We start from the raw sequence: 50,519 nt of genomic DNA, 5'->3' as shown, positions 1-50,519 counted from the left end.
GCCAGCCCTACAACCTCGCGGCGTCGGCCTTGCGCCGCTAGCCTCCTGGGCAGGCAGCGCCGATGCCGGTGTTGGAGGCGGCGTTGACCGTTGCGTATCTTGAGGATTCGTCCCGCAATGTCGCGCCTTTGATACCGGCCACGAACGACTTAAACCCAGCGTACCCACCGTAGCTGTTTTTCGCATTGACCTGCCCGCATACAACAGCTCCATCAAAATACGCTTTAAGGCGAACGTCGCGAAACTTTGCGCTGTCTGGGTCTTTTAGCACATGCAGAACAGCCTTCTTCCCCAGCTCAATCGCCTCAATTTCGTTGCCGCCTGAGTAGAGGAAATCCTTGATTTCATTTGAATAGGCGATGACTTCGTTTAGGGAGGCATCGCTAAGATCATCCACTGCTGTGCGATACGGCGTTGGCGCACATCCGCAAAGTGCGACAACCAGCGCTGTAATCAAAACTTTCTTCATCCCTCTCTCCTTCGTTGGCCTCAGAAGTCCTTGGCGCCGGCCTTGGTCTGCTGTTGCTGGCGCGCTTGCTCCTCGGCCTTAGCTGCCGCGCTACGGATGGAGACTGAGCCTTCGTCAATCTGGGAAGCGCGCAGCCTTGCGACCAGGTCAGAGTCGCCCTTTGCCCAGGTCTTGACCCAGTTGTCGAACTCTGCGCCGGCGCGGTTTTTCACAGGCTTGGTATCTATGGTTGCGGGCTTGCCGTACTTCTCTTCGAGGGCATCGCCAACGACACGCGCATGCGCAATCGGAAAGATCAGGTACAGGCTGGAGAACTTCCCATCAATGAACTTCGCTCGCCCATAGGTCACCATCCCGCCGCCAAAAGAGGTGCCCTCGCGGCATTCAGCCAGCTTCTGCTCGAAAGCTGCGGCCCCGCCTCTCATGTAGGTCGGCGCGCATGAATCACGCGTGTAAGTGCAAGCATCATCCTTGCACTGGTAAAGGGGTAGAGCCGCTTGGAATTGCTCCATCGAGGCGCCAAGACTTACCCCCTTATAAGAGAAGTCGTCAGCCAAAGCTGTGAGTGAACACGCTGCGAATGCAGCGGCAATGATCAAATTTTTCATCCCTCTCTCCTTCTTCAGAGCTTGGTTCCCATCCATATCGCGCGACCCTGGATTAAGGCTTCGGCCTTTCCGTCAACCACGATGTCTGGATGCTCGTCTTTGTCCGCATTGTCAGATACGGCATGCCATACATCGCTTACCCTCTGGAAGCGCTTCACGAGCATGTCTCCGTCCCAGGAGAACGCGTAGATACTGCCATTGCGCGGCTCTTTATCCGCCCGGTTCAGCAGCAAGATGGAGCCATCTCTGATGGTCGGCTCCATGCTGGTCCCCACCACATTGACCACTGCTGCGTTCAGTGGACTGACGCCTGCGGCGCGAAGGAAGTCTCGACGGAACTGAAGGGCGCTCAGGTGCTCGACAACGCCGTTTGACCGACCTGGCCCAGCGCCCACCTCGACGCTCAGGCGCGATATCTGGATGTAGTCATCCTCATCATCCACCTGCCCACGAAGCAGGGTGTCTATGTCGACGCGGAAGTAGTCGGCGAACTTCTGCAGCGACTCCATCCGGACCCCGGTTTCTCCGTTCTTGATCCGTCCAAGCGTGCCTTGCCCGATGTCGTAGCCATCCCGCTTCATTTCAGCCCGAAGCCCAGCGATGGACTTCTCGCCGAAGAGCATGGCGGCGTTCGCCGCGAGGGTTTCGTTGTTCGCTCCTTGCATGCGCGCGATTCTTTGCGCTTGATGTACCGATATCGGTATGTTAGAGTTGTACCGAAATCGGTTTATAGCTCTATCCATGAACACACCCATCACCACCTATTTGCAAGAGAAGTTGACCGAGGTCGGTACAGCTGGCTTCGAGCAGCTGGCCGCTGACACGGGAGTCAAGGTCAGCTTCATCCGCAAGTTCTTCTACGGAGGCCGCAAGGACCCGCGGGTGAACACCATCCAGCCGCTGCTGGACCACTTCCAGGCGCAGGAGCGACCCAGGGCCCGCCGTCGTGCTGCGTCGGCCGCCGCCCCCGCCCAGCCCAAGGAGCAGGCCCATGCTTCGTGATGACCTTGCTCTTTTGAAGATGGCTTGGCTGAGCCATGCGATGGCCAGGTACGACACGTTGGAAGAGGTAGCCCGCGAGGCCGCAGCAGCTCTGCCGCTCCTCCAGCGCGAGTTCACAGCCGAAATTGCATCGTTGAAGCTGAAGCAGGAGGAGGGTCGTCCTTCTTCACCTCCGCCACGCCTGCCAGAAGGCCGCGATACGCCTGAGCAAAGGCTGACGCGATGACCTCCTCCGTGATTTCTCCGTATATGGGCTGCGTCTGCCTCAGCACCTCGGCTGTGATGACAGCGGCTGGTGCGATCAATTCCTCTTTCATGTCCGCCCTCCTTGGCGATGTTGGTAACGGTTTGGAAGCCACCAGCATAGCCCAGCGAGTGGCGGGCACCTTTTCCTGAATTCAACCCAACAAGAACTGCCTGGAGGGCATACCAACCATGACATACCGCAACCGTGACCTCATCCGTGAACCCCTCTGCATGCTGCGTGCCAGCAAAGAGGAGCGGGAGAAGCTGATCGCTTGGGCCGAGCGCCGGTCCAACGGGGGAGCGGTTGCCCCGACGTTGCTGGACGCCTTGCTGCGCCTGGCCGACGACGAGATTCGTGAAGAAGAGCGTTCGCATCGGACAAATGCTACGCAGCGCCACGGCCTTGACAGGAACGCCTTCGGCGCTCTCCTGGCCGCGTGATGGCTTCTTCGGACCCGCCACATGACCAAAAAAGAAGCCACCCCCATGACCGAACCGCCGATGCAAATCGACTTCGGCAGCGCGTCGCCTGAACAGGTGCGCGCTCTCCAAAAGCTAGCAGATCGCGCGGGGCTCTCCTTCGAGGACTTCGCGCTGAAGCACCTGCTCTTGCTGGCTGAACGCGATGAGAAAAAGCCCGCGCAGGGCCCTATTGGGCGACTGCTGGGTTTCCGCCGCGCTCACTAGGCCGGCACTTTCCAGTTACTGCAAAGCAGCAATCCCATGAAGCCCACCGCATTCCACATCCCCACTCGCTCCGTGATGGCCGGCGCCAAGCCGTACAAGCCCGTCACTCCGAGCGCCATCAATCACATCCGTGTGGTCAGCAGCGCAAAGAGCCGCATTGACAACGACCGCCGCCGGGCAAATCGCCTGGCATCGATATGAAAGGGCAAAAGCAAAAACGCCTGCAGCTGGAGAGCTAGCAGGCGTTCTAGGAGTCTGGTCTCGGGTGCAACCGGGATTCAGACGAATCTGGAAAACACATGCGCATTTTATGGCCCCACCGGGCCAGCGCACAAGAGGAATCGAATGGCCAATGGTATTGACTGGTTCCGATGGCATCACGGCAGTGTCACGGACCCGAAATTTCAGCTAGTGGCGCGTCGCGCGGGATGCCGCCTGCCTGACGTGATCGCTGCCTGGGCGTTCGTTCTGGAGCAGGCCAGCGCGTCCAGCGACCGTGGCTCTTATGGTGATCTCGACTTCGAGTCCATCGACCTGCTGATGGGATTTGACGATGGCGTTACCCAAAAGATCGTGGCTGCCATGGAGGCGCGCGGCCTGCTGGTTGACGGGATGGTTGCTGCTTGGACGAAACGCCAAGTCAAGCGCGAGCGTACCGACGACAGCAGCACCGAGCGCGTGAAGGCGTTCCGCGAAAAGCAACGCCAAGAAACGCCGGAAGCTGGTGATGAAACGCCAGGAAACGCCACGCAACGCCAGGAAACGCCTAGAGAAGAGAAGAGGAGAGAAGAAGAGAAAGAAGAAGCTAAAGCTTCTTTGTCGACTTCGTCGCCGGAAAAGCCGATGGACGAGCTGTTCGCCGACGAGGGCAAGGCCAAGACCGCTGGCGTGCCGAGCTGCCCCATCGATGCCCTGCTGGACGCTTACGAGGAACTGCTGCCCACGCTGCCGGCGCCGCGCCGCTCGCTGTTCAAGGCCGGCAAGCGTGCCGCGCCGATGCGCCAGCGCTGGGCCTGGGTGCTGACGGCAACCCATGAGCGCGGTCCCCGTGCCGGACAGCGCCTGGCCACCAACGCCGCCGAGGGCGTGGAGTGGTTCCGCAAGTACTTCGAGCACGTCGCCAAGTCCGACTTCCTGACCGGCCGTGATGGCAAGTGGACGGGCTGCAACATCGGGTTCCTGATGCAGCTGGAGAAGTTCAGCAAGGTGCTGGAAGGCGCCTACCACCAGGCGGAGGTGTCCCATGCGTGAGCAACTGGCAACCCCCGTGAGCTACGAGACGGAGCGCGCGCTGTTGGGCGGCTTGCTGCTGGACCCGCAGGCGTGGACGGCTCTCCCTGAGCTGGACGATGCGGCGTTTTACGCCCCGACGCACCGCGACGTGTTCCGCGCCATCAAGACCTTGGCAACAACGGGCGCACCGACAGACCCGATCTCGGTCTTCGAGCAGCTGCGGCGCCAGGGCCTGGAGATCGAACTGGCGGATGTGACGGATCTCGCCCAGTACACGCCCAGCCCGTCGAGCATGCGCCGGTACGCCGAGGAGATCCTGGGCCAGTACCGCCTGCGGCAGTTGATGGACGCCGGCCGCGACATCGTGGACTTGGCCATGACGCCGGGCAACACGGCGGCGGAGCAGATCGACAAGGCCCAGATGATGCTGGCCAAGCTGGCGACGGTGAAAGCCAAGCGCGATCCCCAGTACATCCACGAGTCCCTGGAGAAGTACATCGCGCTGCTGCAGGACCTGTCGGAAGGGAAGAACCCCGCCATCGCCACCGGCATCGGCGGCCTGGACAAGCTGCTGAACGGTGGCATGCGCCGCGGCGAAGTGATGGTGATCGGCGCCCGGCCGAAGCACGGCAAGACCGCGCTGGCCCTGGCCATGGCCCGGAACATGGCCCGCGACAACAGCGTGCTCTACCTGAGCCAGGAAATGCCCGTGAACCAGCTGATGCACCGGCACACGGCTGCAGCAGGTTCGTTCGACATCTCCCGAATCCTGGCCGCGAGCGAGGCCGACACAGCCATGTGGGACGCGGTTGGTGACGCCGCGCGCCGCCTGGGGAATCTGCGCCTGAGCCATGACGACCAGTGCAGCCTGTCCCTGATGGATATCCGTCGCAAGGCGCTGAAGGTGCGCCGCGAGCGCGGCCTGGACGTGCTGTTCGTGGACTTCCTGCAGCTCATGGAAGGCGCCGGCGAGGAAAACCGCAACCGCGAACTGGACGTGATCGTCAACGGCATCAAGTCCTTCGCCCTGGACCTGGGCATCTGCGTTGTGGTCTTGAGCCAGATGAGCCGCAAGGCCGACGAGCACTACGGCCGTCCCACGATGAGCCACCTGCGCGACTCCGGCGCCATCGAGGCCGCAGCCGACCAGATCGCACTGCTGTTCACCGACTGGGCCCACCCGCAGAGCAAGCGCACCGCCGAGTTCGAGGGCTATGCCGAGCTGGAGATCGTTGCCCACCGCAACGGTCCCCAGGGCGTGGTGCCCATGGAGTTCATCGGCAAGTACCAGCAGATGGGCGATTGGCTCAAGCCGCTGCCCGTCCGTCGCCCAGTTGCAGAGCCCACCGGCCGCGCCCGCGCCGCCAATTTCTAGGAGACCCCATGAGCCAAACGAACCATCCCTATGCGCTCCTCTGGAGCCAAAGCCAATGCGCCATGCACATCGAACCCGTCATGGACATGCTGACCGAGAACCGCCGGGCCTGCGCGGAAAACCGCCGCATGGACTACGTGCCCATCGCCATCGGGACGCGCGAGGAGTGCGATGCCGCCGCGAGCCGGCTGCGGCCCGTCCTCTGCGAGCGCCGCAGCGGCGCGAAGCGCGCGGACATATGCCAGGAGCCCGCATGACACCCGATAAGCAAAAGCAAAAGCTCGCCGGCCAGACGGCCATCGCGCAGAAGGTGTTCCAGGCCGTGCCCATCGCCGAGGCCTGGACCGTCGCCCAGATCTCGCAGTCTCTGCACCGCACGACCGGCGCCCGCCTGGACCGCCACACGCTGCAAGGCTGCCTTCGCGCCCTGGCCGACTCCGACCTCATCCGCTCCACGGAGCACGGATCGCTGCACCAGCGCGTCGCTGTTTCCGCCGCTCAATCCACCCCGCCCAAGACCAAGGAATCGACCGTGACCCAGCCCGCCAAGCCCGCCACCCCACAACAAGCCGCGCCCGCGTCGGCCATCGACGTGCTGGGCTGCTTGGCCCAGAAGATGCGCGCCCTGGCGGATGAAGTGGACGCCGCGGCGCTGGCCCTGGAGGAAGAGCAAAGCCGCACCACGGGCGAGGCCGCGAAGCTGAAGCAGCTCAAGGCCCTGCTGAAGGAAATCGCATGACCACCTGCAGCACCTGCGTGCACTGGCAACGCAAAGAGACAGACCCAGGCATGCGCCGTCTCGGATTCGCCCAGTGCATGAAGCGCACCAAGGGCCACACGTACAGCGCAACAGCGCCGGCCTGTGACCAGCACAAGGCAGTAACTCAAGAGCAGGCCACCAAGCGGGCCGAGTGGATCAACAAAGGAGTGGGGCAATGAGCAAGACAGAAGCGAAATCGAGCATGCAACTGCCAGAGCCGGACGCATTCATGGATGTTGAGGATCAGCACCTCATGGGGACATCGGGCGAATGGTGCGTGAGCGGCCGCCGTTGCGACGACGAGGATCTCGCGCTCTTCAGCCAGAAGACTGTTGAGGAACTGCTTCAAAAGCAGCGTCAAGACATCGCCAGTGCACTGGCCGAGTACGACAAATTGCGCGACGCGATGAGCGCGCAGTCGGGTTGCAGGGATGGTGGCTGCCTGGTGAAGCGCCCGCAGGGCATGCACACGAACGGCGGCTGCAAATGCCACCGTGACCAGATTGTTTCCCAGCGAATGATGTACGCCGGCCAGCGCCTGGCTGATGTCGTCCGCGCTTTCGTGCAGGAGGCAGCATGAGCAAGACAGAGACACAGAGCGAGGCGCTGAGGCTGGCCCTTCTGCTGCGCATGCAGCGCGATTCGGCCTCTGGCGTTATCACGCACAACGCGGCATCGCGTGCAGCTGCAGAACTGGAATGGCTGGACGCAGAGAACAAGGCCCTGCGCGGCCTGGCAGCCACCTGCTACGCAGGCCTGGGCGCCGAATGCAACCTCCCCGAGAACTGGCTGGATGCGCTGAATGCTGCAGCCAATGGCCAGGCATTCGACACCGAGGGCCTGCTGCCGTTTTCAGCAACCGAGGCTCGCGACGAGACCATCCGGCAGCTGGAGGCGCAGGTCAAGGGTGCGGCACTGTCCGAGCGTGAGCGCATCTGCGCAGCCATCAAGGCCGAGGACGACTACTGCGTCACCCAAGGCGACTACATGCTGGATTCCGACGACTGCATCAAGGTGGCACGCGGTGAATGGGAGCGGCCCGTCTATGAGGTCGAGGCCGCAGCCAAGACAGGAGACGCAGCATGACCGAGCGCGAAATGCTGGAGGCGGCGGCTCGGGCCATGGGACTGCAACAGACCGGGTGGCTTGATGGGCATGAGCCAATGCAAGCCGTTCTGGTTGCCGATGGGGACTATCAGCGGCTGTGGAATCCGCTCAATGACGGAGCGCAGGCTCTTGACCTGGCCGCCGCCCTGCGCATCAGCGTGGAGCACAACCACCCGGCCGACAACCATCCGTGGGTCTGCGCCAGCGTTGATGGGTACGTTGGGCGGGGGCAGCAGTTTGTCGAAGACGTCCCCGACGAATCCCAGCGCGCGGACCGCATGCGCCTGGCCATCCTGCGCTGTGCTGCGGCTCAAGCGCCGAAGGAGCAAGCATGAAAACGCTCTTCATCAACGCCCTCATCGGCATGGCATCTGCGTTTGTGGCCGTGGCATTTGCAACGTGGTCCATTGACCCGTCCGGCTGGGAGCGGATTGACCGGCAGATGTTCCTGTTCATCGCCGCCATCGTGGCATGGCTGCGTTATGCGTGCGGCCTGATAAGGAGGCAAGCATGACCCCGACCGGAATTGAAGCCAAGGTCTGCGAAGACATCGCGCGCCGCCAGCAGTTCGGCCTGCACAAGTACGGTACCACGGTGGCCGAGAACCCCCTGGAACTGCGCCAGTGGCTCCAGCACGCCTACGAAGAGGCCCTAGACCAAGCGATCTACCTGCGCCGCGCCATGGCCGAGCTCGACGCCATCACGGGCCATGACGAGCTGGCCGACATGGTGCGGGCGGGGAAGGGGGCTCAGGCATGAGCACGACCCCCGCACACGTGGTCATCCAGTTCTGGGTGGTCTCGGCCCTCTACGCGAGCGAATGCCACTGGCTGTCATGGCTCTATCGGCGTGACTCGACCCTGGGGCGCGTCCGGCGCTATGCCAACGCTGCCCGGGCGCGCGCTGTCGTGGTCTATGACCGCGTGTTGAATCAGGAGGACCTCATTGACTGACCGCACCCCCATCGATCCCCAGGTGGCCGTGGACTACATGCTCCAGACCGCGCCCCGCTACGCCGCTGCGAAAGCAAAGCGCGTGCAGCTGGAGGAGTTCCGCAAGAGCAAGAAGGCCATCCTGATGCAGCAGTCCGAAGGGAAGACCGTGGCGGACCGCGAGGCCTCTGCATACGCCCACCCGGAGTACATCGAGCTGCTGAATGGCCTGGAAGCTGCCGTGGAGGCCGAAGAACTCTTCCGCTGGAAGATGAAGGCGGCAGAGCTGCAGGTGGAGATTTGGCGCAGCCAGGAGGCAAGTAGCCGCGCAGAGGGGAGGGTGGTTCGATGAAAGCCGACCAACTGGCAGAGATCATTCTTCGCGCATCGACCCGCAACTTGGATGATGAAGTTCGGATCGTCGTTCACAACCCGGGGAAGGTTGGGCCGCGTTCTTCTGTCCCCCTTCAGGTGGCTGGATACGGGATGGATTGGGAGCGCGGCACGTTCGAGTTGATCCCGGCCATGCCTCTGACTCGCCTGACACCAGAGGATGTGGCCGCGATCCACAAGAGCGTCAGCGCAGGCTCATCCTGGCATGCATACCAGGCGCACAAGAAGCTGCACGAGCGCATTCAGCAGCTTGAGGCCGAGATTGCGGCACTGAAGGGAGGCCAATGACCTTCCGTCGCACACGCTGCGCCCACTGTCGCGCCAAGCTGGACCCCGGCCAGCGCATCCACCCACATTGCATTGCCGGTTACGCCGAAGCCGAGGGCGCCAAGGCAGAGCGCAAGCGACAGAAGCAGGCGAGAGCTGCAGCCAGGGTAGAGAAGGCAGAGACACGTCGGCGCAAGGAGGCCACCAAGCCGCGCGCCAAGTGGCTGTCCGAGTGCCAGGACATCATCAACAAGATCGTCCGTCTGCGCGACAAGCACTTGGGCTGCTGCTCATGTGACCGCGGCCCCGAATGGGATGGCCAGTGGCACGCATCGCACCTGCGTTCCGTGGGCGCCGCGTCAGCAGTCCGGTTCAACCTCTGGAACATCCACAAGGGCTGCTCCATCTGCAACAACCACCTGAGCGGCAACCTGGCCGAGTACCTGCCGCGCATCCGTGCCCGCATCGGCGACGACAAGGTGGACTGGCTCTACACCCAGAACCAGGTCGTGACCCACGACGTGGAATACCTCAAGAAGTTCAAGCGAGTGATGGGCAAGCGCCTGCGCCGCATGGAAAAACGCTGCAACTGAAGAAAGAGAGCCACGCATGAAGCGAGACCTGAACCTGACCGTGCCCGTGGAGTTGCGACAGGCCGAGGAGTTACTGGAGCGGTACGGCCGCTGGGCGCAGGACCGATACAAAAAGCAGCGGTGCGCCAGCGCCGAAGGCAAGTACGTGCCGCCGCCGCTGCCCATGAAGGACCGAGAGGAACCCATGGAGCCTTTCATGCCGGACTGGAGCGCCATGCAGGTCCAACGCGCGCTGCAGGTCGTGCCCATGCAGTTCCGCCGCATCCTGCTGGCCCTGTACATCCCTCAGAAGGAGCATCCCAATGCCGCGCGCCGGCGCATGAACGCCACCAATCAGCAATGGCACCAGGGCCGGATCAATGGCCTTCGCTCTTTCTGGTCGTCATATTCGCGCCGGGACTTGCGAAACTTGACACGGGATGCAATAATCGCGACCAATTACCGCGACACTGAGTCGTGCGCCCCGGTTACCTGAAGGTAGCCGGAGGCGTGAGAAACACAAAAGCCCGCATGGTTCGCGCCCTGCGGGCTTTTCCATTTGCGCCCGAACCAGCCGGGACGCGCGCTGCGGGATTGGCGCGCGGGAATGTCTCGCCACAAGCTGCGGAGCTGGTCAGCGAACGGCATCCCCCCAGCGCCCCAGCAGGCGTAAGTCCGATGGGGTGACTATCAACACGGCCTCGCTGACGCGGGGCCTTTTCGTTTCCGCCACCGCTCGGGCGCGCCCAACACGCCTCACTCGCCAGGGACGCCTTGCCCGCAGCGGTGGCCCCCATCACCAAGGGGTGAGTACTTCGCCAGTCCTCACAACCACGAATGAGCCATCGGCGCTCCGGTTTAACTTGTTGCGGTTCATGTCTTCGTAATACGCAAGACCCGACTGCACAGTGCGGCCATTAAGGGAGTCCGACACGATGAACTCCTGGTACTTGATGACCTGCAGCTTACTGCCGTGAGCATCCTTCACGTAAATGCGCTCAATTTCCTTGGGTGCCATTGATAGTTCCTTATTGAAATTACTTACAGATATTCCCATGAAGCTAACTCCGAAACAAGAGCGCTTTGTGGCCGAGTACCTGGTAGACCTGAATGCGACTCAGGCCGCGATCAGGTCTGGCTACAGCGCAAAGACGGCCCCCGAACAGGCAAGCCGACTGTTAAGCAATGTCAAGGTATCAGAAGCGGTCCAGGCAGCCATGCAGGCCCGTTCGCAGCGCACCGAGATCACGCAGGACATGGTGCTGCGCGAGTTGGCAAAGATCGGCTTCAGCGACATCCGCAAGGTGGTGCGCTGGGGTACGACGGAGCTGCGCACGACCGAAGGCAAGGACGGCGAGGCCGTGACGGAGCCCTATCACGGCCTGCGCTTGGTGGCGGCCGATGAGATCGATGACGACACCGCTGCCGCGATAGCCGAGGTGAGCGAGGGCCGCGACGGGCTTAAGGTCAAGTTCCACGACAAGAAGGGCGCCCTCGTGGACATCGGCCGGCACTTGGGTATGTTCAAGGACCGCGTGGAGCACAGCGGACCGGATGGCGGCCCCATCCCAACGACGCCGACCGTGATCGAACTGGTGGCTCCGAATGTCCAAGGCAAGGATTGAACTGCCGCCCAAGCTGATCCCGGTGTTCAGTGGTGAGGCGCGATACCGGTGCGCGCACGGTGGCCGGGGATCTGCAAAGACCCGCAGCTTCGCGATGATGACGGCGGTCCGCGCGTACATGTTCGCCGAGGCCGGCGTGTCTGGGGTGATCCTTGGCGCGCGGGAATACATGAACAGCCTGAGCGAGTCCTCGATGGAGGAGATCAAGCAGGCCATTCGCTCGGTGCCTTGGCTTGATGCCTACTTCGAGATCGGTGAGCAGTACATCCGCACGAAGAATCGCCGCGTCTCCTACGTGTTCGCCGGCCTGCGCCACAACCTGGACAGCATCAAGTCCAAGGCGCGCATCCTGATCGCCTGGGTGGACGAGGCCGAAAGCGTCAGCGAGGTGGCTTGGCAGAAGCTGGCCCCCACGGTGCGCGAGCAGGGCTCCGAGATCTGGGTGACATGGAACCCGGAGAAGGACGGCAGCCCCACGGACAAGCGATTTCGCAAGGAGCCGCCACCGAATTCGAAGGTTGTCGAGTTGAATTACTCGGACAACCCCTGGTTTCCCGAGGTGCTCGACCAAGAGCGCCAGGCCGACCGCGACCGGCTGGACGACCAGACCTACGCCTGGGTATGGGATGGCGCGTACCGCGAGAACAGCGATGCGCAGATCCTGTCTGGCAAGTACCGCGTGGCCGAGTTCGAGCCTCAGCCGGGCTGGGATGGACCGTACTTCGGCCTGGACTGGGGATTCTCGCAAGACCCGACCGCCGGCGTGAAGTGCTGGGTCGGGGATGGCCGGCTCTGGATCGAATACGAGGCCGGCAAGGTCGGCCTGGAGAACGACGACATCGCCGACTACGTGATCCAGCGGCTGCCGGGCATCGAGCAGCACACGGTGCGCGCCGACTCCGCGCGCCCCGAGACGATCAGCCACGTCAAGAGCAAGGGCCGCGACGGCAAGCGCCAGTGCCTGCCCAAGCTCGAAGCCGTGGAGAAGTGGAAGGGCAGCGTAGAGGACGGCATCGCCCACCTGCGCGGCTACAAGGAAATCGTCATCCATGAGCGCTGCACTCAGGTGCTGCGCGAGGCCCGGCTCTACAGCTACAAGGTGGACCGCAAGAGCGGCGACGTGCTCACGGACATCGTGGACGCGAACAACCACTACATCGACGCATTGCGTTATGCGCTTGGCCCGCTGATCAAGCGCGCTGGGTATTCCTGGAGAGGCTTCTGATGGGCATCATCAAAAATTTCGCTGATGGGCTCGTCAACATCGTGGCGAACCTGGGCACCGGCCGCGACAAGGCGGCGCACAACCAGTACGTGGACACGCTGCTGGCCGGCCCGGCTCTGCTGGCCGCGTACCGCAACTCCTGGCTGGCCCGGGCCATCATCGACTACCCAGCCGAGGATTCAACCCGGAAGTGGCGCCAGTGGCGCGCCGAGTCCGAGCAGATCACCAAGATCGAGCGGCTGGAGAAGGCGCTGCACCTCAAGCGCCGCGTGCAGGACGCCGTGACGGCCGCGCGGCTGTACGGCGGGTCGGCGATCTACCTGAACACCAAGACGGCGAAGCAAGAGCTTCCGCTGCAGGTGGGTAAGGAGGAGATCCGGTCCCTGGTGGTGCTGACCCGGAACAACCTGACCCCTGACCAGGTGGTGCGCGACATCGACAACCCGTACTACGGGCGGCCGGAGTTCTACACCCTGGCCACGGGCGACAACGCCGGGCAGGTGCGCATCCACGCCAGCCGCTTGGTGATCTTCCAAGGCGCCACGGTGCCTAGCGATCCCAGCACGGCCATCGTGCAGCAGGGCTGGGGCGACAGCGTGCTGCAGTCCACGATGGACGCTGTCCAGCAGATGGACGGCACCATGGCCAACATGGCCTCGCTGGTCTTCGAGGCGAAGGTGGACGTGTTGAAGTTCAAGGGCTTCGCCGACCTGCTGGCCGACGAGGGCAATGACGCCCAGGTCACGCGCCGGCTAAGCACGCAGGCGGCCATGAAGGGCATCAACGGCGCCCTGGTCATCGACGCCGAGGACGACTACGAGCAGAAGAGCGCCAACTTCGCCGGCCTGCCGGACGTGGTGGCCAAGTTCATGGACGCCGTGGCGGGCGCCTCGCGCATCCCGGTCACGCGCCTGTACGGCCGAGCAGCTGTGGGGCTGTCGGGCTCTGGCGATGGCGACGAGCGCGTGTACTTCGACCGCATCGGGCACATCCAGGCCACGGAGATCCAGCCGGCCATGGAGCTGCTGGACGAGTGCCTGATCTGGCAGGCCCTGGGCGCGCGTCCCGAGGAGATCTATTTCGAGTGGCGCCCCTTGCGGCAGCTGACCGAGACGGAGCGGGCCGACATCTTCAGCAAGACCGCATCGGCCGCGCGCGCCTTGGCCGGCAATAACGAGGGCGCGCTGATTCCCATGGATGCCCTGTCCGACTCCCTGGTGAACGAGTTCACTGAGCAGGGGATGCTGCCCGGCCTGGAGCAGGCCATCGAGAAATACGGCAGCTTGGGAGAGCAGGGACTGCCGGCCGAGAGCGGCCAAGAGGAGCCGCTGCCGAGCACTGGAGAGGAGCAACCATGAACGTGAAATTCGCTGACCGCGTGGCCGTGGGCGAGCTGAAGGAAACCCGCGAGGGCTACCTGGTAGCCACGGCCCGTGTGGCGCGCACCGGCGTGCAGCTGTACTACGCGAGCGAGCTGGGCGACGTGGCGCGGGATGCCGGCTTCAAGCCTGGCGACGTGGTGCGGGTCTATCGGCATGCCGACGAGGTGTTCGCCAAGGACTCGCTGGCCAGCATCACACGCCTGCCCGTGACGGTTGACCACCCGGCCGAGGAGGTCACCGCAGCGAACTGGCAGCAGCTGGCCGTGGGGGAGGTGGGCGACGCCTACGCGACCGAGCCGGAATGGATCGTGGTCAATCCCATGATCAAGGACGCCGGGGCGACAAAGGCCGCGCGCACGACCCATCAGGAAATCTCGATGGGCTACAGCGCCGCGATCGTGCCGGCCCGCGATGGCCTGGAGGCCGACTTCGAGCAGCGCGGCATTCGCTACAACCACCTCGCCCTGGTGCCCAAGGGCCGCGCCGGCGAGATGGCGCGCATCGGCGATTCCTGGGGCGCGAGCCCTGTCCAAGATTTTCAACCGGGCATTTCGCCCAAATCCAAAGGAGGGCTTATGCCTGACATGAAGACGGTGGTGCTGGGCGACAAGGCCGTCCAAGTTGCCGACACCGATGTTGCTCTGATCGAGCAGTACAAGACCGACATGGCGCGCAAGCTGGCCGATGCCGAGACCGCCAAGAAGAAGTCCGACGAAGAGAAGGACGAGGAAATCGGCAAGCTCAAGGCCGAAGTCAAGAAGGCCAAGGACGCCGCTGTCATCGACGTGGACAAGCTGGTGGCCGACCGCACCGAGCTGGTGGGCCTGGTCAAGACCATGGACGCCAGCATCGACCCCAAGGGCAAGTCCGACGCCGAGCTGCGCAAGGCTGCCGTGCTGGCCAAGCTGGGCGACTCCATCGTCAAGGACGCCAGCGATGCCGAGATCACCGGCATGTTCAAGGCCCTGGCCAATGATGCCGCCACCATGAACCCCGTGGCCACCGCGCTGCGCCAGGGCGTGGTCAACGTGGGCGACGCCCAGACCCAGGCCGACAAGGCCCTGGCCACGGCCAACGCGGACCTCAACGCCTGGCGCACCAAGCAGTAAAGGAGGGCACACACCATGCCTATTCAGTTCAAGAAAAACCTCGTCGCCTTCGCCGTTGGCCGCCGCGTCAACATGGAAGAGTGGAACACCTTCACCCGCACCAAGGAAGGCTCTGGCACGCTGGGCTTCGGCGTCCCGGTCAAGCCCGGCACTGGCGCACACACCTGCGTCCAGATCACGGCCACCACCGGCGAGAACGTGCTGGGCATCACCGAGGCCTCGCAGGTCCTGCCGCGCCCCGGTGACGGCTACGCGCAGTACGACAACGTCGGCATCTGCGAATCCGGCGTCATTGGCGTGCTGCTGGGCGCCAACGTGACCAAGGGCCAGGCGGCCCGCTGGAACACGGCCGCCAACAACTGGACCGGCGCTGCCCAGTCCGCCACCGTGGTGACCATCCCCGGCGCGCAATTCGAAGAGGACGGCGTCAGCGGCGCGGTCGGCGTCGTGCGCTACCGCCGCCCCGTCCCCTCGCTTTCTGTTTCGGGAGCCTAAAAAATGCACCAATTCACTGACCAACAAGCACTCGCGTTCGTCACCGGCCAGGCCTACCAGGTCAACCAGCGCGTGTACGAGGCGCGCCATCCTGATTGGGACTTCGGCCGCCTGATCTTCGTGGACAGCTCGGCGCCCGAGTGGTCCCCGGGCATCCTGACCTACACGTCCGACAGCACCGGCCGCGCCAACTGGCAGTCCGGTTACGCCAAGGACATCCCCCTGGCCGATGTCAACCAGGACATGCAGACTAAAACCTTCCAGCTGGCGGCCATCGGCTACCAGTGGAATCTGGAAGAGGTCAACACGACCATGGCTTTCCCTGGTGCAAGCCTGTCGGATCGCCGCGCGCGCGCCGCTCGCCTGGCGTACATGAAGTTCATGTTCGACCTGACCCTCAAGGGATCCCCCGAAAAGGGCATGGGCGGCCTGATCAACTACAACGGCGTGGTCGTGGCGAATGCGCCTGCTGACGGCACTGGCGGCTCCACGCTGTGGGTGAATGCGGCCGGCGTGGGCCAGAAGACCCCGGCCCAGATCGTGCGCGACATCAACATCGCGCTGCAGGGCATCTCGCTGGCCACGTTCGAGACCGAGCTGGCCGACACCATCCTGCTGCCCGTGGAGGCCTTCAACTACATCGCCGCGACGCCTTACAGCGCCACGACGATGGAGACCATCCTGTCGTTCGTGATGCGCACGAACCTCTACACCATGCAGACCGGTCGCCCCCTGACCATCCGCACGGTGCGCGAGCTGGGCACGGGCGCCGCCAACGGCACCACGGGCCGCATGGTGGCCTACAAGAACGACGGCGAGTACGTGAAGCTGCACCTGCCCATGCCGCACCGCTTCCTGCCGGTGTACCAGGACGGCCCGCTGAACTACGCGGTGCCAGGCATCTTCCGCACCGGTGGCGTCGAGCTGCTGACCACGGTGGCCATGCGCTACATCGACCAGATCAGCGAACCGCCCACCCCCTGACGGGCCTGGGTTGAGGGCTACGGCCCTTGACCCGGCATACCCAGCCCATTGCCCAGCAGTGGGCTTTTCTATGCCTGGAGCGACCATGAAAAAGATCACGAACCTGACCAACAGCCCCTTTGACCTGCAGGGTGTCGATGGACTGGTACGCCTGCCGGCCTTTGACAGCGTCAAGGGCGAGTTCTCTGGCGAGTACCTGGACCTGCTGGAGGCCAGCATGGCCGTGAGCGTGGAGGATACCGACGCAGAGCCTGAAGGCCAAGCGGCAGAGCAAGGCGTGTCCGAACCGAAGGCCAAGCGCGCGAAGAAGGCGGCCTGACCATGGCGGCATACGGAACCGATGAAGGCCTGCAGGCCTGGCTGACGGCCCAGGGCCTGACCTTGCCAGTGGGCGCCGTGCCCGCGACTCTGCGTGAGATCGGCAGCGCCTATGTGGATAGCGTTTACAGCCATGCACTTCAGTGCAGCAGGAAGACGAATGGATGGAATCAAGAGCTTGAATGGCCGCGTGCTGGACATCGCATAAAAGGCCAAGAGGTGCCCGACACGCTGATCCCGTTGGCCTGGGTAAATGCTTCTTATAGGGCAGCATGGCTAGAAGCAAATAACCCCGGATGGGCGACTGGCAGCAACGATCCAAACCGCGTCACCAAGCGCGAGAAGGTCGATTCCATTGAGCGCGAGTTTTTCTCGGCTGCTGATGCTGGTGGTTCGGCATCGGCTCCGGGGGCGGTTGCTGACGCCTTGATCAACGGAATGATCGCTCCTTGGCTCTGCTCGAAAGCTAGGCGCGCAGATGCGCTTTTCCGCGTCATTTAGCTGTTTATTTATCCAGCGTTGGCCCCTAAAATAGTCGAGCCGCCAAGGTGCGCTAACACCAAGGCGGCTCTAACCAAACCATCATTTTTAGAGGAAATGAAAGCATGGCTGCGCGCATTTTACCGACGCCCGAGCAACTGCGAGAGCTGCTCCGCTACGAGCCCGACACCGGCAAGCTGTTCTGGAAGGAGCGGGGACTTGATTTTTCCCGATGCAAGAGCCAGCAGCAGCGCTGGAACACCCGGCATGCCGGGAAAGAGGCGCTAACTTCGATTAATAACAGCGGATACAGAAATGGCCATGTTCTGAACTCTGCAGTTTTGGCTCATCGAGTTATCTGGGCGATGGAAACCGGCAAATGGCCGGATGTTGATATCGACCACAAAAGTGGTGACAGGCTTGATAACCGATGGAGCAATCTAAGGCAGGCGACAAAGCTGCAGAACGCAAGAAACAAAGCAAAGACCAAGGGAACGACTTTCGGGTTAAAGGGCGTGGCAGCAGTGGCCGGGAGCCTCAGGTTTCAGGCCCGAATCAGCGTTCTTGGAAAGCTCCTCTATTTGGGTATCTTCGATACGGCAGAGGCTGCTCACGCCGCCTACTGTGAAGCCGCGAAGAAGTACCACGGCGAATTCGCAAGGACTGAATAAATGGCCGACTTCTACACCGAAATGGCCGCCATGACGCGCGGCCTGCTGGCACCGACCAGCCAAGGCGGCCTGGGCCAGGGCGAGATCGTGCTGACCCGCAAGACGCCTGGCACGCCCGGGCCGAATCCCTGGGACCCCGTGGAGCCCGTCACGCAGGCAGAGACGTTGCGCGGCGCGGTGCGCGGGGTGAGCCAGCGCCTGGTGGGTACGGAGATGGGCGGCACGGTGATCCTGGCGTCCGACCGCCAGGCCATCTGCGAGGTACCCCAGATGCAGTACCAGGCCGGCGACACGCTTACGGTGGACAGCGTGCCGGTCCACATCATTGCCTTCGAGCGCATCCCGGCTGCGGGCACCACTTCGGCGGTGAAGTTTACGATTCGAGGTTGACCATGGCCACGCGCCCCACGATGTCCCAGGCGCGCCTGTTCGCGCAGCTGATCGCCGAGCTGTCGCCCGAGGTCTGGCGCGCCTTCATGGCCAGCGTCACCGACCTGCAATCGCAGGTGGACTGGCCGACACTGCTGGACGCTCTGGAGCGCATGGACACGCCAGCGGCCATCGCGGCGCTGCACATCGACCCCGCAGCCTGGGCTGTCTACAGCGCCAAGGTGAGCGAGGTCTACGCGAAAGCTGCGGCATCCACGATCGCGCAGATCCAGGCCCAGGGCATTGGCGGCATCGGCGTGCGGTTTCGCATGACCGACCCGAGCGCTCAGGAGTGGATCCGCGAGAACGTGGCCAACCGCGTCGTGGGCTTCAGCAATGAGCAGGTGCAAGTTGCGCGCAAGGTCATCGAGGCCGGATACGCGCAAGGTCAGGGACCGCGCAACATCGCTGTGGACCTGGTTGGCCGGGCCACGGGCGGCACGGCTCGTGAAGGCGGTGTGCTGGGCCTCGACGGTCCGCGCGCCGCGCGCCTGCAGGCTGTGACGCAGGGCATGCGCACGGCAGAAGGCGTCCGAGACCTGGTGATCGAGCATGCGGACGGCACGGTGTCGGTTCGGTACAAGGTCAATGAGGCGACAGCGAAGCGCATCCTGAAGGCTCACAAGGCTGGCACTGCAGTGCCAGATGCGGAGCGCGCGATCAGCGAGCGGCAATATCGGAATGCCTTGCTAAAGGACCGCGCCGACACCGTGGCAGCTACGGAGACCGCCAACGCAGTGATGGGTGGGCGCATGGAGCAGTGGAGGCAGCTGGTCGATTCAGGCGTTGTCGATCCCGCGAACGTGATCAAAACCTGGCAGCACAGGCGCGGCGCTTCGCTCTACCACCGGCCCGACCATCTGGCGAAGTCGGGGAAGTCTGTGCGCGGCCTGTTTACTCCCTTCGTTTTCCCCGATGGCGCGCAGCTGCTGCACAGCCATGACCCGAAGGGTGGGGCGAAGCACAACATCAGATGCGGATGCGACACGACGTTCCGCCTGGATCACACAGTAGGGCTTGAGTAATGGGTGCTTTCGCAGATCAGCTGACCGATTGGGCGAAGAAGACCGAAGCCCGCACCACAGCCGTCTACCGGCGCAGTGTGGAGCTCCTGGCCGACGAGATGAGGACCACGGATGAGCAGGGAGGCCGCGTCCCGTTCCAGGACGGCGAACTCGCGCGCTCGCTCCAAGCATCGACTCAGGCCATGCCGACGACAGCGCCAGGACCATTCCCGGGAAACGATGTCGGCGCGGTAGTGGCGACCCTGAAGCTCGGTCAGCCCATCTGGCTGGGTTACCAGGCGGTCTATGCCCGCCGGCAGAACTATGGGTTCGTCGGCGCCGACAAGCTGGGCCGCGTGTTCAACCAGCAGGGCAGCTATTTCGTGGAAGGCGCCATCGAGAAGTGGCCGCAGATCGTGGCCCAGGCCGCCAAAGAGATCCAGGGTGCCGTGGAGGGCCGTCAATGAGCGCAGGTATTGAGACATCCATCTGGCTGGCCCTGAAGTCGCGCATCGACACGCTGCCGCTGGCGTACCCCAGGGCCTGGCCCGGGCAGACGTTCCAGGTGCCCAGCTCTGGAGGACTGCCGCAGCCATACCTGCGTGTCGGCCGCGTCAGCGCTGACCCCGTGCGCTTGTTCCTGGGTGACGGGGAGCCGCACCGGCGCACGGGCTCGCTGATGGTCACTCTGGTGCACCCGCTGGGCCAGGCCGTGGCGGTCTACGACCAGATCGCCGCCGGCATCGCCGCGCACTTCGTGGACGGCACCGAAATGGCCTACGGAGACCTGGTGATCACGGTCCGCGACTACCCGCACGTCCAGGAAGGCTACGAGGACACCGGCTACTGGTCGGTTCCGGTCCGCATCCCCTGGCGCTGCTACGCATGAAGAGTTGAGCCACCTCCGGGTGGCTTTTTCACGCCCGATGAGGGCAGACACCGCCCGCACCTCGCGGGCTTTTTCTTTGAAAGGCCCTCTATGGCATCCGTACCACTGCCCAATGGCGCGCAGGTCGCCCTGGCAACCACGCTCGCAGCTGCGATCACCATCTCGGACATCTCCAACGCCAATCCGGCCGTGGCGACTGCTACCGGCCATACGCTGGTGGCTGGAGACATCATCCTGCTGAACAACGGCTGGCCCCGCACCGACAACAGCGTGCGCCGCGTTGCCAGCCCCACCACCGACGAGTTCGCCATCGAGGGCCTGAACAGCACGAACCTGGACCGCTTTCCGGACGGCGGCGCCGGCACTGCGCGCGCGATCACGGCCTGGACACAGCTCCCCAAGATCCCCACCTTCGAGCTGACCGGCGGCGACCCCAAGAACGGCACCACCAGCTACATCGACTACGAGAAGGACTACGACTACTTCACGGGCACCAACCCCGAGCGTCTGAACTTCACCATCTCGTATCAGCCCGGCACGGCCGCGTATGACGCGCTGGTCGCGGCCAACGACAGCGGCGTGCTCCAGGTGATCCGCCTGGTGCTCAAGGATGGCTCCACGCTGTTCTACCCGGGCCAGCTGTTCTTCAACAAAGCGCCCGTGACCGTCAAGGACCAGGAGATGGTCAACAACGTGTCCCTGGCCCTGCAGGGCGAGATCACGCGCTACGCCAAGCTGCCCTGATCCACCGCACCGACCGGCCATAGCCGGCTGCGCATTTCCGCCCGCCTGTCCACTGCCTTTTAGCGAGGGCAGGGCAGCGGGCTTTTTCGTCTCCCCTCGCTAAGGAATCTGTCATGGCAAAAATCAAGTCTCTCGTCGGCGCGCCCCCCGAATTCCACCTTCCCATTGCGCTGAAGGATCTGGACGGCTCGGATGCCGAGGTCATCTTCAAGTGCGTGGGCCGCACGCTGCGCGACTGGCACCCGCTGGCCATCAAGCGCATCACCGATGACGCGAACGCGATGCTCGAAGTCGAGGAAGCGCGCGAGGTCCTGGAGGCCAAGAGCGATGAGCCGGCCGCCGCCGCGCCGAAGCGCAAGACCAAGGCCAAGCGCTTCGAGGTCAGCGACGAGGATCTGCAGCAGTCCATCGACAAGGGCCTGGTGCAGACGACCGAGATCATCCGCGAGGTGGCCACCGGCTGGGATCTGGACGACGAATTCACCGACGCCAACATCGCCCTGCTGTGCTCGCGCTTCCCTGGTGTGCACCAGAAGCTCTGGCAGGCCTACGATGCCCGCATCCGAGGCGACCGCCTGGGAAACTGATGGCCGTGGCGCGCGCGATCTACAAGCGCGCGCCATCGGCACAGGAACTGGCTGCCATCGGCCTGCGGCCAGAGGACTACGCGGACGACGAGGCTGCAGTTGAGGTCTGGCCCGAGAACCTGGCGGCCTATGACCTCTGGGTCGAGGTGGGCGATCAGTGGCGCATGGGGCCAGGTGGACCGGTAGCCATCGACCTGATCCCCGTCTTCCACGAACTCGACCGCATGGGCCTGGACAAGGAGGCCTACGACGACATGGTCCTAGCCATCAAGACCATGGCCCGGGTCGCGCTGGAGGAGATCCATGGGGAGTGAGGGCGCCATTTGCTACGATGCACCGCAGGTCATCACTGGAGATGGTATGCGACTGCTTATGATCTCCGCGGCTTTTGCTGCGGCTGTATTGGCTTCATGCGGTGGATCGAAAGCGATATCTGAAAAGAGAGGCTTTGTATCGCATGGAATGCGCGATCCTGCATCCACGCAATTCCGCAACGAGAAATTGCGAGAATCCGGATGGTTGTGCGGAGAGGTTAACGCAAAAAATGCGTATGGCGCATACGTTGGTTTCAAGCGTTTTTTAGCAAAAGATGCCGCGAGCGTTTATGTTGAAGGTGCTGGCAAGGTAGGCGTCGGAGAATCTCAGCATCAGGAACTGATAAGAGATATTGAGCTTGAGACTCAGGCGATGAAAGAGTCTTATGAGCTTCGTCAGCAAGGAAAATTGACAATAGATTCATATGCTGACTGGGTAAAGCAGCGGGTTTTCGATATTCGATGGAAAGATATCTGCGCCTAATTTGATTTATAAAACATGCCACCTCAGGGTGGCTTTTTTTATGCCCGCACGGTTCGCGCCTTGCGGGCTTTTGCATTGGGGAAGCCATGGCGAATGAAGTTGCAAGCCTGGGCGTGAAGGTCGATGCATCTGGCATCGAGAGCGGGACGAAAGCCCTTGATGCGCTCGCTCAGCAAGGCCCAAAGGTTGAGCAGGCGATGGCTGGCGTTGAGGGCGCTGCCGTCAAGACCGGGAAGTCCCTCAAGACGATGGGCGATGGATCTGCAAAAGGTCTGGACGAGATCGGCAGGAGCGCGCCGAGGGCAGCCGAGAGCCTTGGCCGTGTCGCCAAAAGTGCTGAAGATGCCACGCGTGCATTGGCAGGGATCAATGCGTCCGTGGCCAGCCTGGGCCAGGTCACTACTGTTGCCGGCCAGTCAGCACGTGGCATAGCTGGATTCAGTGCAAGCCTGCAGGCATCTCAAAAGAGTCTGACTGACATGCAGGCTCAAGTGCGCGCTACCTCTACTGTCGTGGCTCAGTTGAGCACCGCATTGACCGCCACTGTCCCGGCAGCCCAGGCAGCCGCAAAAGCCCAGGCAGACGCCGCGAAAAGCGCGGTAGACATGAGCGCTGCATTCAAGTCTGCCAGTGACCAGTTCCGCGCGTATTCGACGGTTGCCGTCAGTGCCTCGGATGCTGGGCAGAAGGCGGCAAAGTCCATGGATACGACCGCGACGGCCGCCCGTGCACTTACCTCAGCCATGGCTATGGTGGGCGTTGGCTTCGGCGCGCAAGAGCTGATCACCCTCGCAGACGGATATGGAAAGGTTACGGCCCAATTGCGCCTTGCTACCAACGGGGCAAGCGACTACGCGGCTGCAATGGAGTCTGTCCGCCGGATCTCTCGGAGCGCTCAGCAGGGCCTGGGGGAAGTGGGAACCCTTTACGCGCGGATCGCCAACGGTACTGCGGAACTCGGCATCAGCCAGCGCCGACTCTCTGAGATTACCGAGGTGGTTGCCCTGTCGCTGCGCGCGAGCAATGCCACCGCCTCCGAGGCTTCCTCGGCCATGCTGCAGCTTTCTCAGGCATTCGCTTCGGGCGTGCTGCGAGGCGAAGAGTTCAATGCGGTCAATGAGGCAGCGACTCGCCTTATGAAGGCTCTTGCCGACGGCATTGGCCAGCCGGTTGGCGCTCTACGCAAGATGGCGGAAGAGGGAAAGCTGACCGCCCAAGTGCTGGCCACTGCGCTGCCCAAGGCATTGGAGGAAGTCCGCATCGAGGCCGCCAAGATGCAGACCATCGGAGGCTCTTTCACCGTGCTCAAGAACTCCATGATGGAATTCTTCGGCACGACGGCGCAGTCGTCTGGAGCTGTCTCCGGCATCACAACGTCGGTAGAGCTGCTGGCCGACAATTTGAACCTGTTGACGGCTGCAGCTATTGGCTTTGGTGCGACGAAACTCTCCCAGTTCATGGTGACAGCCGGAGCGGCTGCAACCAAGAACGCGACCGATACGATTGCATATGTCGCAGCGCTGAACCAACAGCGCGCTGCAGCCATTGCAGCGGCAGAGGCTGAGGCTGCTGTGAGCGCTGCCCGTGTGGCAGGGCTGAGTGCTCTGCAGGCCAAGCTGGTCGCAGAGCGCCAGGCCGCGCTGACAGAGGCATCTGCTGCCACCAGTACAGCTGCCCGTACCCAGGCGCTTATGGCCGCCTCGGTTGCGGAGCTGAACCTAACGCGGACATCGGCTCAACTCACGACGGCTACCGTTGCCCAGACTGCCGCGCAGACAGCGCTCACGGCTGCAGTCACTGCGACAAGCACAGCTGCGACCGTTGCATCCAGGGCGTTGACGCTGGTTGGCGGCCCTATCGGGCTGATCACCACCGCCTTGGGCTTGGGGGTGACTGCCTGGGCGGCCTGGGGCAGCAGCGCGGAGAGTGCATCGGCCCAGGCAAAAAACGCCATCGTTTCCGGTCACCAAGACATCGTAAGTCGTCTTGATGAGCAGATTAGGAAACTGTCACAGCGCGCCGGGCTGCTGGCCATAGGCAACGTGGCTGCTGCGCGCGATGAAGATCCGGCAGCCCAAGAACTGGGGCGCCTGAATTCGCGCATTCAGGAAATGCGGGCGCAAGGCGCATCTCTCAGTGGACCCGACCAAATCGTATTGATCGAACTTCAGCGCCAGTATGAAAACCTGAACTCATCCTTGGAAAAGCGCAAGGGCCTGCAGGAGCAGATCAATGGCCTTGGTGTTCAAGACCGCTTGAACGCACTGGAGATGAAGAAAGGCGGTTTCTCGAAGGATTGGCTCGAAGAACTCAAGACTCGCCAAGATGCCCTGAAGGCTGGGATCATCACCGCCAAGGAGTATGCGGCCGCCGTCAATGAGATGAACAAGCGGCGTTACGAGTCCACGGCTGAAGGCAAGGAGGCTGCAAAGCTGGCTAGGGCTGGCAAGGCGGGAGCCGGGCGCATCGCCAAGGCGGACCTCTCCTCCGACCTAGCCGACATCCAGATCCAGTACCGCATGCTGACCACGGCCTCGGGCAATGCCGAGCGCCTGCTTGACGCGCAGCGGGCCGCCGGCCTGGTGAGCGAGCGCGAGTACTACGCCCAGAAGCGCAAGTTCGTGGAGGACAACGCCGCGCTGCAGATCCGCGAGTTGGAGGACGAGAACAAGCGGTATGCCCAGCAGGCCGCGACCGGCGCCGACAAGATCAACAACGAGAAGAAGATCGCCCAGAACACGGCGAAGATGGCCGAGATCCGCGCCAAGGCGGACACCGACATCAAGATCTCGACGTTGCAGCAGGAAGAGGCCAACCGCCAGTTGGAGGCCTCGTACAAGGCCTTGGAGCAGTCCATGGCCGGCTACCTGAAGACCAGCGCCGACCGCTACCAGCGAGAGCTGCAGGGCATGGGCCTGGGCAACCAGTGGCGTGACCAGAACGCGGCCGCGAACCAGATCAACGACCGCTACGAGAGCCAGCGCAACGACCTGCGGAACAACCGCGAGCGGCTGGAGCTGGAAAAGAAGTGGAACTCGGACCTGGAGGAGCAGTACCAGCGCCGCCTGGAGATCATCAACGATGCGAACCAGAAGGCTCTGGGCCTGGATGCCGACTACTGGCGCCGGCGGCTGCAGATGCAGCAGGACTGGACGGTGGGCGCGTCGGAGGCGCTGACCAACTACCTGAACGATGCCAACAACACGGCCGCGCTCACGGAGAAGGCCTTCACGAACGGAATCTCCGGGATGGAGGACGCGCTGGTGAGCTTCGTCACGACGGGGAAGCTCAGCTTCAGCCAACTGGCGAACAGCATCATTGCCGACATCACCCGGATCATCATCAAGCAGCAGCTAGCCGCGGCGATTGGTGGTGCTGGTGGCTCGAACTGGCTGGGCGGTCTGGTGGGTGGCCTGTTCGGCACCTCCGGCACGGCGGCCGTGGCCAACGTGTTGCCGGGGAACCCGCTCGACAACCTGCTGAACCTCACAGGCAACTTTGTGGCCAACGCAAAGGGTGGCGTCTACGACAGCCCCAGCCTGAGCATGTACAGCAACCAGGTGCACAGCACCCCGAAGGTCTTCGCCTTCGCGAAGGGCGCTGGTGTGTTCGCCGAGGCCGGGCCGGAGGCAATCATGCCGCTGACCCGGAACTCGGCCGGCGTGCTGGGCGTGCGCGCCATGCGCGATACGGCTGGCGGTGATGGCGCGGGCAACTCGCGCAGGGCAGCCGCGCCGATCAACATCAACATTCCAGTTGCAGGGCAAGTGGATCGTCGCACCAAAGATCAGTTGGCCTTCAGGGCCTCCCAAGAGCTGCGGCGCGTGCAGAGGTTTTCATGAGCTTCATCGACGTGCAGATCAACGCCAAGACGAACATCGGGTTCGCGGGCGGGCCGGAGTGGCGGACGCTGGTTGTGCAGATGGCCAGCGGCCGCAACCGCCGGCGCCAGGAGTGGTCCATGCCGCACCACAAGTACACGGCGGACTACACCACGCTGCGCCCGCAGGACCAGAACGACATCCTTGCCGCGTTCATCGCGGCCAAGGGGCAGATGCACACGTTCGCCATGCGGGACTGGAACGACTACCGCGCGCGCGGCGAGGTCATCGGCCAGGGCGACGGCACAACCACGCCGGTGCAACTGGTCAAGACCTACGCATTCGGTCCGGCCAGCTACGTGCGGCCCATCACGCTGCCCGTGGAGCGCTCCGTGCGCGTCTATCAGGGCGGCGTGCTGGTGGCCAGCACTGTGGACCGGCTGACCGGCCTGGTGACGCCAGACGCTCCGTGGGAGGACGGCGTGGAAATCACTGCGGACTTTGATTTCAACGTCCGCGTGCGCTTCGCCTCCGACTATTTCCCCTTCACGCGCGACTCGAATGTCTCGGCTCAGACCACGGTTGAGCTGGTAGAGGAATTCTGACCATGAGAATCATCCCCATCGCATTGCAGGAGCACCTGGACGGCGACGCCACCACGGTGTGCCTGCTGGTGCGCATTGAGCCCGTGGCGCCTGGGTTTGACCCGGTGGGCGTGACCACGCTGGACCGTGACGTGTTGTTTGACGCCGGCACGGGTGCGCTGCTGTACCGCGCGGCCGTGGGTGTTGACTCCAGCGCGCGCGTGAGCAGCTCGGACATGGCAGTGGACAACGCAGAGGGCACAAGCCTTGTGCCGGAGTTCGACGTGCCAGTATCGGAGCGCGACCTGGTGGCAGGCGCCTACGACTACGCCCGCTGGACCAGCTACCTTGTGAACTTCGAGGACACGACGCAGTTTGTCGAGCTGGCGCGCGGCGAGCTGGGCCAAGTGCGCGTGTCGCAAGGCATGTCGTTCACCTTCGAGATGCTGGGGCTGACAAAGCGTCTCAAGCAGACCGTGGTTGAGAAAGACTCGCTGCGCTGCCGTGCGATCTTCGGCAGCCAGCCGCTAGGCACCCCTGGCGCCACAGTGACTCAGCTCTTCTACTGCGGGCGTGAGGTTGATGGTCTCTTTGTGGGATCACACGTCGTTGCACCAGGGGAGGAAAACACAGTCAGCTTCAGCACTGCGCTGTCTGAGCCGGATGGCTATTTCAAGCCCGGCATGTTGCGATGGGTCACGGGGGCAAACGCGGGCCGCGTCTACGAGGTCGAGGAGCACAAGGCCGGGGTGCTGTCGCTCACCTTCGGGGCCATGTTCCCTGTCCAAGCGGGCGATGAATTTCGTGTCCGCCCCGACTGCACGAAGTGGAAGGATGGCCCGAACGGCTGCAAGCACTGGTTCGGCGCCAACTGGGTGCTGCACTACCGTGGAGAGCCGTACATCCCCGTCGGCGACACGGGCCAGATCAACGCCCCAGGGGCCAGCGTATGAGCGATCTGATCGACGCAGCGCGCAAGTACCTGGGCGTGCCATTCCGACATCGCGGCCGCACGGCAGCAGGCCTGGATTGCGCCGGCCTGGGCGTGCTCGCATACCGCGACTGCGGCATCGATGTGCCCGACGTGCGTGCATATGGCCGTGAGCCTTTCAAGAACGGTCTCATGGAAGGGCTGCGCGCGGCCCTGGGAGACCCCGTTGATGACGGACCACTGCCTGGCGATGTCGTCGTCATGCGCTTTGACAAAGACCCGCACCACGTCGCCTTGATCGCCAAGGCTCCGTATGCGGACGAATTGACCATGATCCACGCCGACTCCATGCATGGCCGTGTCGTAGAGCACCGGCTGAGCGAGGACTGGCGCGCGAGGATCGTTGCTGTGTACCGGAGACCTCTGTAATGGCTCGACTCGCTCTTTCTGTTGGCGGCGCCGCCCTGGGCTTTGCCATCGGCGGCCCAGCTGGCGCCCAGTGGGGCTGGCTCGGTGGATCACTGTTGGGCTCGTTGGTGCCGCAAACAATACGTGGTCCAAGCATCGAGGAAACGGGGGCGCAAACAACCCAAGAGGGCGCTCCTCGTGCCGTTGTCTTCGGCACCGCGCTGGTAACTGGCAACGTCATCGACGCTGGCCGCACGCGCAAGATCACGCGCAAAGAGCGACAAGGCAAGGGCGGCCCATCTGTTGAGACCGAGGCCCTGCTGCGCACATATGCGATCCGCATTGCCGAGCCCATCGCTGGGATCATCATGGCCAAGAAAGACGGCAAGATCGTCTATGACGCCCGTGACCCCGAGTTCCAGGACGACAACGATAAATTCCTGGCCGGCTGCCGAATTTACAAGGGTGATGAGCAGCAACTGCCCGACCCAGACCTCGAAGCTATTCACGGCGCAGGCGAAGTGCCCGCGTATCGCGGAAGCTCATACATTGTTTTCATTGACGACGATGTGACAGACCGTCGCGGGTCTATTCCTCAATACGAGTTCGTTGTTGGTCGTGCTGAGGCAAACCGATTGGGAAATCCCGGGGACCCGATCCCATCCGAAGGCAGATATGTTGTTCAGGGCACTACTGGGGGAGGCGATCTTGCTTCGGCAAGACTACCCGGTAGTTCTATGGATACCTCTGTAAATAACACGTACTTTATCGGGTGGTATGTTGAGCCAACATTTGGGCAGCCGGCTGTTAATGCGACTTTCTATATAGAGATAAACGGCCTAGAGGTCTACAATTTTTCAGGAGATGCTTCTGCAGATAATAGGCTGTACCATTGCATTCAATTTCGACATCAAAACAGATCCGATATTTGCGTTGTTGGAATGAGGTGTACTCCTCCTTCTGGAGGGCAATTCCATTTAACATGGCAGGCAATTGATTCAACAAAGATATATACACCTGCAAATTCTGCTGATGTAGTTCTGTCAGGCGACCCGCTTTATGGGTTATTTCTTGATGAAGACGAGAAATTATTCACGATGCACATGGATATCCCTCAGTGCCCGCCGGAATGGTCATGGGGCGCAAATGTGCTGACTGAAGAGGCTGTCGAGGCTGGCGGGACAACGGTGAAAATTTCTCCAGTGCCATTGCATGAGATAGTGACTTCCATCAGTGAGCGCTGCAACGTTGGGCCGGAGAATTACGACACGTCCGAGCTTGTTGATATGGTGGACGGATTTGTTATGGCCAGTGCTGGCTATAGTGGAGCAGACGCTATCAATAGCCTGCGGGCGCCGTATTTCTTCGACTGCCCAGAATATGGCGGAAAGATCTGGTATCACAAGCGAGGTAAAGCATCTGTCGCTGAAATAACCATGGCTGACATGGTTGAAGAGCCTGACGATAGTGAGCGGCAAGCGCAAATTGAGTATCCGAGGAAGCTGCACCTGACGTTTCAAAGTGCTGCCGTCAATTACCAGACAGCGCAAGCAACGAGTGAGCGGGTCTCTCCTGATGTGCGCGTCACTGGAGAATCGGCGATGCAGGTTGCTGTGGTGATGACCTCGGAGCTTGCCGCACAGAAAGCGGCCATGCTGCACAAAGTGTCCTGGTCCGAGGCAGAGGGCGAGGTCAAATTCTCGCTGCCGGATTCTTGGCTGCGCCTTGTGCCAGGCGATTGCGTTGTGCTCAAGCCGCGCGACACGGCGCGGCGCGTGCGCATCGACGGGATCGAAATGTCGGCTGGGGTGATGCAGATTACTGGGCATGTGGACCGCCGCAGCGCTTATGCATCAACTGTTGGATACGTGCCGCTGCCGGAGCCCACAAAGCCCCCTTCAAGCGTTGTAGGCGACACCGTGCTGGCCGTGCTGGACGTGCCACTGCTGCGAGATGACGATGACGCCCTCTACTACTACGCCGCAGTCACTGGCGACCGCTCTGCATGGCGCGGCGCCCAGGTGCAACGCAGCCTGGATGGCGGAGCATCCTATGTCGATGCTCTGGGCATCAGCTTCCCTGCAACGATGGGCCGGCTGCGCGCCGAACTGCCCAGTGCGTCCCCCTGGTACACAGACAGCACAAACGTGATCGACGTGGACCTGATCCGCGACGGCGACAGCCTGGACAGCGTGACTGCGGCCCAGTTCCTGCAGCGTGCAGGCGCCGTGGCGCTGCAACTGGCAGACGGGTCTTGGGAGGTCGCACAGTACCGCGATGCAGAGCATGTCAGTGGCTTGCGCTACCGACTGAGCACATTGCATCGGGGGCAGCTCAATACCGTGCCAGGGGCGCACGCGGCTGGCGCGATGCTGGTGCTGCTTGATGACGTGAGCCGCATATCTGCGCAATCGGCATGGCTGAGCCGCGTCTTGACGCATAGAGCTCCAAGTTTTGGCGGAGCCGTGGAGACAGCTACACCTCAATCCATGACGTATGCAGGCCGTGCGCAACGTGAGTGGCCTGTTGCATCGCTGCGCATCGCCGCGACTGGTGGCCCGGTGGGCGGCAGCATCGTTGCCAGTTGGGCGCCGCGTCATCGACTCGGGACAGACATACTGCCTGTGGCGAGCCAGTATTTCAGGGGATTTAGGGTGTACGCGACCGATGCTGGTGGGCTGTCAATGACAGCCGATGTGACGGCTCAGACGCATACCCTACAACTCGGCGGAATGACATGGCCAATCCGGGTGCATGTGGCTGCCCTTAATGCGATCACAGGCGCAGGCCCGTGGCGCTGGGTCAGCACAGATGGTACGAGCGGTGAGGGCGATGGACCGCCTGAGGAGGATCCTGGTGGTGAGACGCCCGTGGGCGATGGAACGTTCCAGCGCGGCATTGCGATGTACGGATCTGCGCGTGCAGGAGCCTATGGGCAGCTCATGGGCGGAGATCTGTTCGCCGCCCAAAACTCTGGCGCATCCTGGCAGTTGTTCAAGCTGCGTGCAGACACTCTGGAAGTGATCAGGGCAGCGTATGCGGGCCCGTTCCTGTTCACGGTTATCAATGACGGCGCGAGCCTATACGGCGGAAGCGATGGCCTTGTGCGCAAATGGGATGCTGATCTCAACGAGACAGCCCAGGCTCAAGTCGGGTTCACTGGAGATGCCCAGGGCCTGGCTCTCTGCGGCGGTAGCCTGTGGGTGTCGGTGCCTTATGAGCCGGCTGTCAAAAAGCTCAATCCCTCTACGCTTGCGGTGCAGGCCACTGTGTCCGGGATACGCATCAACAGCCTGGTCACTGATGGGTCATATCTGTACGGCGCGAGCCGTGCAGACAACTGCATATACAAGCTCGACGGGTCCACTGGAGCGCTTGTGGCCACGTTCCCCACTGCCGGCTACCCGGCTGATCTTGTGGTCCACGGCGGAAAACTCTGGGTGATCTGCCTTCACGACCTGCCGGTGCGTCTCTACAAGCACGACGCTGGCACTGGTGCGAAAGAGGCATTTGAGCTGGAAGTGACATCGACGCCTGGACGGCTGGCAATTACGGGCGATGTGCTGGGTGTTGGCGGCCGCGTGAGCTTCGCCGTCAACACGCTCACGGATTCCGTGATCGGCAGTTTCTCGATACCGCTGGACAACCCAAATCAGGTGCAGCCGCCCACTGCATCGCTCATCACGCCCACGCGCTTTGTCGCGGGGGGATTTGACTGGACTGCTTACTACGACTTGATATGAGCACACCAATACTTCCATTCGCGGTCTGGGAGCCCGGGACAAACCAGGCCTCGCTGCCGGCAAACGACAACGCGCTACGCTCCGAGATCCTCGCGGGCCGTGTCATCAGCAAGACCACAGCCGCGCAGCCCGTTGGCGTCGATGGCGCGATCTACATCATCCCGGCCGGCGCCACGGGGGCGATGTGGTCAACCTTCGGCGCGGGCGATCTCGCGATCTTCCGGGGTGGCACTTGGTACGCATATGCGCCAGTCGCGGGCGTGGTGGTCCACATGTCGGGGAGCCTCCAGCAATGGGACGGAGCTGCGTGGGAAGAGATCTCGGGCGGCGGTGGAGGCTCGGATCGAAGCACAGTCACGGCACTGTCGATTTCTTCCGGGACCGTCGTCGTTGACTGCTCGCTTGGGGACTATTTCACACTCGCGCTAAACGCAAACGTGACCAGCTTGTCGTTCAGCGGGCTGCCCGGCAGCGGCCACGGCGCAAGCCTGATGCTGCGCTTCACACAGGACTCAACGGCCCGCACACTCGCTTGGCCATCATCGTTCCGATGGGAGGGTGCCGCCCCCGCAATATCCACGGCAAGCGGCGCTGTAGATTTGCTAGCGATCACCACATTCGACAACGGAGTGACATGGCAGGCGACTCTGAGCAAGGGGCGGTCATGAGCGGGATCATCGGTCATCAAGGTATTTTGCTCAAACAGCAAATGGCTGGCACTGAGGTGCTAAGAATGCATCTTGATACCAGCACCGGCTTCTCTGATTCCACAGGGATAAACGTTCCTGTAGCTGTTGGTGATGTTGCTATTTCTACAGATGAGAAGACCACAGGAGATGCGAGTGCTTTCTTCTCCGGAGGATCTGGAGCTATAAGAGTTCCTTGCACTGATCCTAATGCACTTATAAATCCTTATGACAAGGATTTCTCAATATCCTGCGATGTTTTTGTACAGGGTTTCCAAGATGGCGGCTCCACTGGGTACATCATATCCCATGGAGGAGGTTTGAATTATTCTTGGCCAAACATATCATTGTCTTATTTATCCACTGGACAACTGTTATTCGCATTGAGGAGCTCTCAAACTTCTGGTGCGCCAGATATATCATATTTTGTACCTATAGGTAGTATGAATATGAATGAATGGGTTGAGGTTTTAATATCAAGAAGAAGCGATAAATTCCGAGTGAGAACTAATGGAGTATTGCTTTATGAAGTAACCAGCAATCTCCCCGTCCAAAGAACTGCAAATAATGCGGGACTAGGATTTGGAGCAGGAACCTACTCTAATGAGGGGAACGTGCCAAAAGAGGGAATAAAGGGATATATAGATAATATAAGAATGGTTGTTGGTGGATCTCCTGGATTCTGAAAATTCAACAATTTTATTACCCGCTTCGGCGGGTTTTTTTATGCCCAAAACAGCCCGGAGGAGGAGCTGATGAATCAACTGGAACCGACGAATGTGGCCATCGCGCTGGCCTCGGTGTTGTTCGGGCCGACGCTGGCCGCCCTTGTGGGTCCGTATGCCGTGATCCTGATCGCGTCCACCGTGGGCGCGGCCTGGGCGCTGGGCCGGCGTGACCCGAGTGCGCGCCTGGGCGCTGCTGGGTACTTCCTGCGGCTCAACGTGACCGCGTTGCTCGTGACGGTGGGCCTGGCTACGCTGGCGGGCCGCTGGCTGGGTTTCGATGAGACCAATTGGATGCTGGCACCCATTGCGCTCGTCGTGGGCGGCGTGGGCGACGACTGGCCGCGGCTCGGCCGCTGGGTCTTCGAGCGCGCCGGCCGCGTGCTGGAGCGAAAAGCGGGCGGCGGCGGGGAAGGGGGCACTCCATGACATGGCAATCCCATCAGCTGCTCGCGATGCTCAATCTCGCGATTTGCGCCGGCATCGGCTGGGCGTGCATCTGCCGGCTCAACTCCCACGTTGCCCGCGTGCACAAGCTGGCTCGCGCCAGGTATGCGCTGCTCCTGGCCGGCGCGCTGGCCTCGGGCATGCAGCCGGCCCTGTGGGGCACCTGGACCACCGTGGGCGACACCATTTTCTCGGCCTGCGTGCTCGCGGGCCTGCTCATCAACGTGGCGCGCTGGCACTCGGCTGCGCACCCCATGCGGAGGCAAGACGACCATGAACTTTGACCAGGCATTCGACCGCCTGCTGGGCCATGAGGGCGGCTACAGCAACAACTCAGCGGACCCGGGCGGCGAGACCATGTGGGGCGTCACGGCCCGTGTTGCCCGCGCCGACGGCTACTTGGGCGAGATGCGGGACCTGCCGCGCGACCGCGCAAAGAGCATCTATCGGCGCCTGTACTGGACGCCCGTGCGAGCCGACGAGCTGCCCGAGGTGGTGCGCTTCGACGTGTTCGATGGCGCCGTCAACAGCGGGCCCGCGCAGTCCATCAAGTGGCTGCAGCGCGCGGCGGGCGCTGTGGATGACGGCATCCTCGGCCCCAGGACCATGGCCGCAGCTGTCGCCGCTGGCCCGGTGCTGGCGGCGCGCTACAACGGCCACCGGCTGCTCTTCCTGGCCGACCGCCCGACATGGGGCAGCTTCGGCAAGGGCTGGGCCCGGCGCGTCGGCAAAAACCTTCTGGGTGCCTGAGCATGATGACTCCCACACAAATCGCCCTTGCCGCGCTGGCGGCCGGAAACCTGCTGCTGGGCTGGGCCTGGCTGTCTGCGCGCGACGATGCGGCCACGGCCCGCACCGAGTTGATCGGCATGCGGCAGCAGCGCGACGGCGCGCTCAAGGGGGCACAGGCCTGCAGCGATGCCACCGAGGCCCTGGGCGCGGTGGCCGCGCAGCGTGCTGCAGATGCTGCGCCGGCCCGTGCTGCTGCCGCTGGCCAGGCCGCCGCGCTCAACGCCCGCGCCGACTACACCCTGGCCACCGCGCCGGCCGCGCCCGGCGACAGCTGCGCGAGCCTGCAGGCCCTGGGTGCAGACTGGCTCAAGGGGAGGGCCAAGCCATGATGCGCGCCATCCTGCTGCTGGCTGCGCTGGCCCTGGCTGGCTGCGGCGCCGTGCCCAGGGTCGAGGTCCAGGAGGTCAAGGTGCCTGTGCCCGTGGAGTGCCGCGAGCCGGTGCCGGACAGGCCCAGCATGCCCACCGAGGCCCTGGCCGACGATGCCGATCCCTTCGAGCTGCTGCGTGCTGCCCTGGCCGAGATTGACCGCCGCGAGGGCTACGAGGTGCGGTTGCTGACCGCCTTGATGATCTGCACGGCGCCGCTGACGCAGCGCTGATGCGGGATGCGTGGCCGATCAGGCAGTAGGCTCCGACTCAGGCGGCGCAATCGACACCACCGTGCCGTCGATCGCGACCATTTCGCCCTTGGTGCTGGGGTCTGCGTCGAGCGGCACACCCCACATGATTCCCGGGTGCTCGCCCTTGTGCATCACATGGTCCAGGTGATAGAGCTCTTCGGGTGGGAGGCGAAAGCGTTGCGGGTACTTGTTGTCGTGCCCCGCCCAGTGCCCCTGGAACGCCTGGACAACGCGCTTGTGAACTGTGTGTTTCGGATGTGTGGGATCGATCGGCATGGCCGGCATTGTGCCGTGCTCAGCCCTCGGGGCAGCACTCCATGGCCCAGTCCAGCGCCTCAGCCGCAGTAGGATGCGGGCCGTCGAATGCCTTGATGCCGCGCTCATCGTCCCATAGTGCCCCGGACCAGCGCCGTGCGGCAGGGAAGGGTAGGCGGCCGTAATCCACCACGCATGCGTACCAGCCAGGGGCCTTGGGTGTGCTGCCCCAGGTGAGGCGTTCACTTGTCACGATGGTCCGGATCTGGGCCACCGCCGTGGCTGCGGCACATGGCCTCCATAAGCTCCTCCTCAGTGTCTGGCACTATCCGCTCGACCCGAGTTTCGGGGAGCATGATGGCCTCCGGATGGCTTTTCCTGATGAACTCCTCAGTGCAGTCAAAGCGTGTGGTGCGCCAGCGACCCATGTGGTTCTGGTAGCGCCAGAGGTAGGTAATTTGGGTTTTCATACTGGTTATTTAACCAGTGTTTTTTGCGGATTGCGTAAGTTAGCATCCACTTATGTGCAATCGATATAACACCCCGCGTGAGATCGAAGTTGAGCGCATGTGGCGGGTCGACCGGCAGGCGCCACTTCCATGGTGGAAGCCGCACGTCACACCACTGGCCCTGGGTCCGTACATCAAGCCTGGCGGAGAGATGGAGGTGGGTCAGTGGGGCATGATCCCGCGCAGCTCGAAGACTCGGCGGCCCATGACGGCCGACGGTAAGCCCATGTCAACGAACAACGCTCGGCGCGAGACCCTGGCGAAGTCCTGGACGTTCGCCCCGGCCTGGCGCGCGGGCCAGCGCTGTCTGATCCCGGTCGAGTCCTGGGTAGAGCCCTATTGGGGACTTGGCAGTCGGAATGTCTGGTGGTCGTTCAGGCGCGCGGACGGGCAACCAGCAGCCCTGGCCGGGCTGTATTCGGAGTGGGTGGATCCGGCGACTGGCGAGGTCGTGCCGAACTACACGATGATCACCCAGCCGGCGGACGGCCACCCAGTGCTCGCGCTGATGCACAGGCCCGGCAAGGAAAAGCGTGGGGTCGTGATGCTGGAGCCGGGCGACTGGGATGCATGGCTGCACGGCACGGCCGCGCAGGCGGATGAGCTGATCAAGCTGCCGGCCCCGGGCGTTCTGAGATCCGGCGCAGAGAAGCCGGAGGAAGAGGCTCTGCTGCCGGCCGAGCAGCTGCAGGCGCTGCGTGCGGAAACCTGAAGCGACCCGAAGTCTCACCAAAAAGACGGCCCGCGATGCGGGCTTTTTGCTGTCCAGTTCGGCGTAGGTTTTGGCGTAGGTTTTCGGGAATTCTCGCTGTTTTCAGAGGAGGCTTACGTCCTGCCATTGAACGACGCCCGCTTCTACTGGTGGATCAGCATCTTACGCGATGCCGGCATTTGACCCAATGCGGAGCGCTCCGCATCTTCAACATCCTGTCCTTCATGCCGCACTGGCACAAGCCTCTGCTTGGTCGCCTGAACCTTGGCGCCGCTGGCGCTTCGCTGTGCGCACCCGATGTATGCCCGCCTTGCATCTCTACAAAGCGGGCCAAAGCCGCAAGCGGCCCCCCACAGAAAAGAAGCCCGCCAGCGGTGCTGCGAGCTTGTGAATGCCTGCGACGTGCAGGCACGGGGAAGAAAAAGTCCGGTGCCCTTTTCAGGGCATGCCTATGAATTCCAGGAGGAGAACCATGAGTCAACCATAGGCCCGGCTGTTAACCGCATTTCAGCTCGTGACCGGGAACATCGGCCCTGCCAGCGTGGAGATGTACAGCGAGATGAGGGTCACCACGGACCAGAAAAATGTGAGGAAAATATGTCGCATCACAATCTCCTTCAAGTCATTGAACAAGTGCGCGAACCGCCCGAATGCAAGCCTTCGCAAAACGTCGGAAGGGGCTGCGAGATCTGGTGCTGCGCAACTGAATGAGCTGGTAGCTGTCCCTTACCGGAAAGGCATCCAGGAGACTCCGGTGGTAGCGGGCATCAGGGTCCGGATTGAAAGACTCACTCGGTACGACTTGACTCATGCTTATCTCCATCAGCAGGGCATTGCGGGTCTCGGGACAGACGCTATTTCAACTGCTTGTGAGGCTTCCCTGTGCGAGCCAAGTCAGGGTGCTCATGTAGGTCGAGCATGCCCCGTATGTATAAGTTCTTTCGACAAGGTGTCCGCTTGGAGCTGCGGCCGTTGAAGGGGCAACGAAAAGGGCCCGCAAGCGGCGAAGCTGCGGGCCCTGGAAGAAAAATGCCGATGCCGTGGTGGCGTGCCTGGGGAAGGGATTTGAGAGGGAGGGAGGAGAAAGCTCCCAGGCTCGGCGGAATCCGTTGCTGGCCAGTATGCAGACCTTTTCTGAAGGAAAGCTTTACGTCGTGTAAAGAACTTGCAGGTCTGCTGTGTGATGCAGGTGGAACGTGGCTTGACTGCGGCCGGGTTCGCACCTGCTCCGAGCGTATAGCTGTGCATTTGCGCTGTGCCTCCGCGCAGTGACGGCGAGGCGTTAACGGCTTGCTTGTGTTGCGTGCAGAGCGCTATCCCACTATTTGGCCGGATGGTCCTTGCGGTACAGCGTCCACTCTTCCATTTCCGTGCCGTTCGGCAGCACGCAGATGCCTTCCTGGCCCTGGGGCGTCTTCTCCATCCGGACTTGTCCGCCGATTTCACCGCAATAGACCGATGCGGGATTGGCCATGCCCACGGAGGGTGCCAGCTTCTGTTGGGCGCATGCGCTGAGCGCCAGTGCCACCAGGGCCACCAGCGCGATTCCTGAGAGTTCCTGTGCTTTGTTCATTGCGCCACTCTATACCTCTGGAGGTTGGGAGTGTTGTTGCGTCCGCAACCTTCGGTTTGCGATGCAAAGGTATGTCAGCGCGGCATTTTGTGCATAGAATGCTGACTCGCTAGCATACAACCCAAGAAAAGTCCATGACACCTGATTACAAGACGCTCCTGCAGCAAAAGGCAGAGATCGAAGCACGCATCGCCGAAGTCCTGAAAGCCGAAAAAGGCGGGGCCATCGCCAAGGTTCGCGAGCTCGTCCAGCAATTCCAATTGACCCAGGAAGATGTGTTCAGCACGGGCAAGCGCAAGTCGCCCGTCGGTGCAGGCGTGCCCAAGTACCGTGATCCGTCCACTGGCGCAACGTGGACCGGCCGGGGCAAGCCTCCTGCGTGGATCAAGGATGCAGTGGACCGCACTGCCTTCGAAATCTGACCAGCAGCCCGCACCCGCGGGCTTTGTCTTTTCTGGCCACTTGCGCTCAGTAGGCCCACGGCAGCTCACAAGCGTCACCTTGCGCCAAGGCCGACGCCCTTGTCATGCTCTGCGCTGATTGCCTTAGCTGTGCTTGTCCGACAGGGGCGGTCCCGGGCGGCGCCCATGCTTGAGGCCATGAACACACCTACTCCCAACACCCCTGGCCAAGTGCCCACCTCGTCGTCCCGCAACCGGTTCGCCACCAAGCGAACCATGTACATCGTTGCCGCTCTCGTGGCTGTGGCACTGGTGATCATGTTTGTGCCCTGGTAGGCGCGCATCGACGTCCCGCTCGCGCCCCCGCTCATGTCCGCGATGGCATGAGAAAGCCCGCCATCTGGCGGGCTTTCGTTTTGGGGAATCGCTTGCCTCAGTGCGCGTGGTGCGCCGTGGGTGCTTGCGCCGGGGGGAGTTGGGCCAACTTCTGCGAGCAGTCGCTGCACACATGCCACGCGTGGAATTGGCGGGCTCCTGTGGCGGGTTTTTCCTGTTCGCACTGGATGCAGAAGACGGCGGGGGCCAGGTCCATGAGCCGGATCGGCTCTCGGCCTTTCTTGGGACTACGCATAGCTCTCCTTCAAAGTGTTGCTCCTCGGTATCCATTGGGCGCCGGGTTGGGAAAGGCCGGTCGTCAGCGGGCGCGCCATGGCGCAGCAGAAGCCAGCGCCATCGAGGGTGCGTGTTCAACTTACAGCCAAGTCGTCTCACGGTTGTGACTTCCGCATGACCGTGTGGGGAACGCGCCGCAGTGGTTTGACAGTGCAATTTGCGCAGTCCTAGAATTTGCCGCCTACATCCCTGCGACCGCTGCGAGCCCGACATGAACCTGTGACGCCTTCGGACCCTTGTCCGACCGATCCCCCGAAGCCCCTTGCCGGCCCACGGCGGACGCCCGCGTCACCACCTGCATGCCCGTTGACTGCTCCGCGTTGTCTGAACGCAACCTCGCGTCGCCGTGCGGCCTCTTTTTGAAAGAGTGCCCATGACAGAACCCATCGACATCCTTGCCCACAACACCGCTGCCTGGAACCTGCAGGCAGCGAAAGACTGCGACTGGTCGCGCCCGGTCGACAGCGCTGAAATAGCCCGGGCACGTGCCGGAATCTGGCAGGCGCGGCTCACGCCCGGCCCCTTGCCAGCGGGCTGGCTGGATGATGTGCGCGGCCTGCGCATCCTCTGCCTTGCCAGTGGAGGCGGCCAGCAAGGACCCATACTTGCGGCGGCAGGTGCGCAGGTCACCGTGTTCGATGCCTCCGCCGGCCAGCTTGCGCAGGACCGGTATGTAGCCGAGCGCGAAGGCCTTGCGCTGACCTGCGTGCAGGGCGACATGCGCGATCTGGGCGTTTTTGCAGATGCCGGCTTCGATGTGATCTTTCACCCCATCTCCAACCTCTACGTGCCTGATGTGCGGCCCGTATGGCGTGAATGCGCGCGGGTGCTCGCGAAGGGTGGGCGCCTTCTGTCCAGCTTCTGGAATCCGGTGGTCTTCGTGGAGGACCGCGATCCCGCGTTGCGCGAGCAAGGGCTCATGCGGCCTGCGTGGCGCCTGCCGTATTCCGATGTGGTGGATTTGCCGCCCGCAGCGATCGATGCCAAGCGGGAGCGCAATGAGGCGCTGGTGTTCGGCCATACGCTGGCCGATCAGATCGGCGGCCAGCTGGATGCGGGGCTGGTGCTGACGGGGTTTCATGAAGACTGGCAGTCCCATGCCCGTTTTGTGATCGAGAAGTTCGTGCCGACCTTCATTGCGACACGTTCTGTGAAACTCTGAAGGTGCTGCGGCCTGGCCTTGCCGCCCTCAACTCGTCCTCAGGTGCGCAAGGCCGGTGTCCAGGTCTGTTGCTGGGCGGGTTCGGTCACGGGCTGCGCCGGCTTCGGTCGGGGAGCCGGGCCCTTGGCCTGGGACGATGGCTGGGCCTGCCGTGCTTGCTCGGCGCCGGATTTGGCCAGCAGCATCATCACGGCCATGCAGATCAGCGTCAGCATGAGCACCACGCAGATGGGGCCCAGATCCACGGAGGCGATGTCCAGCCCCTTCAGCGACTGCCAGCGTTCTGAGCGTACTTCCAGTGGTTCTTCGGGATCAGCCATGGCACCTCCACTGCGTTGAGTGTGGATACATGCTAGGCGTAAGTGAGCATGCAAACAATATGGGGACTTCGCCAGGATGTGAGGGTATACAGCAGCACCGGCTCGGTTGGCTTCACGCTTGAAGGCGCTTTCCGCTGCTGCCGTGTGACAGCTACTTGACCCACATCAACTGCACCGCCACGGCCAGGGCGATGGCCAGCAGCACCAGCAGCACGGCCACTGCCACGATGGTGACCGCCCTGCGGCGCTTTGCCTTGCGGGGGTTGCGCAAACGGGGCGGTGTGGGAGGGGGCTGCGTGGCATCCAGGGCCGCAATTCTTGCCAGCCAGTCTTCGGCGGTGGTCAAGGTGGGGGTGGGCGATGCGCAGGGTGAGGCGGGGGGCGATGCGGGTGGTGAGACGGGCTTGCCACGGTTCATGGCTCCAGCTCCTGCCGCATTTCCTCGAGCACCTGGATGGCGCCCTGGATCATGGCCTGTCTGTGCTCCAGCGCAGCCTTTTGGGCCTGCAGCCTGTCCAACTGCTCGGCGACCAGCACCTCGTCGGCCCGCAGCTTCTTCAGCCGCTCCTGTATGGCCTCCATTTCCGGGGCGCTCATCTGCCAATCCTCCAGCATCGAAGGGCTCGGACCCTTCTCACAATTCACACGAATGCCGGCAATTATCTGTGCGCCTTAGTGATTGGCTATGAATGAATTGACATAGATTGTCATCGACCCGGCGCCCAGCGTCCGGAGGCTGCCGGCGCGATCAGAGCAGCCAGGTGCGGTTGGGCCGGTTGCCGTCAATCCCGACGATGCCCGCGTCCTGCAGAATCGGCAGGATGTAGGTGATCACCACGGCCGCGTTGTCGTTGGCCTGCTTGGCGGCAAAGCCCAGAAAGCCCGGTACGTCATAGCTGGATGCCACAACGCAGGGGCGCTCCAGGCCGTGATGCTCCTGGGCAAGATGGCGCAGCACGGCGCAGAAGGCTTCTCGCCGTATGCGCACCGTGTTGCCCTTGTTCGTTCGGACTTCCAGGCCGGTGGCATTGCGGCGGGTGACGGTGAAGGACGCGGTGCGACCCTTGTCCGGCGTCCTCAGGGGTTTGTCCTGGGCGATGCCTTCCCAGAAATCATTGAAGTCATTGTTCGAGAGCTCGCGCACAGAAGGGGGTCCATTGCCTGGAAGTTTTCATGGGCGTGGAGTCTCCCCGGCTTTGTGCGGTCGAAGATGAGCGAATCTGAGCAGTGCGGATCAATGTGCGAGAAATTTGAGGAAGATCCGGCCTTGCCGCGTTCTGACCTCGGTCCCTTCGATAAAGCCCATCAGTCTGGCCGAACCGTCCATGGAGTACAGCGCCGGTCCTTCGATGCGGTAGATGAGCCTGGTCCCGCACCGGACGAATTCATCGCCTTCGACACGCCCGATTTCGCGTCCGTGCCCATCAAGCACAGTCCACGAGCCTCCTGCAATCATGGCCTCACCCGGCAGTTGCCGGTCCCCAAGTGAAACCACCAATCTAAGGAACGCGAGGTGGCTGAATCTGAGCGAATCTGAGCAGTCGTGTAAAGCTGGGCCGCCGACGCCTTGGGCAGGGTCCTGTGGAAATTCGTGTGCGCCAGGCCCAAGCCGCATCGCACCGGCCAAAAGAAGCTGGCTGCGATCTAGGGGCACTGCATGCGTGGGCGATTGAGCGGTTCGCAGCCAAGTAGAATTGTTTCATATCAAAGACATGCTGCTCTGAAAGTTGCAGCGACCGGGCCCGCTTGGCGGGCCTTGTGCATGGGGCGCGGTCCCGCAGCCGGTATCTGGGTGCATGTCCTGATTCTCTGTAGGCCCGGCCTGCGATCCAATCTCGCGCATGGGGCTGAGCCTTCTCGTCAAATTGCTCTCATTTATGAAGATCTGCTGTCGCCAACCGGATGCGCCTGCGGCATTGCCTTTCGGCTTGCCCGGGGGCCATGCCGTGTGGTGCACGCCGCGCTGCGGAGGGCGGGCGTGAGCGAACAGGCGCTGTACGATCTGGCCCCCGTTCTGGAGCTGATGCTGCTGGGCCTGTTGCTGGCGCTGGGCCCCCTGGCCTGGGTGTGGCTGCGCAACCGCAGCGGCGGCTCGCTCAAGCGGCTGCAGGCGCTGTCGGTGCTCACGCTGTTCCTGACCTTCGATCTGGTGCTGTTCGGCGCCTTCACCCGCCTGACCGATTCCGGCCTGGGCTGCCCCGACTGGCCGGGCTGCTATGGCAGCGCCAGCCCCATGGGCGCCCGCGCGCAGATTGCCGAGGCCCAGGCCGCCATGCCCACCGGGCCGGTGACGCATGGCAAGGCATGGATAGAGATGGTCCACCGCTATCTGGCCACCACCGTGGGCGTGCTCATCATCGCCATGACCATCATGGCCTGGCGGCGCGCGCGGCGCCTGGGCAGGGCGGGTGGCGCAGGGGCCGGGCGTACAGGGGCGGAGGGCACAGGCGGTGCCCTGAGTCCGTGGTGGCCCACGCTGGCGCTGTTCTGGGTCTGCCTGCAGGGCGCCTTTGGCGCCTGGACCGTGACCATGAAGCTTTTCCCGGCCATCGTGACCCTGCACCTGCTGGGCGGCACGGGGTTGCTGGCCTTGCTGTGCGTGCCCGCCGTGGGGTTGAGCCGTGCTGCGAGCCAGCAAGGGGCGGCCGTGATTTCACCCGCGCTGCGCGCGGGGCTGTGGCTGGGCCTTGCGCTGCTGGTGCTGCAGGTGGCGCTGGGCGGCTGGGTCAGCACCAACTATGCGGTGCTGGCCTGCAGCAGTTTCCCGACCTGCCAGGGCAGTTGGTGGCCGGCCATGGATTTTTCGCAGGCGCTGCAGATCTGGCGGCCGCTGGGCCTGCTGCAGGACGGCAGCAACATCAGCTTTGCGGGCCTCACGGCCATCCACTACCTGCACCGCCTGGCGGCCTATGTGGTGGTGGCTGCGCTGGCCGGGCTGTGGTGGCGTTTGGGTGAAGTGCCCGCACTGGCGTCGCAGCGCCGCGTGCTGGGTGCGTTCTTGGTACTGCAGGTGCTGACAGGCCTGTCGAACGTGGTGCTCGATTGGCCGCTGGTGGCCGCGGTGCTGCATACGGGCGGCGCAGCTGCGCTGGTGACCGTGATTGTTTGGTGCCTGGCGGCCAGCCGCCCGGGCGCACTGCGGGACGGTCTGCCGGTTGCCCGTGGAGAGATTGCATGAGTAAACAAGCTTCCCTGAGTGTCGAGCCCTCGCGCTGGACACAGTTCTATGCCCTGACCAAGCCGCGTGTGGTGCAGCTGATCGTGTTCTGCGCACTGATCGGCATGGTGCTGGCCGTGCCGGGCTGGCCCAACGCCGACCAGTGGCTGCACATGGCGCTGGCCTGCCTGGGCATCTGGCTGGTGGCGGGCGCGGCTGCCGCCTTCAACTGCCTGGTGGAGCGCCATATCGATGCGCGCATGAAGCGCACCTCCTGGCGGCCCACGGCGCGCGGCGAGCTGAGCAGCCAGCAGGCGCTGGCCTTCTCGGCCATCCTGTGCACGCTGGGCGCGCTGGTGCTGCTGCTGTGCACCAACCCGCTGACCATGTGGCTGACGCTGGCCACCTTCGTGGGCTATGCCGTGATCTACACGGTGATCCTCAAGCCTGCCACGCCGCAGAACATCGTGATCGGCGGCGCCTCCGGTGCCATGCCGCCCGTGCTGGGCTGGGCCGCGATGACGGGCCAGGTCGGTCCCGAGGCGCTGATCCTGTTCCTCATCATCTTCCTGTGGACGCCGCCCCATTTCTGGGCGCTGGCGCTGTACCGCGTGGAAGACTACCGCCAGTCCGGCCTGCCCATGCTGCCCGTGACGCATGGCAGCGAGTACACGCGGCTGCAGATCCTGCTGTACACGGTGATCCTGTTTGCGGCCTGCATGCTGCCCTTCATGTACGGCATGAGTTCCTGGCTGTACCTGGTGGTGGCCGTGGTGCTGAGCGTGGGCTTCTGTGCCTATGCCTTTGCACTGTGGCGCAATTACTCGGACCAGCTGTCGCGCAAGACCTTCCGCTTCTCGCTGATCCACCTGAGCGTGCTGTTCCTGGCGCTGCTGATCGATCACTACCTCTGGCTGGGCTGATGGGTTGATGGCCCGAGGGCCATGGCCGCGCAATGAAAAACCGGGCCCTTGAGGCCCGGTTTGTCTTGGTGCCTGCCGCCTTACTTGATCTGCCGCTTTTCCAGCTTGCGCGCCAGCGTGCGCCGGTGCATGCCCAGGCGGCGGGCGGCTTCGGAGATGTTGAAATCGCTCTCGGCCAGGGTTTCGTGGATGTGTTCCCACTCCAGCGTCTTGATGGAGGTGGGGTTGCGCGACAGTTCCACGTCGGTGCGGCCTTCGAGGCGGCCGAAGGCGGCCTCGATATCGTCGGTGTTGGAGGGCTTGGCCAGATAGTGGCATGCGCCTAGCTTGACCGCCTCCACCGCCGTGGCAATGCTGGCATAGCCGGTAAGCACGACGATCAGCGCCTCGGGGTTGTGCTGGTGCAGCATCTGCACGCAGCTCAGGCCCGACGCGTTGCCCGCCAGCTTGAGGTCCATGACGGCGTACTGCGGCGAGTGCGTCTGCAGCAGCTCGCGCACTTCCTCGGCGCTGGCGGCCTGCAGCACGCGGTAGCCGCGCCGCTCGAACGAGCGCGTCAGCGTGCGCGCAAAGGTCGCATCGTCTTCAACCAGCAGCAGGAGGCGGGAGCTGTCCATGGGCGATTCGGGTTCCTGTGGGCGCCGCTTCAGGCGCCGGGTTCAATGGCAATCGATGACAGGGGCAGGCGGATCTCCACCTCACTGCCCCGCGGCGGGGTGTTCCTCACCTGAACGCGTCCGCCCAGCGAGCGCGCCACGTTGAGCACCAGGAACAGGCCAAGCCCCCGGCCCGGGCGCTCCGTCTTGGTGGAGATATGGCGCTGGCCCAGCTGTTCCAGCACGGCGGGTGCAAAGCCCGGTCCCTTGTCGCGCACGGTGATGCACAGCATGCCGGTGCGCACGGCCAGGTGCAGCGCCACATGGCGTGGGGAGGCTTCGGCCGCATTGTCGAGCACATTGCAAACCATTTGCTGCAACGCGGTATCGGAAAGAATGGGGAAGTCCTCGTCGGCCTGGACATAGTCGAAATGCTCCACGGCGTGGCGTGACTGCCAGTGCGCGACCACGCCGTCCATGAAGGCGCGCAGCGTGGTGGCCTGGGGCGCATCGGCGCGGGTCTCGCCGGCCGACATGAGCACGCTGGAGACGATGGACTTGCAGCGCAGCAGCTGCTGCTGCATTTCCTGCAGGTCGGCCAGCAGGTCGGGGTCTTGCGTGATGGCGGGCATGCGCTGCCAGTCGCCCAGGATGACGGACATGGTGGACAGCGGCGTGCCCAGCTCGTGCGCCGCGCCCGTGGCCAGCAGGCCCATGCGCACGATGTGCTCCTCTTCGCTGGCACGCTGGCGCATGTTGGCCAGCCGTGCGTCACGCCGGCGCAGGTTGGAGACGATGCGGCGCAGGAAGACGACCAGCAGCACCGTGGTCAGCCCGAAGCTGATCAGAATGCCGCTCACGTACAGGCCGGGCAGCCCGTCCGGTCCCGCCGCGCCAATGGGCAGGGGCCAGTGCACGATGGCCAGCACCAGGGTGCACAGCGAGGTGCTGGCAACGATGATCCAGGCGTGCACGGGCCTGAGCAGCACGGCGCCCAGAATGCCCTGCAGCAGGAACAGATAGATGAAGGGATTGCTGGCGCCGCCGCTCAAATACAGCTGTATGGCCAGGGCGAGCACGTCGGCCAGCAGGGCCAGGAACAGGTTGCGCGCCGAGATCTGGCGGCGGTGGCTGCGGTACCAGTAGATGTAGCCAAGATTGGTGAAGACGCTGGCCAGCAGCACCAGGGCCATGGCCGGCAGCGGCAGGGTGATGCCGAAGCCGTAGTGCACAAGGGAGATGGTGATCACCTGCCCGACCACGGCAAACCAGCGCAGCTGTATCAGCAGCTGCATGTTCTGGCGTTCGGTGGTGCGCTCGACGCGGAACAGGGACTCTGAAGGCGAATTCACGCGGGCGATTGTGCGCTACCGCAGGCAGCCGTGGCGCGGCAGGGTCTTGTAGAGGACTGGCGTAAAAAAGGCCACCGATGTCATCGGTGGCCCTGTTGCCTGGAGCGACGGCTTTACGGCTTGCTGCTTGCCTGCCGGTCATTGCGCCTGACCAGCCAGGCCGCGCCGACCACCATCAGCGCAAGCCCATACCATGTCAGCGCATAGACCAGGTGGCTGTTGGGGAAGCGGATCACGGTCATGCCCGGGCGCGGCCAGGTGCCGTCTGCCACGGGCTGGCCCGGCAGGCCTGCGTCGATGAAGTAGGGGGCTGCATGGTCCAGGCCCTGGGCCTGTGCAATGGCCGCCACATCGCGCGAGAACCAGCGCTGCTGCGCGGGATCGTTCTCGCGCAGGAAGCCGCCGCGCGGCTCGCTGATGCGCAGCAGGCCGTCCACCGTCACCGGGTCCTGGGGCGCCTGTGCGGGCTGATCCTGCCAGCGCGCGCGCTGCGCTGTGGGAATGAAGCCCCGGTTCACCAGCACCTGGTTGCCGTCGTCCATCTGCAGCGGCGTCAGCACCCAGAAGCCGGCGCCCAATTCGGTCACGGCCTGGGTCAGCACGGTCTTGCCGGCCAGCCAGTGGCCGCTGGCCTGCACGGCGCGGTACTCGTGGTCGGCGGCCGTGATCTGCGGCCATTCGGCGGGCGGGGGCAGGGCAGCGGGTGCGGCGTGCACGCGCTGGTCCACGCGCTCTATCAAGTCCAGCTTCCAGGCACGGCGCTGGACCTGCCAGCTGCCCAGGAAGATGAAGCCCAAAAACAAGGCGATGCCCACCGAGATGAGCATCGCCTGAGCGAGTGGGCCACGCCGGCGCGATGCGCCGACGTGGCTGGAGGGCCCGGAGTTTCCGGATGCGGTCAAGGCGTGACCGAGGCCGGAGCCGTCTGCGCGGCGGGGTCGGCCGGCATGGTGTGCTGGGGCATCATGTTGGTGTTCATGTGGAACATGACCCACAGGGTGCCCGCAATGCCGATGGCCACGAAGACCACGGTGAAGATGGTGGACAGCAGGGTCCAGCCGCCTTCGATCTTGCCGTTCATGTGCAGGAAGAAGACCATGTGGACCAGGATCTGCACCACGGCGAAGCCGCCGAGCACCATCACGGCCGTTGCACGGTCCGAGATGACATTGCTCATCACCAGCCAGAACGGGATGGCCGTCAGGATGATCGAGAGCACGAAGCCCCACATATAGCCCGAGAACGTGCTGTGCGGGCCTGCGTCGTGGTGGTGATCGTCATGGCCATGATGGTCGTGGTGACCGTGGCCATGGCCGGCGTGGATGTCGTGTGCAGCCATTTACAGCACCCCCATCAGGTAAACAAAAGTGAAGACGCCGATCCAGACCACGTCCAAGAAGTGCCAGAACATCGACAGGCACATCAGGCGGCGGTTGTTCTCGTGCGTCAGGCCGTGCTTGTTGATCTGGATCATCAGCGTGACCAGCCAGATCAGGCCGAAGCTCACGTGCAGGCCGTGGGTGCCCACCAGCGTGAAGAACGAGGACAGGAAGGCGCTGCGCTGCGGGCCTGCGCCCTCGTGCAGCAGGTGGGAGAACTCATAGAGTTCCAGGCCCAGGAAGCACAGGCCGAACAGGCCGGTGATGGCCAGCCACAGCTGGGTGCCGCCCAGCTTGCCCTGCTGCTTTTGCAGCATGGCGAAGCCGAAGGTGATGGACGACAGCAGCAGGAAGGCCGTGTTCATCGCCACCAGGGGCAGGTCGAACAGCTGGGCACCCGTGGGGCCTGCAGCGTAGTTGCGGCCCAGCACGCCATAGGTGGCGAACAGCGCTGCAAAGATCAGGCAGTCGCTCATCAGGTAGAGCCAGAAGCCCAGAGCGGTGCCGTTTTCGGGATGGGGCTCCTCGGCGAGGTGGTACTCGCGCGGGGCCAGGGCGGCAGCGCCGCCTGCGGTGTAACGGGTATCAGACATGACGTGCCAGCTGTTGTGTGCGCAGTTCTTCCGTGGCCGCGACTTCCGCGGCGGGGATGTAGTAGTCGCGCTTGTAGTTGAACGTGTGGATGATCGACGCCAGCACGGTGGCGGCGAACGACGCAATGGCCAGGGGCCACATGTGCCAGATCATCGCGAAGCCGAAGACCGTGGACAGCGCAGCGATCACGACGCCGGCGCCGGTGTTGGACGGCATGTGGACGGGCTTGAAGCCGGTCAGCGGACGCTGGTAGCCGTGCTTCTTCATGTCCCACCAGGCATCGATCTCATGCACCACGGGCGTGAAGGCGAAGTTGTACTGGGGAGGGGGCGAGGAGGTGGCCCACTCCAGCGTGCGGCCTTCCCAGGGGTCGCCGGTCACGTCGCGCAGCTGGTCGCGCTTGAAGTAGCTGACCACCAGCTGGATCAGGAAGCTGCCGATGCCCAGTGCCACCAGGCCGGCGCCCAGGGCGGCGATCACGAACCAGATCTGCAGCGAGGGGTCCTCGAAGTGGTTGGCACGGCGTGTCACGCCCATCAGGCCCAGCACGTACAGCGGTGTGAAGGCGACCCAGAAGCCGACCAGCCAGAACCAGAACGAGCACTTGCCCCAGAACTCGTCGAGCTTGTAGCCGAAGGCCTTGGGGAACCAGAAGTTGATGCCGGCGAACACGCCGAACACCACGCCGCCGATGATCACGTTGTGGAAGTGGGCGATCAGGAACAGGCTGTTGTGCAGCACGAAGTCGGCCGGGGGAACGGCCAGCAGCACGCCGGTCATGCCGCCGATGGCGAAGGTGCACATGAAGCCCACGGTCCACAGCATCGGCACCGTGAAGCGGATGCGGCCGCGGTACATGGTGAACAGCCAGTTGAAGATCTTGGCGCCCGTCGGGATCGAGATGATCATCGTCGTGATGCCGAAGAAGGTGTTCACGCTGGCGCCGGAGCCCATGGTGAAGAAGTGGTGCAGCCAGACCAGGTAGGACAGGATGGTGATACACACCGTCGCGTACACCATGGAGGTGTAGCCGAACAGGCGCTTGCGGCTGAAGGTCGAGACGATCTCAGAGAAGATGCCGAAGCAGGGCAGGATCAGGATGTAGACCTCGGGGTGGCCCCAGATCCAGATCAGGTTCACGTACAGCATGGGGTTGCCGCCCAGCTCGTTCGTGAAGAAGTTCGTGCCGACGTAGCGGTCCAGCGACATCAGCACCAGGGCTGCGGTCAGGATGGGGAACGAGGCCACGATCAGCGCGTTGGTGCACAGGGCGGTCCAGGTGAAGACGGGCATCTTCATCAGGTTCATGCCGGGTGCGCGCATCTTGATGATGGTCACGATCAGGTTGATGCCTGACAGCGTGGTGCCGACGCCGGCCACCTGCAATCCCCAGATGTAGTAGTCAAGCCCGACCCCGGGGTTCTGCGCCCCCAGGTTGGACAGTGCCAGCCAGCCGGAGGTGGAGAACTCGCCCAGGAACAGCGAGATCATCACCAGCACGGCGCCGCCCGTGGTCATCCAGAAGCTGAAGTTGTTCAGGAACGGGAAGGACACGTCGCGGGCGCCGATCTGCAGCGGCACCAGATAGTTCATCAGGCCGGTCACGAAGGGCATGGCCACGAAGAAGATCATGATCACGCCGTGGGCCGTGAAGATCTGGTCGTAGTGGTGCGGAGGCAGGTAGCCCAGGTTGTCGCCGAAGGCCATGGCCTGCTGCAGGCGCATCATCAGCGCGTCGGCAAAGCCGCGCAGCAGCATGACCAG

At 63.2% G+C, this 50,519-nt stretch carries 72 protein-coding genes (1 of these 72 cut by a window edge); 54 read left to right on the top strand and 18 right to left on the bottom strand.

Annotation, left to right across the window (positions count from 1 at the left end; genetic code table 11):
* Positions 1 to 37: 37 nt before the first annotated feature.
* The 3 genes from DACI_RS30835 to DACI_RS20710 are packed head-to-tail and all read right to left on the bottom strand — an operon-like array spanning position 38 to position 1,742.
* Entirely contained in the window at positions 38 to 469 is a 432-nt protein-coding gene (locus tag DACI_RS30835; protein WP_012205936.1) for a hypothetical protein, read from the bottom strand.
* Between the two features lie 20 nt (positions 470 to 489).
* Positions 490 to 1,077, bottom strand: coding sequence for a hypothetical protein (locus DACI_RS20715; RefSeq protein WP_012205935.1), 588 nt, complete (start codon positions 1,075 to 1,077; stop codon positions 490 to 492).
* Positions 1,078 to 1,091: 14 nt separating this feature from the next.
* Positions 1,092 to 1,742, bottom strand: coding sequence for a LexA family transcriptional regulator (locus DACI_RS20710; RefSeq protein ID WP_012205934.1), 651 nt, complete (start codon positions 1,740 to 1,742; stop codon positions 1,092 to 1,094).
* 76 nt (positions 1,743 to 1,818) lie between these two features.
* On the opposite strand from DACI_RS20710, the gene DACI_RS32205 reads away from it, so the two are divergent.
* Positions 1,819 to 2,079 carry a hypothetical protein gene (locus DACI_RS32205; protein WP_192812296.1) on the top strand — a complete coding sequence of 87 codons (261 nt, stop codon included), beginning with the start codon at positions 1,819 to 1,821 and terminating at the stop codon, positions 2,077 to 2,079.
* A 113-nt stretch (positions 2,080 to 2,192) separates the two neighbouring features.
* Here the strand turns inward: DACI_RS32205 and DACI_RS20700 are convergent, their stop codons facing one another.
* On the bottom strand, positions 2,193 to 2,396 hold the full coding sequence (locus tag DACI_RS20700) for a hypothetical protein (RefSeq protein WP_016449460.1): 204 nt from the start codon (positions 2,394 to 2,396) through the stop codon (positions 2,193 to 2,195).
* A gap of 118 nt (positions 2,397 to 2,514) precedes the next feature.
* Between DACI_RS20700 and DACI_RS20695 the strand changes: the two genes are divergently transcribed.
* The 18 genes from DACI_RS20695 to DACI_RS20610 all read left to right on the top strand — a co-directional run bounded on the left by DACI_RS20695 (position 2,515) and on the right by DACI_RS20610 (position 10,147).
* The gene (locus DACI_RS20695; RefSeq protein WP_043781695.1) at positions 2,515 to 2,766 is read left to right on the top strand and encodes a hypothetical protein; all 252 of its coding nucleotides are present in this window, start codon (positions 2,515 to 2,517) and stop codon (positions 2,764 to 2,766) included.
* Positions 2,767 to 2,787: 21 nt separating this feature from the next.
* Positions 2,788 to 3,012, top strand: a complete 225-nt coding sequence (locus DACI_RS20690) for a hypothetical protein (protein WP_157059657.1) — start codon at positions 2,788 to 2,790, stop codon at positions 3,010 to 3,012.
* 36 nt (positions 3,013 to 3,048) lie between these two features.
* Positions 3,049 to 3,213 (top strand): hypothetical protein, encoded by a 165-nt coding sequence (locus tag DACI_RS32200; RefSeq protein WP_157059658.1) that lies wholly within the window; start codon positions 3,049 to 3,051, stop codon positions 3,211 to 3,213.
* Positions 3,214 to 3,357: 144 nt separating this feature from the next.
* Entirely contained in the window at positions 3,358 to 4,263 is a 906-nt protein-coding gene (locus DACI_RS32195; RefSeq protein ID WP_012205932.1) for a hypothetical protein, read from the top strand.
* On the top strand, positions 4,256 to 5,620 hold the full coding sequence (locus tag DACI_RS20675) for a replicative DNA helicase (protein WP_012205931.1): 1,365 nt from the start codon (positions 4,256 to 4,258) through the stop codon (positions 5,618 to 5,620). The genes DACI_RS32195 and DACI_RS20675 overlap by 8 nt, the downstream gene beginning before the upstream one ends.
* Before the next feature lie 8 nt (positions 5,621 to 5,628).
* A complete protein-coding gene (locus DACI_RS20670) occupies positions 5,629 to 5,877 on the top strand; it encodes a hypothetical protein (RefSeq protein WP_043782158.1) in 249 nt (82 codons plus the stop codon).
* Complete coding sequence (locus DACI_RS20665; protein ID WP_012205060.1) at positions 5,874 to 6,359, top strand: hypothetical protein; 486 nt, start codon at positions 5,874 to 5,876, stop codon at positions 6,357 to 6,359. The genes DACI_RS20670 and DACI_RS20665 overlap by 4 nt, the downstream gene beginning before the upstream one ends.
* Positions 6,356 to 6,559, top strand: a complete 204-nt coding sequence (locus DACI_RS20660; RefSeq protein ID WP_043781698.1) for a hypothetical protein — start codon at positions 6,356 to 6,358, stop codon at positions 6,557 to 6,559. Before DACI_RS20665 ends, DACI_RS20660 begins: the two co-directional genes overlap by 4 nt.
* Complete coding sequence (locus tag DACI_RS20655) at positions 6,556 to 6,960, top strand: hypothetical protein (protein ID WP_043781700.1); 405 nt, start codon at positions 6,556 to 6,558, stop codon at positions 6,958 to 6,960. Before DACI_RS20660 ends, DACI_RS20655 begins: the two co-directional genes overlap by 4 nt.
* Positions 6,957 to 7,466 (top strand): hypothetical protein, encoded by a 510-nt coding sequence (locus tag DACI_RS30830; RefSeq protein ID WP_012205929.1) that lies wholly within the window; start codon positions 6,957 to 6,959, stop codon positions 7,464 to 7,466. The genes DACI_RS20655 and DACI_RS30830 overlap by 4 nt, the downstream gene beginning before the upstream one ends.
* On the top strand, positions 7,463 to 7,822 hold the full coding sequence (locus DACI_RS20645; protein WP_012205928.1) for a hypothetical protein: 360 nt from the start codon (positions 7,463 to 7,465) through the stop codon (positions 7,820 to 7,822). The genes DACI_RS30830 and DACI_RS20645 overlap by 4 nt, the downstream gene beginning before the upstream one ends.
* A complete protein-coding gene (locus DACI_RS20640) occupies positions 7,819 to 8,001 on the top strand; it encodes a hypothetical protein (RefSeq protein ID WP_043782155.1) in 183 nt (60 codons plus the stop codon). Before DACI_RS20645 ends, DACI_RS20640 begins: the two co-directional genes overlap by 4 nt.
* Positions 7,998 to 8,246 carry a hypothetical protein gene (locus tag DACI_RS20635; RefSeq protein ID WP_012205927.1) on the top strand — a complete coding sequence of 83 codons (249 nt, stop codon included), beginning with the start codon at positions 7,998 to 8,000 and terminating at the stop codon, positions 8,244 to 8,246. The genes DACI_RS20640 and DACI_RS20635 overlap by 4 nt, the downstream gene beginning before the upstream one ends.
* Entirely contained in the window at positions 8,243 to 8,440 is a 198-nt protein-coding gene (locus DACI_RS20630; protein WP_012205926.1) for a hypothetical protein, read from the top strand. The genes DACI_RS20635 and DACI_RS20630 overlap by 4 nt, the downstream gene beginning before the upstream one ends.
* On the top strand, positions 8,433 to 8,771 hold the full coding sequence (locus DACI_RS20625) for a hypothetical protein (RefSeq protein WP_012203862.1): 339 nt from the start codon (positions 8,433 to 8,435) through the stop codon (positions 8,769 to 8,771). Before DACI_RS20630 ends, DACI_RS20625 begins: the two co-directional genes overlap by 8 nt.
* Complete coding sequence (locus DACI_RS20620) at positions 8,768 to 9,100, top strand: hypothetical protein (protein WP_012203863.1); 333 nt, start codon at positions 8,768 to 8,770, stop codon at positions 9,098 to 9,100. Before DACI_RS20625 ends, DACI_RS20620 begins: the two co-directional genes overlap by 4 nt.
* Entirely contained in the window at positions 9,097 to 9,672 is a 576-nt protein-coding gene (locus DACI_RS20615) for a recombination protein NinG (protein WP_012205925.1), read from the top strand. The genes DACI_RS20620 and DACI_RS20615 overlap by 4 nt, the downstream gene beginning before the upstream one ends.
* A 16-nt stretch (positions 9,673 to 9,688) precedes the next feature.
* Positions 9,689 to 10,147 carry a hypothetical protein gene (locus DACI_RS20610; protein WP_012205924.1) on the top strand — a complete coding sequence of 153 codons (459 nt, stop codon included), beginning with the start codon at positions 9,689 to 9,691 and terminating at the stop codon, positions 10,145 to 10,147.
* Positions 10,148 to 10,447: 300 nt separating this feature from the next.
* Here the strand turns inward: DACI_RS20610 and DACI_RS20605 are convergent, their stop codons facing one another.
* Positions 10,448 to 10,669 (bottom strand): hypothetical protein, encoded by a 222-nt coding sequence (locus tag DACI_RS20605; protein WP_043782152.1) that lies wholly within the window; start codon positions 10,667 to 10,669, stop codon positions 10,448 to 10,450.
* Between the two features lie 37 nt (positions 10,670 to 10,706).
* Between DACI_RS20605 and DACI_RS20600 the strand changes: the two genes are divergently transcribed.
* The 29 genes from DACI_RS20600 (at position 10,707) to DACI_RS20470 (ending at position 35,129) form a co-directional block, all read left to right on the top strand.
* Positions 10,707 to 11,276 (top strand): terminase small subunit, encoded by a 570-nt coding sequence (locus DACI_RS20600; RefSeq protein ID WP_043782149.1) that lies wholly within the window; start codon positions 10,707 to 10,709, stop codon positions 11,274 to 11,276.
* A complete protein-coding gene (locus tag DACI_RS20595) occupies positions 11,257 to 12,501 on the top strand; it encodes a PBSX family phage terminase large subunit (protein ID WP_012205922.1) in 1,245 nt (414 codons plus the stop codon). The genes DACI_RS20600 and DACI_RS20595 overlap by 20 nt, the downstream gene beginning before the upstream one ends.
* Positions 12,501 to 13,859, top strand: a complete 1,359-nt coding sequence (locus DACI_RS20590) for a phage portal protein (RefSeq protein WP_012205921.1) — start codon at positions 12,501 to 12,503, stop codon at positions 13,857 to 13,859. Before DACI_RS20595 ends, DACI_RS20590 begins: the two co-directional genes overlap by 1 nt.
* Complete coding sequence (locus tag DACI_RS20585) at positions 13,856 to 14,992, top strand: DUF2213 domain-containing protein (protein WP_012205920.1); 1,137 nt, start codon at positions 13,856 to 13,858, stop codon at positions 14,990 to 14,992. Before DACI_RS20590 ends, DACI_RS20585 begins: the two co-directional genes overlap by 4 nt.
* Positions 14,993 to 15,007: 15 nt before the next feature.
* Positions 15,008 to 15,487 (top strand): structural cement protein Gp24, encoded by a 480-nt coding sequence (locus DACI_RS20580; protein WP_012205919.1) that lies wholly within the window; start codon positions 15,008 to 15,010, stop codon positions 15,485 to 15,487.
* A 3-nt stretch (positions 15,488 to 15,490) separates the two neighbouring features.
* Positions 15,491 to 16,471, top strand: coding sequence for a DUF2184 domain-containing protein (locus DACI_RS20575; RefSeq protein ID WP_012205918.1), 981 nt, complete (start codon positions 15,491 to 15,493; stop codon positions 16,469 to 16,471).
* 85 nt (positions 16,472 to 16,556) lie between these two features.
* Complete coding sequence (locus DACI_RS20570; RefSeq protein ID WP_012205917.1) at positions 16,557 to 16,790, top strand: hypothetical protein; 234 nt, start codon at positions 16,557 to 16,559, stop codon at positions 16,788 to 16,790.
* A gap of 2 nt (positions 16,791 to 16,792) precedes the next feature.
* A complete protein-coding gene (locus tag DACI_RS32190; RefSeq protein WP_012205916.1) occupies positions 16,793 to 17,290 on the top strand; it encodes a DnaT-like ssDNA-binding protein in 498 nt (165 codons plus the stop codon).
* Positions 17,291 to 17,394: 104 nt separating this feature from the next.
* Entirely contained in the window at positions 17,395 to 17,940 is a 546-nt protein-coding gene (locus DACI_RS20565; RefSeq protein WP_012205915.1) for an HNH endonuclease, read from the top strand.
* Positions 17,941 to 18,330, top strand: coding sequence for a hypothetical protein (locus tag DACI_RS20560; RefSeq protein WP_012205914.1), 390 nt, complete (start codon positions 17,941 to 17,943; stop codon positions 18,328 to 18,330). It begins immediately after the preceding gene.
* A 2-nt stretch (positions 18,331 to 18,332) separates the two neighbouring features.
* On the top strand, positions 18,333 to 19,394 hold the full coding sequence (locus tag DACI_RS20555) for a hypothetical protein (RefSeq protein ID WP_012205913.1): 1,062 nt from the start codon (positions 18,333 to 18,335) through the stop codon (positions 19,392 to 19,394).
* Positions 19,394 to 19,840 carry a hypothetical protein gene (locus DACI_RS20550; protein ID WP_012205912.1) on the top strand — a complete coding sequence of 149 codons (447 nt, stop codon included), beginning with the start codon at positions 19,394 to 19,396 and terminating at the stop codon, positions 19,838 to 19,840. The genes DACI_RS20555 and DACI_RS20550 overlap by 1 nt, the downstream gene beginning before the upstream one ends.
* The gene (locus DACI_RS20545; RefSeq protein ID WP_012205911.1) at positions 19,837 to 20,262 is read left to right on the top strand and encodes a DUF4128 domain-containing protein; all 426 of its coding nucleotides are present in this window, start codon (positions 19,837 to 19,839) and stop codon (positions 20,260 to 20,262) included. The genes DACI_RS20550 and DACI_RS20545 overlap by 4 nt, the downstream gene beginning before the upstream one ends.
* A gap of 90 nt (positions 20,263 to 20,352) precedes the next feature.
* Positions 20,353 to 21,006 carry a tail protein 3 gene (locus DACI_RS20540; protein ID WP_012205910.1) on the top strand — a complete coding sequence of 218 codons (654 nt, stop codon included), beginning with the start codon at positions 20,353 to 20,355 and terminating at the stop codon, positions 21,004 to 21,006.
* A 113-nt stretch (positions 21,007 to 21,119) separates the two neighbouring features.
* Positions 21,120 to 21,593: a phage tail assembly chaperone gene (locus DACI_RS30825; protein WP_012205909.1), complete on the top strand. Its 474-nt coding sequence runs from the start codon at positions 21,120 to 21,122 to the stop codon at positions 21,591 to 21,593.
* A complete protein-coding gene (locus tag DACI_RS20530) occupies positions 21,593 to 21,907 on the top strand; it encodes a DUF1799 domain-containing protein (protein ID WP_012205908.1) in 315 nt (104 codons plus the stop codon). The genes DACI_RS30825 and DACI_RS20530 overlap by 1 nt, the downstream gene beginning before the upstream one ends.
* Before the next feature lie 46 nt (positions 21,908 to 21,953).
* Positions 21,954 to 22,391, top strand: coding sequence for a hypothetical protein (locus DACI_RS32185; RefSeq protein WP_157059689.1), 438 nt, complete (start codon positions 21,954 to 21,956; stop codon positions 22,389 to 22,391).
* Positions 22,392 to 22,477: 86 nt separating this feature from the next.
* Positions 22,478 to 26,233, top strand: a complete 3,756-nt coding sequence (locus DACI_RS20525; RefSeq protein ID WP_012205907.1) for a phage tail tape measure protein — start codon at positions 22,478 to 22,480, stop codon at positions 26,231 to 26,233.
* Positions 26,230 to 26,817 (top strand): DUF2460 domain-containing protein, encoded by a 588-nt coding sequence (locus tag DACI_RS20520; protein ID WP_012205906.1) that lies wholly within the window; start codon positions 26,230 to 26,232, stop codon positions 26,815 to 26,817. The genes DACI_RS20525 and DACI_RS20520 overlap by 4 nt, the downstream gene beginning before the upstream one ends.
* A gap of 2 nt (positions 26,818 to 26,819) precedes the next feature.
* Positions 26,820 to 27,749: a DUF2163 domain-containing protein gene (locus DACI_RS20515; protein ID WP_012205905.1), complete on the top strand. Its 930-nt coding sequence runs from the start codon at positions 26,820 to 26,822 to the stop codon at positions 27,747 to 27,749.
* On the top strand, positions 27,746 to 28,156 hold the full coding sequence (locus DACI_RS30820) for a C40 family peptidase (protein WP_012203574.1): 411 nt from the start codon (positions 27,746 to 27,748) through the stop codon (positions 28,154 to 28,156). The genes DACI_RS20515 and DACI_RS30820 overlap by 4 nt, the downstream gene beginning before the upstream one ends.
* A complete protein-coding gene (locus DACI_RS20500; protein ID WP_157059688.1) occupies positions 28,156 to 31,878 on the top strand; it encodes a phage tail protein in 3,723 nt (1,240 codons plus the stop codon). The genes DACI_RS30820 and DACI_RS20500 overlap by 1 nt, the downstream gene beginning before the upstream one ends.
* A complete protein-coding gene (locus DACI_RS20495) occupies positions 31,875 to 32,546 on the top strand; it encodes a DUF2793 domain-containing protein (protein WP_012203576.1) in 672 nt (223 codons plus the stop codon). Before DACI_RS20500 ends, DACI_RS20495 begins: the two co-directional genes overlap by 4 nt.
* The gene (locus DACI_RS31570; RefSeq protein ID WP_012203577.1) at positions 32,543 to 33,250 is read left to right on the top strand and encodes a hypothetical protein; all 708 of its coding nucleotides are present in this window, start codon (positions 32,543 to 32,545) and stop codon (positions 33,248 to 33,250) included. Before DACI_RS20495 ends, DACI_RS31570 begins: the two co-directional genes overlap by 4 nt.
* 69 nt (positions 33,251 to 33,319) lie before the next feature.
* Positions 33,320 to 33,718 carry a hypothetical protein gene (locus DACI_RS20490; protein WP_012205903.1) on the top strand — a complete coding sequence of 133 codons (399 nt, stop codon included), beginning with the start codon at positions 33,320 to 33,322 and terminating at the stop codon, positions 33,716 to 33,718.
* A complete protein-coding gene (locus DACI_RS20485) occupies positions 33,715 to 34,020 on the top strand; it encodes a hypothetical protein (protein ID WP_043782144.1) in 306 nt (101 codons plus the stop codon). The genes DACI_RS20490 and DACI_RS20485 overlap by 4 nt, the downstream gene beginning before the upstream one ends.
* A complete protein-coding gene (locus DACI_RS20480; RefSeq protein ID WP_012205902.1) occupies positions 34,010 to 34,486 on the top strand; it encodes a glycoside hydrolase family 108 protein in 477 nt (158 codons plus the stop codon). Before DACI_RS20485 ends, DACI_RS20480 begins: the two co-directional genes overlap by 11 nt.
* Before the next feature lie 5 nt (positions 34,487 to 34,491).
* A complete protein-coding gene (locus DACI_RS20475; RefSeq protein ID WP_043783550.1) occupies positions 34,492 to 34,857 on the top strand; it encodes a hypothetical protein in 366 nt (121 codons plus the stop codon).
* Complete coding sequence (locus tag DACI_RS20470) at positions 34,854 to 35,129, top strand: hypothetical protein (protein ID WP_012205900.1); 276 nt, start codon at positions 34,854 to 34,856, stop codon at positions 35,127 to 35,129. Before DACI_RS20475 ends, DACI_RS20470 begins: the two co-directional genes overlap by 4 nt.
* A gap of 18 nt (positions 35,130 to 35,147) precedes the next feature.
* Here the strand turns inward: DACI_RS20470 and DACI_RS20465 are convergent, their stop codons facing one another.
* Both DACI_RS20465 and DACI_RS20460 read right to left on the bottom strand, forming a co-directional pair.
* On the bottom strand, positions 35,148 to 35,426 hold the full coding sequence (locus tag DACI_RS20465) for a hypothetical protein (protein WP_043783548.1): 279 nt from the start codon (positions 35,424 to 35,426) through the stop codon (positions 35,148 to 35,150).
* Between the two features lie 221 nt (positions 35,427 to 35,647).
* On the bottom strand, positions 35,648 to 35,875 hold the full coding sequence (locus tag DACI_RS20460; protein WP_043782138.1) for a hypothetical protein: 228 nt from the start codon (positions 35,873 to 35,875) through the stop codon (positions 35,648 to 35,650).
* 52 nt (positions 35,876 to 35,927) lie between these two features.
* On the opposite strand from DACI_RS20460, the gene DACI_RS20455 reads away from it, so the two are divergent.
* On the top strand, positions 35,928 to 36,626 hold the full coding sequence (locus DACI_RS20455; RefSeq protein WP_043782134.1) for an SOS response-associated peptidase: 699 nt from the start codon (positions 35,928 to 35,930) through the stop codon (positions 36,624 to 36,626).
* Positions 36,627 to 37,947: 1,321 nt separating this feature from the next.
* Here DACI_RS20455 and DACI_RS20450 read toward each other — a convergent pair.
* A complete protein-coding gene (locus DACI_RS20450; protein ID WP_012205897.1) occupies positions 37,948 to 38,199 on the bottom strand; it encodes a putative hemolysin in 252 nt (83 codons plus the stop codon).
* 134 nt (positions 38,200 to 38,333) lie between these two features.
* Here DACI_RS20450 and DACI_RS20445 point away from each other — a divergent pair, with 134 nt between their 5' ends.
* The 3 genes from DACI_RS20445 (at position 38,334) to DACI_RS20430 (ending at position 40,434) form a co-directional block, all read left to right on the top strand.
* Complete coding sequence (locus DACI_RS20445; protein WP_012205896.1) at positions 38,334 to 38,621, top strand: H-NS histone family protein; 288 nt, start codon at positions 38,334 to 38,336, stop codon at positions 38,619 to 38,621.
* A 177-nt stretch (positions 38,622 to 38,798) separates the two neighbouring features.
* Positions 38,799 to 38,936, top strand: a complete 138-nt coding sequence (locus tag DACI_RS32410; protein WP_192812336.1) for a hypothetical protein — start codon at positions 38,799 to 38,801, stop codon at positions 38,934 to 38,936.
* Positions 38,937 to 39,645: 709 nt separating this feature from the next.
* On the top strand, positions 39,646 to 40,434 hold the full coding sequence (locus DACI_RS20430) for a class I SAM-dependent methyltransferase (protein WP_012205895.1): 789 nt from the start codon (positions 39,646 to 39,648) through the stop codon (positions 40,432 to 40,434).
* A 38-nt stretch (positions 40,435 to 40,472) separates the two neighbouring features.
* Here the strand turns inward: DACI_RS20430 and DACI_RS20425 are convergent, their stop codons facing one another.
* The 4 genes from DACI_RS20425 to DACI_RS20410 all read right to left on the bottom strand — a co-directional run bounded on the left by DACI_RS20425 (position 40,473) and on the right by DACI_RS20410 (position 41,898).
* Positions 40,473 to 40,754, bottom strand: coding sequence for a flagellar basal body-associated FliL family protein (locus DACI_RS20425; RefSeq protein ID WP_012205894.1), 282 nt, complete (start codon positions 40,752 to 40,754; stop codon positions 40,473 to 40,475).
* A 151-nt stretch (positions 40,755 to 40,905) separates the two neighbouring features.
* Complete coding sequence (locus tag DACI_RS20420) at positions 40,906 to 41,172, bottom strand: hypothetical protein (protein ID WP_012205893.1); 267 nt, start codon at positions 41,170 to 41,172, stop codon at positions 40,906 to 40,908.
* Positions 41,169 to 41,351 (bottom strand): hypothetical protein, encoded by a 183-nt coding sequence (locus tag DACI_RS20415; RefSeq protein ID WP_225970971.1) that lies wholly within the window; start codon positions 41,349 to 41,351, stop codon positions 41,169 to 41,171. Before DACI_RS20415 ends, DACI_RS20420 begins: the two co-directional genes overlap by 4 nt.
* 151 nt (positions 41,352 to 41,502) lie before the next feature.
* Positions 41,503 to 41,898 carry a hypothetical protein gene (locus DACI_RS20410; RefSeq protein ID WP_012205891.1) on the bottom strand — a complete coding sequence of 132 codons (396 nt, stop codon included), beginning with the start codon at positions 41,896 to 41,898 and terminating at the stop codon, positions 41,503 to 41,505.
* An 834-nt stretch (positions 41,899 to 42,732) separates the two neighbouring features.
* On the opposite strand from DACI_RS20410, the gene DACI_RS20400 reads away from it, so the two are divergent.
* Positions 42,733 to 43,932 carry a COX15/CtaA family protein gene (locus tag DACI_RS20400; RefSeq protein WP_043782119.1) on the top strand — a complete coding sequence of 400 codons (1,200 nt, stop codon included), beginning with the start codon at positions 42,733 to 42,735 and terminating at the stop codon, positions 43,930 to 43,932.
* On the top strand, positions 43,929 to 44,834 hold the full coding sequence (gene cyoE / locus DACI_RS20395) for a heme o synthase (protein WP_012205889.1): 906 nt from the start codon (positions 43,929 to 43,931) through the stop codon (positions 44,832 to 44,834). Before DACI_RS20400 ends, cyoE begins: the two co-directional genes overlap by 4 nt.
* An 80-nt stretch (positions 44,835 to 44,914) precedes the next feature.
* Here cyoE and DACI_RS20390 read toward each other — a convergent pair whose 3' ends face one another.
* The 6 genes from DACI_RS20390 to cyoB form a co-directional block, all read right to left on the bottom strand.
* Positions 44,915 to 45,451 (bottom strand): response regulator transcription factor, encoded by a 537-nt coding sequence (locus tag DACI_RS20390; protein ID WP_012205888.1) that lies wholly within the window; start codon positions 45,449 to 45,451, stop codon positions 44,915 to 44,917.
* A 29-nt stretch (positions 45,452 to 45,480) separates the two neighbouring features.
* Positions 45,481 to 46,782, bottom strand: a complete 1,302-nt coding sequence (locus DACI_RS20385) for an ATP-binding protein (protein WP_012205887.1) — start codon at positions 46,780 to 46,782, stop codon at positions 45,481 to 45,483.
* Positions 46,783 to 46,895: 113 nt separating this feature from the next.
* Entirely contained in the window at positions 46,896 to 47,609 is a 714-nt protein-coding gene (locus DACI_RS20380; protein ID WP_012205886.1) for an SURF1 family protein, read from the bottom strand.
* Between the two features lie 71 nt (positions 47,610 to 47,680).
* Positions 47,681 to 48,121 carry a cytochrome o ubiquinol oxidase subunit IV gene (gene cyoD / locus DACI_RS20375; protein ID WP_012205885.1) on the bottom strand — a complete coding sequence of 147 codons (441 nt, stop codon included), beginning with the start codon at positions 48,119 to 48,121 and terminating at the stop codon, positions 47,681 to 47,683.
* Positions 48,122 to 48,754, bottom strand: coding sequence for a cytochrome o ubiquinol oxidase subunit III (gene cyoC / locus DACI_RS20370; RefSeq protein WP_012205884.1), 633 nt, complete (start codon positions 48,752 to 48,754; stop codon positions 48,122 to 48,124).
* A protein-coding gene (cyoB, locus tag DACI_RS20365) for a cytochrome o ubiquinol oxidase subunit I (RefSeq protein WP_013802159.1) crosses the window boundary here: on the bottom strand, positions 48,747 to 50,519 show its 3' portion. Its footprint extends 234 nt past the window's final position; 1,773 of the gene's 2,007 nt are visible here — the last part of the coding sequence; the start codon falls outside the window, past its right edge — the gene reads right to left on this strand; the stop codon is at positions 48,747 to 48,749. The genes cyoC and cyoB overlap by 8 nt, the downstream gene beginning before the upstream one ends.

Source organism: Delftia acidovorans SPH-1 (assembly GCF_000018665.1).
Classification (GTDB): domain Bacteria; phylum Pseudomonadota; class Gammaproteobacteria; order Burkholderiales; family Burkholderiaceae_C; genus Comamonas; species Comamonas acidovorans.
Note: the sequence above shows the minus strand (reverse complement) of the source record. Positions and strands in the feature narration are given on the sequence as shown.

Coding starts and splice junctions, on each gene's coding strand:
- DACI_RS20605 (WP_043782152.1), bottom strand. CDS start 10,669: ATGGCACCCAAGGAAATTGAGCGCATTTACGTGAAGGATGCTCACGGC.
- DACI_RS20425 (WP_012205894.1), bottom strand. CDS start 40,754: ATGGCTGATCCCGAAGAACCACTGGAAGTACGCTCAGAACGCTGGCAG.
- DACI_RS20615 (WP_012205925.1), top strand. CDS start 9,097: ATGACCTTCCGTCGCACACGCTGCGCCCACTGTCGCGCCAAGCTGGAC.
- DACI_RS20525 (WP_012205907.1), top strand. CDS start 22,478: ATGGCGAATGAAGTTGCAAGCCTGGGCGTGAAGGTCGATGCATCTGGC.
- DACI_RS20420 (WP_012205893.1), bottom strand. CDS start 41,172: ATGAACCGTGGCAAGCCCGTCTCACCACCCGCATCGCCCCCCGCCTCA.
- DACI_RS20495 (WP_012203576.1), top strand. CDS start 31,875: ATGAGCACACCAATACTTCCATTCGCGGTCTGGGAGCCCGGGACAAAC.
- DACI_RS20380 (WP_012205886.1), bottom strand. CDS start 47,609: ATGCTCATCTCGGTGGGCATCGCCTTGTTTTTGGGCTTCATCTTCCTG.
- DACI_RS20700 (WP_016449460.1), bottom strand. CDS start 2,396: ATGAAAGAGGAATTGATCGCACCAGCCGCTGTCATCACAGCCGAGGTG.
- DACI_RS20670 (WP_043782158.1), top strand. CDS start 5,629: ATGAGCCAAACGAACCATCCCTATGCGCTCCTCTGGAGCCAAAGCCAA.
- DACI_RS20480 (WP_012205902.1), top strand. CDS start 34,010: ATGAACTTTGACCAGGCATTCGACCGCCTGCTGGGCCATGAGGGCGGC.
- DACI_RS30830 (WP_012205929.1), top strand. CDS start 6,957: ATGAGCAAGACAGAGACACAGAGCGAGGCGCTGAGGCTGGCCCTTCTG.
- DACI_RS20475 (WP_043783550.1), top strand. CDS start 34,492: ATGACTCCCACACAAATCGCCCTTGCCGCGCTGGCGGCCGGAAACCTG.
- DACI_RS20465 (WP_043783548.1), bottom strand. CDS start 35,426: ATGCCGATCGATCCCACACATCCGAAACACACAGTTCACAAGCGCGTT.
- DACI_RS20550 (WP_012205912.1), top strand. CDS start 19,394: ATGGGTGCTTTCGCAGATCAGCTGACCGATTGGGCGAAGAAGACCGAA.
- DACI_RS20500 (WP_157059688.1), top strand. CDS start 28,156: ATGGCTCGACTCGCTCTTTCTGTTGGCGGCGCCGCCCTGGGCTTTGCC.
- DACI_RS20460 (WP_043782138.1), bottom strand. CDS start 35,875: ATGAAAACCCAAATTACCTACCTCTGGCGCTACCAGAACCACATGGGT.
- DACI_RS20530 (WP_012205908.1), top strand. CDS start 21,593: ATGGCCGTGGCGCGCGCGATCTACAAGCGCGCGCCATCGGCACAGGAA.
- DACI_RS20515 (WP_012205905.1), top strand. CDS start 26,820: ATGAGAATCATCCCCATCGCATTGCAGGAGCACCTGGACGGCGACGCC.
- DACI_RS20485 (WP_043782144.1), top strand. CDS start 33,715: ATGACATGGCAATCCCATCAGCTGCTCGCGATGCTCAATCTCGCGATT.
- DACI_RS30835 (WP_012205936.1), bottom strand. CDS start 469: ATGAAGAAAGTTTTGATTACAGCGCTGGTTGTCGCACTTTGCGGATGT.
- DACI_RS20660 (WP_043781698.1), top strand. CDS start 6,356: ATGACCACCTGCAGCACCTGCGTGCACTGGCAACGCAAAGAGACAGAC.
- DACI_RS20450 (WP_012205897.1), bottom strand. CDS start 38,199: ATGAACAAAGCACAGGAACTCTCAGGAATCGCGCTGGTGGCCCTGGTG.
- DACI_RS20690 (WP_157059657.1), top strand. CDS start 2,788: ATGACCAAAAAAGAAGCCACCCCCATGACCGAACCGCCGATGCAAATC.
- DACI_RS20415 (WP_225970971.1), bottom strand. CDS start 41,351: ATGAGCGCCCCGGAAATGGAGGCCATACAGGAGCGGCTGAAGAAGCTG.
- DACI_RS20590 (WP_012205921.1), top strand. CDS start 12,501: ATGGGCATCATCAAAAATTTCGCTGATGGGCTCGTCAACATCGTGGCG.
- DACI_RS20575 (WP_012205918.1), top strand. CDS start 15,491: ATGCACCAATTCACTGACCAACAAGCACTCGCGTTCGTCACCGGCCAG.
- DACI_RS30825 (WP_012205909.1), top strand. CDS start 21,120: ATGGCAAAAATCAAGTCTCTCGTCGGCGCGCCCCCCGAATTCCACCTT.
- DACI_RS20555 (WP_012205913.1), top strand. CDS start 18,333: ATGGCCACGCGCCCCACGATGTCCCAGGCGCGCCTGTTCGCGCAGCTG.
- DACI_RS20585 (WP_012205920.1), top strand. CDS start 13,856: ATGAACGTGAAATTCGCTGACCGCGTGGCCGTGGGCGAGCTGAAGGAA.
- cyoE (WP_012205889.1), top strand. CDS start 43,929: ATGAGTAAACAAGCTTCCCTGAGTGTCGAGCCCTCGCGCTGGACACAG.
- DACI_RS20655 (WP_043781700.1), top strand. CDS start 6,556: ATGAGCAAGACAGAAGCGAAATCGAGCATGCAACTGCCAGAGCCGGAC.
- DACI_RS20640 (WP_043782155.1), top strand. CDS start 7,819: ATGAAAACGCTCTTCATCAACGCCCTCATCGGCATGGCATCTGCGTTT.
- DACI_RS32190 (WP_012205916.1), top strand. CDS start 16,793: ATGGCGGCATACGGAACCGATGAAGGCCTGCAGGCCTGGCTGACGGCC.
- DACI_RS32205 (WP_192812296.1), top strand. CDS start 1,819: ATGAACACACCCATCACCACCTATTTGCAAGAGAAGTTGACCGAGGTC.
- DACI_RS20580 (WP_012205919.1), top strand. CDS start 15,008: ATGCCTATTCAGTTCAAGAAAAACCTCGTCGCCTTCGCCGTTGGCCGC.
- DACI_RS20490 (WP_012205903.1), top strand. CDS start 33,320: ATGAATCAACTGGAACCGACGAATGTGGCCATCGCGCTGGCCTCGGTG.
- DACI_RS20570 (WP_012205917.1), top strand. CDS start 16,557: ATGAAAAAGATCACGAACCTGACCAACAGCCCCTTTGACCTGCAGGGT.
- DACI_RS20390 (WP_012205888.1), bottom strand. CDS start 45,451: ATGGACAGCTCCCGCCTCCTGCTGCTGGTTGAAGACGATGCGACCTTT.
- cyoD (WP_012205885.1), bottom strand. CDS start 48,121: ATGGCTGCACACGACATCCACGCCGGCCATGGCCACGGTCACCACGAC.
- DACI_RS20645 (WP_012205928.1), top strand. CDS start 7,463: ATGACCGAGCGCGAAATGCTGGAGGCGGCGGCTCGGGCCATGGGACTG.
- DACI_RS20565 (WP_012205915.1), top strand. CDS start 17,395: ATGGCTGCGCGCATTTTACCGACGCCCGAGCAACTGCGAGAGCTGCTC.
- DACI_RS20545 (WP_012205911.1), top strand. CDS start 19,837: ATGAGCGCAGGTATTGAGACATCCATCTGGCTGGCCCTGAAGTCGCGC.
- DACI_RS20600 (WP_043782149.1), top strand. CDS start 10,707: ATGAAGCTAACTCCGAAACAAGAGCGCTTTGTGGCCGAGTACCTGGTA.
- DACI_RS20540 (WP_012205910.1), top strand. CDS start 20,353: ATGGCATCCGTACCACTGCCCAATGGCGCGCAGGTCGCCCTGGCAACC.
- DACI_RS20560 (WP_012205914.1), top strand. CDS start 17,941: ATGGCCGACTTCTACACCGAAATGGCCGCCATGACGCGCGGCCTGCTG.
- DACI_RS20710 (WP_012205934.1), bottom strand. CDS start 1,742: ATGCAAGGAGCGAACAACGAAACCCTCGCGGCGAACGCCGCCATGCTC.
- DACI_RS20610 (WP_012205924.1), top strand. CDS start 9,689: ATGAAGCGAGACCTGAACCTGACCGTGCCCGTGGAGTTGCGACAGGCC.
- DACI_RS31570 (WP_012203577.1), top strand. CDS start 32,543: ATGAGCGGGATCATCGGTCATCAAGGTATTTTGCTCAAACAGCAAATG.
- DACI_RS30820 (WP_012203574.1), top strand. CDS start 27,746: ATGAGCGATCTGATCGACGCAGCGCGCAAGTACCTGGGCGTGCCATTC.
- DACI_RS20675 (WP_012205931.1), top strand. CDS start 4,256: ATGCGTGAGCAACTGGCAACCCCCGTGAGCTACGAGACGGAGCGCGCG.
- DACI_RS20595 (WP_012205922.1), top strand. CDS start 11,257: ATGTCCAAGGCAAGGATTGAACTGCCGCCCAAGCTGATCCCGGTGTTC.
- DACI_RS32200 (WP_157059658.1), top strand. CDS start 3,049: ATGAAGCCCACCGCATTCCACATCCCCACTCGCTCCGTGATGGCCGGC.
- DACI_RS20630 (WP_012205926.1), top strand. CDS start 8,243: ATGAGCACGACCCCCGCACACGTGGTCATCCAGTTCTGGGTGGTCTCG.
- DACI_RS32185 (WP_157059689.1), top strand. CDS start 21,954: ATGCGACTGCTTATGATCTCCGCGGCTTTTGCTGCGGCTGTATTGGCT.
- DACI_RS20455 (WP_043782134.1), top strand. CDS start 35,928: ATGTGCAATCGATATAACACCCCGCGTGAGATCGAAGTTGAGCGCATG.
- DACI_RS20665 (WP_012205060.1), top strand. CDS start 5,874: ATGACACCCGATAAGCAAAAGCAAAAGCTCGCCGGCCAGACGGCCATC.
- cyoC (WP_012205884.1), bottom strand. CDS start 48,754: ATGTCTGATACCCGTTACACCGCAGGCGGCGCTGCCGCCCTGGCCCCG.
- DACI_RS20635 (WP_012205927.1), top strand. CDS start 7,998: ATGACCCCGACCGGAATTGAAGCCAAGGTCTGCGAAGACATCGCGCGC.
- DACI_RS20520 (WP_012205906.1), top strand. CDS start 26,230: ATGAGCTTCATCGACGTGCAGATCAACGCCAAGACGAACATCGGGTTC.
- DACI_RS20445 (WP_012205896.1), top strand. CDS start 38,334: ATGACACCTGATTACAAGACGCTCCTGCAGCAAAAGGCAGAGATCGAA.
- DACI_RS20620 (WP_012203863.1), top strand. CDS start 8,768: ATGAAAGCCGACCAACTGGCAGAGATCATTCTTCGCGCATCGACCCGC.
- DACI_RS32410 (WP_192812336.1), top strand. CDS start 38,799: ATGAACACACCTACTCCCAACACCCCTGGCCAAGTGCCCACCTCGTCG.
- DACI_RS20470 (WP_012205900.1), top strand. CDS start 34,854: ATGATGCGCGCCATCCTGCTGCTGGCTGCGCTGGCCCTGGCTGGCTGC.
- DACI_RS32195 (WP_012205932.1), top strand. CDS start 3,358: ATGGCCAATGGTATTGACTGGTTCCGATGGCATCACGGCAGTGTCACG.
- DACI_RS20715 (WP_012205935.1), bottom strand. CDS start 1,077: ATGAAAAATTTGATCATTGCCGCTGCATTCGCAGCGTGTTCACTCACA.
- DACI_RS20695 (WP_043781695.1), top strand. CDS start 2,515: ATGACATACCGCAACCGTGACCTCATCCGTGAACCCCTCTGCATGCTG.
- DACI_RS20430 (WP_012205895.1), top strand. CDS start 39,646: ATGACAGAACCCATCGACATCCTTGCCCACAACACCGCTGCCTGGAAC.